General features: G+C 67.8%; 48 protein-coding genes and 1 pseudogene (1 of these 49 running past the window's edge). 22 read left to right on the forward strand and 27 right to left on the reverse strand.

What is annotated here, in order from left to right; translation table 11 throughout:
- Positions 1-226 (reverse strand): hypothetical protein (locus tag Q3A80_RS20270; RefSeq protein ID WP_446330673.1); only part of this gene is annotated, 226 nt, incomplete at its 3' end.
- Between Q3A80_RS20270 and Q3A80_RS20275 the strand changes: the two genes are divergently transcribed.
- Complete coding sequence (locus Q3A80_RS20275; RefSeq protein ID WP_446330674.1) at positions 225-1,535, forward strand: MFS transporter; 1,311 nt, start codon at positions 225-227, stop codon at positions 1,533-1,535. The two genes, Q3A80_RS20270 and Q3A80_RS20275, sit on opposite strands and share 2 nt — an antisense overlap.
- A 144-nt stretch (positions 1,536-1,679) precedes the next feature.
- Here Q3A80_RS20275 and Q3A80_RS20280 read toward each other — a convergent pair whose 3' ends face one another.
- The 4 genes from Q3A80_RS20280 to garD form a co-directional block, all read right to left on the reverse strand.
- Positions 1,680-2,117: a DoxX family protein gene (locus Q3A80_RS20280; protein WP_446330675.1), complete on the reverse strand. Its 438-nt coding sequence runs from the start codon at positions 2,115-2,117 to the stop codon at positions 1,680-1,682.
- Between the two features lie 235 nt (positions 2,118-2,352).
- A complete protein-coding gene (locus tag Q3A80_RS20285; protein ID WP_446330676.1) occupies positions 2,353-2,808 on the reverse strand; it encodes an RbsD/FucU family protein in 456 nt (151 codons plus the stop codon).
- Positions 2,809-2,887: 79 nt separating this feature from the next.
- Positions 2,888-3,280, reverse strand: coding sequence for a nuclear transport factor 2 family protein (locus tag Q3A80_RS20290; protein WP_446330677.1), 393 nt, complete (start codon positions 3,278-3,280; stop codon positions 2,888-2,890).
- Between the two features lie 176 nt (positions 3,281-3,456).
- On the reverse strand, positions 3,457-5,010 hold the full coding sequence (gene garD / locus Q3A80_RS20295; protein WP_446330678.1) for a galactarate dehydratase: 1,554 nt from the start codon (positions 5,008-5,010) through the stop codon (positions 3,457-3,459).
- A 229-nt stretch (positions 5,011-5,239) separates the two neighbouring features.
- On the opposite strand from garD, the gene kdgD reads away from it, so the two are divergent.
- Complete coding sequence (gene kdgD / locus Q3A80_RS20300; RefSeq protein ID WP_446330679.1) at positions 5,240-6,154, forward strand: 5-dehydro-4-deoxyglucarate dehydratase; 915 nt, start codon at positions 5,240-5,242, stop codon at positions 6,152-6,154.
- Between the two features lie 119 nt (positions 6,155-6,273).
- Here the strand turns inward: kdgD and Q3A80_RS20305 are convergent, their stop codons facing one another.
- Positions 6,274-6,825 carry a hypothetical protein gene (locus Q3A80_RS20305; protein ID WP_446330680.1) on the reverse strand — a complete coding sequence of 184 codons (552 nt, stop codon included), beginning with the start codon at positions 6,823-6,825 and terminating at the stop codon, positions 6,274-6,276.
- Between the two features lie 446 nt (positions 6,826-7,271).
- On the reverse strand, positions 7,272-8,849 hold the full coding sequence (locus tag Q3A80_RS20310) for an aldehyde dehydrogenase (NADP(+)) (protein WP_446330681.1): 1,578 nt from the start codon (positions 8,847-8,849) through the stop codon (positions 7,272-7,274).
- 247 nt (positions 8,850-9,096) lie between these two features.
- Here Q3A80_RS20310 and Q3A80_RS20315 point away from each other — a divergent pair, with 247 nt between their 5' ends.
- Entirely contained in the window at positions 9,097-10,488 is a 1,392-nt protein-coding gene (locus Q3A80_RS20315; protein ID WP_446330682.1) for an MFS transporter, read from the forward strand.
- Positions 10,489-10,555: 67 nt separating this feature from the next.
- Here Q3A80_RS20315 and Q3A80_RS20320 read toward each other — a convergent pair whose 3' ends face one another.
- Positions 10,556-11,281, reverse strand: a complete 726-nt coding sequence (locus Q3A80_RS20320) for a site-2 protease family protein (RefSeq protein WP_446330683.1) — start codon at positions 11,279-11,281, stop codon at positions 10,556-10,558.
- A complete protein-coding gene (locus Q3A80_RS20325) occupies positions 11,278-12,249 on the reverse strand; it encodes a DUF2167 domain-containing protein (protein ID WP_446330684.1) in 972 nt (323 codons plus the stop codon). The genes Q3A80_RS20320 and Q3A80_RS20325 overlap by 4 nt, the downstream gene beginning before the upstream one ends.
- Before the next feature lie 256 nt (positions 12,250-12,505).
- Between Q3A80_RS20325 and Q3A80_RS20330 the strand changes: the two genes are divergently transcribed.
- On the forward strand, positions 12,506-13,354 hold the full coding sequence (locus Q3A80_RS20330) for a helix-turn-helix domain-containing protein (RefSeq protein ID WP_446330685.1): 849 nt from the start codon (positions 12,506-12,508) through the stop codon (positions 13,352-13,354).
- A 151-nt stretch (positions 13,355-13,505) separates the two neighbouring features.
- Here the strand turns inward: Q3A80_RS20330 and Q3A80_RS20335 are convergent, their stop codons facing one another.
- From Q3A80_RS20335 to Q3A80_RS20360, 6 genes are read right to left on the reverse strand one after another with little or no spacing between them, the layout of a single operon-like run.
- Positions 13,506-14,717 carry an acyl-CoA dehydrogenase family protein gene (locus tag Q3A80_RS20335; RefSeq protein ID WP_446330686.1) on the reverse strand — a complete coding sequence of 404 codons (1,212 nt, stop codon included), beginning with the start codon at positions 14,715-14,717 and terminating at the stop codon, positions 13,506-13,508.
- Positions 14,714-15,583 carry a hypothetical protein gene (locus Q3A80_RS20340; protein WP_446330687.1) on the reverse strand — a complete coding sequence of 290 codons (870 nt, stop codon included), beginning with the start codon at positions 15,581-15,583 and terminating at the stop codon, positions 14,714-14,716. Before Q3A80_RS20340 ends, Q3A80_RS20335 begins: the two co-directional genes overlap by 4 nt.
- Positions 15,584-15,637: 54 nt before the next feature.
- Positions 15,638-16,294, reverse strand: coding sequence for a methionine ABC transporter permease (locus Q3A80_RS20345; RefSeq protein ID WP_175952532.1), 657 nt, complete (start codon positions 16,292-16,294; stop codon positions 15,638-15,640).
- Positions 16,287-17,483, reverse strand: a complete 1,197-nt coding sequence (locus tag Q3A80_RS20350; protein WP_446330688.1) for a methionine ABC transporter ATP-binding protein — start codon at positions 17,481-17,483, stop codon at positions 16,287-16,289. Before Q3A80_RS20350 ends, Q3A80_RS20345 begins: the two co-directional genes overlap by 8 nt.
- 18 nt (positions 17,484-17,501) lie before the next feature.
- Positions 17,502-18,920 carry an LLM class flavin-dependent oxidoreductase gene (locus Q3A80_RS20355; RefSeq protein ID WP_446330689.1) on the reverse strand — a complete coding sequence of 473 codons (1,419 nt, stop codon included), beginning with the start codon at positions 18,918-18,920 and terminating at the stop codon, positions 17,502-17,504.
- A gap of 10 nt (positions 18,921-18,930) precedes the next feature.
- Complete coding sequence (locus tag Q3A80_RS20360) at positions 18,931-19,770, reverse strand: MetQ/NlpA family ABC transporter substrate-binding protein (RefSeq protein WP_446330690.1); 840 nt, start codon at positions 19,768-19,770, stop codon at positions 18,931-18,933.
- A gap of 433 nt (positions 19,771-20,203) precedes the next feature.
- On the opposite strand from Q3A80_RS20360, the gene Q3A80_RS20365 reads away from it, so the two are divergent.
- From Q3A80_RS20365 to Q3A80_RS20385, 5 genes are all read left to right on the forward strand, one after another.
- Positions 20,204-21,568: a 2-hydroxycarboxylate transporter family protein gene (locus Q3A80_RS20365; protein ID WP_446330691.1), complete on the forward strand. Its 1,365-nt coding sequence runs from the start codon at positions 20,204-20,206 to the stop codon at positions 21,566-21,568.
- Positions 21,569-21,834: 266 nt separating this feature from the next.
- On the forward strand, positions 21,835-23,730 hold the full coding sequence (locus tag Q3A80_RS20370) for a sensor histidine kinase (RefSeq protein ID WP_446330692.1): 1,896 nt from the start codon (positions 21,835-21,837) through the stop codon (positions 23,728-23,730).
- On the forward strand, positions 23,720-25,081 hold the full coding sequence (locus tag Q3A80_RS20375) for a sigma-54-dependent transcriptional regulator (RefSeq protein WP_446330693.1): 1,362 nt from the start codon (positions 23,720-23,722) through the stop codon (positions 25,079-25,081). The genes Q3A80_RS20370 and Q3A80_RS20375 overlap by 11 nt, the downstream gene beginning before the upstream one ends.
- 25 nt (positions 25,082-25,106) lie before the next feature.
- Positions 25,107-25,436, forward strand: coding sequence for a DUF3579 domain-containing protein (locus Q3A80_RS20380; RefSeq protein WP_446330694.1), 330 nt, complete (start codon positions 25,107-25,109; stop codon positions 25,434-25,436).
- 268 nt (positions 25,437-25,704) lie between these two features.
- Positions 25,705-26,556, forward strand: a complete 852-nt coding sequence (locus Q3A80_RS20385) for an alpha/beta fold hydrolase (protein WP_446330695.1) — start codon at positions 25,705-25,707, stop codon at positions 26,554-26,556.
- 232 nt (positions 26,557-26,788) lie between these two features.
- Here the strand turns inward: Q3A80_RS20385 and opcM are convergent, their stop codons facing one another.
- From opcM to Q3A80_RS20405, 4 genes are read right to left on the reverse strand one after another with little or no spacing between them, the layout of a single operon-like run.
- Positions 26,789-28,330, reverse strand: coding sequence for a multidrug efflux transporter outer membrane subunit OpcM (gene opcM, locus Q3A80_RS20390; RefSeq protein WP_446330696.1), 1,542 nt, complete (start codon positions 28,328-28,330; stop codon positions 26,789-26,791).
- A 10-nt stretch (positions 28,331-28,340) separates the two neighbouring features.
- Entirely contained in the window at positions 28,341-31,556 is a 3,216-nt protein-coding gene (ceoB, locus tag Q3A80_RS20395; protein WP_446330697.1) for a multidrug efflux RND transporter permease subunit CeoB, read from the reverse strand.
- 46 nt (positions 31,557-31,602) lie between these two features.
- Positions 31,603-32,820 carry a multidrug efflux RND transporter periplasmic adaptor subunit CeoA gene (gene ceoA / locus Q3A80_RS20400; RefSeq protein WP_446330698.1) on the reverse strand — a complete coding sequence of 406 codons (1,218 nt, stop codon included), beginning with the start codon at positions 32,818-32,820 and terminating at the stop codon, positions 31,603-31,605.
- A gap of 31 nt (positions 32,821-32,851) precedes the next feature.
- Positions 32,852-33,712, reverse strand: coding sequence for an alpha/beta hydrolase (locus Q3A80_RS20405; protein ID WP_446330699.1), 861 nt, complete (start codon positions 33,710-33,712; stop codon positions 32,852-32,854).
- Positions 33,713-33,885: 173 nt separating this feature from the next.
- Between Q3A80_RS20405 and ceoR the strand changes: the two genes are divergently transcribed.
- Entirely contained in the window at positions 33,886-34,890 is a 1,005-nt protein-coding gene (gene ceoR / locus Q3A80_RS20410; RefSeq protein ID WP_446330700.1) for a putative multidrug efflux transcriptional regulator CeoR, read from the forward strand.
- Positions 34,891-35,306: 416 nt separating this feature from the next.
- Entirely contained in the window at positions 35,307-35,603 is a 297-nt protein-coding gene (locus Q3A80_RS20415; RefSeq protein WP_446330701.1) for a DUF4148 domain-containing protein, read from the forward strand.
- Between the two features lie 230 nt (positions 35,604-35,833).
- Here Q3A80_RS20415 and Q3A80_RS20420 read toward each other — a convergent pair whose 3' ends face one another.
- The 3 genes from Q3A80_RS20420 to selD all read right to left on the reverse strand — a co-directional run bounded on the left by Q3A80_RS20420 (position 35,834) and on the right by selD (position 38,883).
- Positions 35,834-36,913: a purine-nucleoside phosphorylase gene (locus tag Q3A80_RS20420; protein WP_446330702.1), complete on the reverse strand. Its 1,080-nt coding sequence runs from the start codon at positions 36,911-36,913 to the stop codon at positions 35,834-35,836.
- A 243-nt stretch (positions 36,914-37,156) separates the two neighbouring features.
- Positions 37,157-37,747, reverse strand: coding sequence for a LysE family translocator (locus Q3A80_RS20425; protein ID WP_446330703.1), 591 nt, complete (start codon positions 37,745-37,747; stop codon positions 37,157-37,159).
- A gap of 71 nt (positions 37,748-37,818) precedes the next feature.
- On the reverse strand, positions 37,819-38,883 hold the full coding sequence (gene selD / locus Q3A80_RS20430) for a selenide, water dikinase SelD (RefSeq protein ID WP_446330704.1): 1,065 nt from the start codon (positions 38,881-38,883) through the stop codon (positions 37,819-37,821).
- A gap of 115 nt (positions 38,884-38,998) precedes the next feature.
- On the opposite strand from selD, the gene Q3A80_RS20435 reads away from it, so the two are divergent.
- Entirely contained in the window at positions 38,999-39,835 is an 837-nt protein-coding gene (locus Q3A80_RS20435; RefSeq protein WP_446330705.1) for an EamA family transporter, read from the forward strand.
- Between the two features lie 47 nt (positions 39,836-39,882).
- Here Q3A80_RS20435 and pdxR read toward each other — a convergent pair whose 3' ends face one another.
- Positions 39,883-41,391: a MocR-like pyridoxine biosynthesis transcription factor PdxR gene (pdxR, locus tag Q3A80_RS20440; RefSeq protein ID WP_446330706.1), complete on the reverse strand. Its 1,509-nt coding sequence runs from the start codon at positions 41,389-41,391 to the stop codon at positions 39,883-39,885.
- Positions 41,392-41,509: 118 nt separating this feature from the next.
- On the opposite strand from pdxR, the gene Q3A80_RS20445 reads away from it, so the two are divergent.
- Together Q3A80_RS20445 and gabD are read left to right on the forward strand one after the other, a co-directional pair.
- The gene (locus Q3A80_RS20445; protein WP_446330707.1) at positions 41,510-42,799 is read left to right on the forward strand and encodes a 4-aminobutyrate--2-oxoglutarate transaminase; all 1,290 of its coding nucleotides are present in this window, start codon (positions 41,510-41,512) and stop codon (positions 42,797-42,799) included.
- A gap of 100 nt (positions 42,800-42,899) precedes the next feature.
- Entirely contained in the window at positions 42,900-44,369 is a 1,470-nt protein-coding gene (gene gabD, locus Q3A80_RS20450) for an NADP-dependent succinate-semialdehyde dehydrogenase (RefSeq protein WP_446330708.1), read from the forward strand.
- A 270-nt stretch (positions 44,370-44,639) separates the two neighbouring features.
- Here gabD and Q3A80_RS20455 read toward each other — a convergent pair whose 3' ends face one another.
- Complete coding sequence (locus tag Q3A80_RS20455; RefSeq protein ID WP_446330709.1) at positions 44,640-46,184, reverse strand: methyl-accepting chemotaxis protein; 1,545 nt, start codon at positions 46,182-46,184, stop codon at positions 44,640-44,642.
- A gap of 282 nt (positions 46,185-46,466) precedes the next feature.
- Between Q3A80_RS20455 and Q3A80_RS20460 the strand changes: the two genes are divergently transcribed.
- The 3 genes and pseudogenes from Q3A80_RS20460 (at position 46,467) to Q3A80_RS20470 (ending at position 47,842) form a co-directional block, all read left to right on the forward strand.
- Positions 46,467-46,637 carry a hypothetical protein gene (locus Q3A80_RS20460; RefSeq protein ID WP_446330710.1) on the forward strand — a complete coding sequence of 57 codons (171 nt, stop codon included), beginning with the start codon at positions 46,467-46,469 and terminating at the stop codon, positions 46,635-46,637.
- The gene (locus Q3A80_RS20465) at positions 46,634-47,245 is read left to right on the forward strand and encodes a GNAT family N-acetyltransferase (RefSeq protein WP_446330711.1); all 612 of its coding nucleotides are present in this window, start codon (positions 46,634-46,636) and stop codon (positions 47,243-47,245) included. The genes Q3A80_RS20460 and Q3A80_RS20465 overlap by 4 nt, the downstream gene beginning before the upstream one ends.
- A 118-nt stretch (positions 47,246-47,363) precedes the next feature.
- A pseudogene (locus Q3A80_RS20470) lies at positions 47,364-47,842 on the forward strand (DUF523 domain-containing protein).
- A gap of 100 nt (positions 47,843-47,942) precedes the next feature.
- Here Q3A80_RS20470 and pcaF read toward each other — a convergent pair.
- Positions 47,943-49,145: a 3-oxoadipyl-CoA thiolase gene (gene pcaF / locus Q3A80_RS20475; RefSeq protein ID WP_446330712.1), complete on the reverse strand. Its 1,203-nt coding sequence runs from the start codon at positions 49,143-49,145 to the stop codon at positions 47,943-47,945.
- A 226-nt stretch (positions 49,146-49,371) separates the two neighbouring features.
- On the opposite strand from pcaF, the gene Q3A80_RS20480 reads away from it, so the two are divergent.
- A complete protein-coding gene (locus Q3A80_RS20480) occupies positions 49,372-50,160 on the forward strand; it encodes an IclR family transcriptional regulator (RefSeq protein ID WP_059599073.1) in 789 nt (262 codons plus the stop codon).
- Between the two features lie 252 nt (positions 50,161-50,412).
- On the opposite strand, the gene Q3A80_RS20485 is transcribed toward Q3A80_RS20480, so the two are convergent.
- Positions 50,413-51,660, reverse strand: coding sequence for an MFS transporter (locus Q3A80_RS20485; protein WP_446330713.1), 1,248 nt, complete (start codon positions 51,658-51,660; stop codon positions 50,413-50,415).
- 64 nt (positions 51,661-51,724) lie between these two features.
- On the reverse strand, positions 51,725-52,915 hold the full coding sequence (locus tag Q3A80_RS20490) for a M20 aminoacylase family protein (protein ID WP_446330714.1): 1,191 nt from the start codon (positions 52,913-52,915) through the stop codon (positions 51,725-51,727).
- Between the two features lie 224 nt (positions 52,916-53,139).
- Here Q3A80_RS20490 and acuR point away from each other — a divergent pair, with 224 nt between their 5' ends.
- The 4 genes from acuR to zwf form a co-directional block, all read left to right on the forward strand.
- On the forward strand, positions 53,140-53,778 hold the full coding sequence (gene acuR / locus Q3A80_RS20495) for an acrylate utilization transcriptional regulator AcuR (RefSeq protein WP_446330715.1): 639 nt from the start codon (positions 53,140-53,142) through the stop codon (positions 53,776-53,778).
- Between the two features lie 46 nt (positions 53,779-53,824).
- A complete protein-coding gene (gene acuI, locus Q3A80_RS20500; RefSeq protein ID WP_446330716.1) occupies positions 53,825-54,808 on the forward strand; it encodes an acrylyl-CoA reductase (NADPH) in 984 nt (327 codons plus the stop codon).
- 85 nt (positions 54,809-54,893) lie between these two features.
- A complete protein-coding gene (locus Q3A80_RS20505) occupies positions 54,894-55,472 on the forward strand; it encodes a peroxidase-related enzyme (RefSeq protein ID WP_446330717.1) in 579 nt (192 codons plus the stop codon).
- Positions 55,473-55,859: 387 nt separating this feature from the next.
- On the forward strand, positions 55,860-56,801 hold the 5' portion of the coding sequence (gene zwf / locus Q3A80_RS20510) for a glucose-6-phosphate dehydrogenase (RefSeq protein ID WP_446330718.1). 534 nt of this gene lie beyond the right edge of the window; 942 of the gene's 1,476 nt are visible here — the first part of the coding sequence; it begins with the start codon at positions 55,860-55,862; its stop codon lies beyond the right edge, outside the window.

Genomic DNA, 56,801 nt, shown 5'->3' on the forward strand with positions numbered 1-56,801 from the left:
GCCCGCCGCGTGCGTGCATTTCGCGCTCCTGTAGAATCCCCCCACCCGCTTTGACGCTTCGTCTCCGTTGCGCCCCATCCCGGTGCGACGGTGCATGTGACGTGTTCCATCCGATACGCGACACACGCTCGACGACGCAAGCCGCGCCTTGCCAGTCCATGCCGAAAAGCGGGCCCTGGAGACGCAGCACCGACAACAACATTCGAAAACCGATCGTCCTGACCATGCAAGCTTCCGAATTGAGCGGCGTGCCTCGCGCCGCCGAACGCGCGCTCACGCGCAGCGACTACAAAACCCTTGGCCTTGCCGCACTCGGCGGCGCGCTCGAGTTCTACGACTTCATCATCTTCGTGTTCTTCGCGCCCGCGATCGGACAGCTGTTCTTCCCGCACGACATCCCCGACTGGCTGCGCCAGCTGCAGACGTTCGGCATCTTCGCGGCCGGCTATCTCGCGCGGCCGCTCGGCGGCGTGATCATGGCGCACTTCGGCGACCTGTTCGGCCGCAAGCGGATGTTCACGCTGAGCGTGCTGATGATGTCGGTGCCGACGCTGCTGATGGGCCTGCTGCCGACCTACGACACGATCGGCATCCTCGCGCCGGTGCTGCTGCTGCTGTTCCGCGTGCTGCAGGGCGCGGCAGTCGGCGGCGAAGTGCCGGGAGCATGGGTGTTCGTGTCCGAACACGTGCCGTCGCGCCACATCGGCTACGCGTGCGGCACGCTGACCGCGGGCCTCACGGCCGGCATCCTGCTCGGCTCGCTGGTGGCCGCCGGCATCAACAGCCGTTACTCGGGCGCCGAAGTCACCGCGTTCGCGTGGCGCATCCCGTTCCTGCTCGGCGGCGTATTCGGGCTGTTCTCCGTGTACCTGCGCCGCTGGCTGCATGAAACGCCGGTGTTCGCCGAGATGAAGGCGAAGAAGGCGCTCGCGGCGGAGATTCCGCTGAAGGCCGTGCTGCGCGACCACGGCCGCGCGGTGATCGTGTCGATGCTGCTCACGTGGATGCTGTCGGCGGCGATCGTCGTCGTGATCCTGATGACGCCCGCGCTGCTGCAGAAGCAGTTCCACCTGACGCCCGCGACCACGCTGTTCGCGAACAGCATCGCGACGCTGTGCCTGACGGCCGGCTGCGTCACCGCCGGTTCGCTCGCGGGCTGGATCGGCGCGAAGCGCGTGCTCGGCATCGGCGGCCTCGTGCTGGCCGCGTGCTACTACCTGCTGTTCGTGCAGGTCGCGGCCGACGCGTCGACGCTGCCGCTGTACTACGGGATCGCCGGCTTCACGGTCGGCACGATCGGCGCGGTGCCGTTCGTGATGGTCCGCAGCTTCCCGGCCGTCGTGCGTTTCTCTGGCATCTCGTTCTCGTACAACGTCGCGTATGCGATCTTCGGCGGTCTCACGCCGGTGATCGTGTCGCTGATGATGAAGTCGAACCCGCTCGCGCCGGTCGTGTACGTCGCGGCGATCTGCGTGCTCGGCGCAATCGCGGTGCAGTTCTCGAAGGATGCGAAGGACCTGAAAGACGCACGCTGAACCTCGGCGCGCCCGCGCCGGCCGGATGAACGAAGGGCCGAATCCCGCGGCGAGCGTGATTCGGCCCTTTTGTTTTGTATTGCTTCAGCGTCGCGACGCATGCGCGTGCATCGCTTCGTACCACTCAATGCAACACTGCCGGACTCAGCGCAGCACACCGTACGACGAACTCGGCCGGCGCAGCGCGTCGATGCTCGCGCCGCCGGCACCCGTCACGAACAGCAGCAGGAACCCGCCGGCGATCGCGATGTTCTTCCAGAAGTGGATCACCATGTCGTGCTGGACCGCGGCGTCCGTCGCGTCCCAGAAATTGTGGCCGACCATCGCGGTCGCGACCGTATAGACGGCCATCAGCAACGCGAGCGGCTTCACCTTGTAGCCGACGATCAGCAGCAGCGCGCCGAGCGCTTCGATCACGACGACGATCGGCCCCATCACCTGCGGATACGGGACGTTCATCCGGTGCAGATAGCCGATGAAATCGCTGTAGCCGAGCAGCTTCATCACGCCGCCCCACAGAAACAACGCCGCCAGCGCCAGGCGTGCGAAAAAAATGACGCCGGAATCGACGGAACGCGTCATGCCTCTCTCCTCGTATGCAAATCGGCCGTCCGCGCGGGGCGCGCCCGTGCGGGTCGGGGCCGCGCGGCCCCGCTCGGCCCGGTGGGCCGGCAGCAAATGGGCCAGCATAGAGGGTCTTTCCGCCGTGTCAAAGAAAAAGGTTGTAGCAAATCTTTACACTGCGACGCCGGCGCGGCCGCGCGGGCGCCGCGGCAAACGGCGCTCGCGCGGGCGGAAAATCAAACGGGAACCGGCCCTAACTCGCGTCGCTCAACAGCACGCCTTTCTTGAAGATGAAGCAGCCGTAGCCGCGCAGTTCGCCGGTGACGATCACCGCATACGCCTGCTGCGCGCGCTCGTAGAACGCGAAACGGTCGACGCCCGCGAGCGGCACCGCGCGCCCTTCCGCGCGATCGATCTCGGCCTGCACTTCGCGCTGCACGGGCGGCACGGCGGCCGCATCGCCGACGACTTCCATTCGCCACGCGGGCGTTTCGACGAAGGTATCGAGCGGCAGCACGGACAGCACCGCGCGCGCGACCCGCGCCGAGTCGGCGCCGTCGATGCGCAGCGCGCGGCCGACGACCGTATGCTCGGCGACGGATTCCGCCGGGAAATTCGCATCGCAGATCACCACTTCATCTCCGTGGCCCATCGCGCGCAGCGCGTGCAGGACGTCGGCGTGCAGCAGCGGATCGAGGTTCTTCAGCATGTCGGCAAGTCTCCGGGATCAGGAACGAACCGCATAACGTTACCCGATCCCGGACGCCGCCGGGTATGCGCGGCTCGCGTCACGACGCCGCGGCCGGCATTTCGTCGATGAAACCCGTGACCGACTTCAGCCGGCCCGACGCATCGACGGTGCCGAAATCCGAGCCCTTCACGACCGCCGCGCCTTCGGGCGATACGAGCGCCCACGAAAAGCGCAGGTGCTGGCCGAATCCGTCGACGTCGGTCGTGCGGCGAAAACGATACGCGGGGAAGCGTTCCTGCACGGCCGCGATCATCGTGTCGATGCCCGCGTGGCCATCGCCGGCCATCAGCGGATCGCGATAGGCCGCGTCGCTCGCGTAGGTCGCATCGATCAGCGCGCGCCGGGCTGCGGCGTCCGGTTCGTTCCATGCGTCGAAATAGCGGTCGATCAGGTCGGCGTGGGCGGACGAGGCGGTTTGGGCGGTATTCATGCGAGGCTCCTGGTGTGAATGAGGGAGGACAGCGCCGCGAACGTTTCGGGTTCGCGTGACGCTATCGTCGCCGGCCCCGCACCGCCGGTCGATTACGTTCGAGGTAAGCAAATCGCGGCCCCAACGCAAACGGGCGCCCGAAGGCGCCCGCATCGTCTGCCGTCGCGACCGGCAGATCAGGTCACCGGCGCCGGGTTGAACAGCGTCAGCGCGTTCGCGAGCTTCCATTGCTCGGCCCACGTGCGGCGCTTGCCGCTCGCGACGTCGAGCATCAGCCGGAACAGCTCCCAGCCCACGTCCTCGATCGACGCCGCGCCGGTCGCGATCTGCCCCGCGTCGAGATCCATCAGGTCGTGCCAGCGGCGCGCGAGATCGCTGCGCGTCGCGACCTTGATCACCGGCACCTGCGCGAGGCCGTACGGCGTGCCGCGGCCCGTCGTGAAGATGTGCAGGTTCATCCCCGCCGCGAGCTGCAGCGTGCCGCAGATGAAGTCGCTCGCGGGCGTCGCCGCGTACAGCAGCCCCTTCTGCCGCGCCCGGTCGCCGGGACGCACGACGCCGGCGATCGGCGCGCTGCCCGACTTCACGATCGAGCCCATCGCCTTCTCGACGATGTTCGACAGGCCGCCCTTCTTGTTGCCGGGCGTCGTGTTCGCGCTGCGGTCGACGCGGCCGCGCTGCAGGTAGCGGTCGTACCAGTCCATCTCGCGGATGATCTCGCGGGCGACGTCCTCGTTCGCGGCGCGCGACGTGAGCTGCGCGACGCCGTCGCGCACTTCGGTCACTTCGGAGAACATGATCGTCGCGCCCGCGCGGACCAGCAGGTCGGCCGCGAAACCGACCGCCGGATTCGCGGTCAAGCCCGAAAACGCGTCGCTGCCGCCGCACTGCACGCCGACGACGAGATCCGACGCCGGGCACGTTTCGCGACGGCGGCGGTTCAGCCGCTCGAGATGCGATTCGGCCATCTTCATGATCGAGTCGATCATCGAGTTGAAGCCGACGTGCGCGGCATCCTGCAGGCACACGACGCCGCCGTTGTCGCGCGCGCCGTCGGCCGCGACCGGAATCGCGCCGGGCGGCAGCAGGCGCTCGGGCTGCAGCTTCTCGCAGCCGAGGCTCACCATCATCACCTCGCCGCCGAAGTTCGGGTTCAGGCTGATGTTGCGCAGCGTGCGGATCGGGATGTCGGCATCGGGCGCATCGATCGCGACGCCGCAACCGTACGTGTGCTCGAGCCCGACCACGTCGTCGACGTTCGGGTAGCGCGGCAGCAGTTCTGCCTTGATCCGCTTCACCGCATGCTCGACGACGCCCGACACGCACTGCACGGTCGTCGTGATCGCGAGGATGTTGCGCGTGCCGACCGAGCCGTCGGGATTGCGGAAACCCTCGAACGTATAGCCTTCGAGCGGTGCGAGCGGCGGCGCGGCACGCGTGGCGAGCGGCAGGTCGTCGAGGCCGGGCGGCTCGGGCATGCGCATCGTGCGCTCGTTGACCCAGCTGCCGCGGCGCAGCTCGGTGAGCGCGTAGCCGATCACGACGTTGTAGCGGACGATCGGGTCGCCGGCCGCGAGATCGACCAGTGCGACCTTGTGACCTTGCGGCACGCCTTCGCGCAACGTGAGGCCGTCGGCAAACGTCGCGCCCTCGGGCAGACCACCATCGTTGACGACGATCGCGACGTTGTCGTCCGGGTGCACGCGGATGTAGAGAGGGGAAGCAGTCATCGGAATTCCTGGGAGGCTACCGTCAAATCGTTAGTCATCATACGACATTCAACACCAACCTGCGATGCTGCGTAAACCCTTATCCGGAAAGACCCTACCCTTTACCAGCCAGCAAACCGCTTGCGTCGGCCATTCTTGCGTTGTACGATGACATACAACGACATCGCCAATATGGCTCGGATGCCGTACCCGACGAACCCAGCACTCGCGCTAGACGGACGACCCAACCATGACTTCACCGCAAGAACTCAAACAGATCATCTCCCACGGCCTGCTGTCGTTTCCGCTGACGGATTTCGACGCAGACGGCAGCTTCCGCCCGACCACCTACGCCGAACGCCTCGAATGGCTGGCGCCGTACGGCGCGACCGCGCTGTTCGCGGCCGGCGGCACCGGTGAATTCTTCTCGCTCACACAGCGCGAGTATTCGGACGTGATCCGCGTCGCGACCGAAACCTGCAAGGGCAAGGTACCGATCCTGGCCGGCGCCGGCGGCGCGACGCGCGTCGCGATCGAATATGCGCAGGAAGCCGAGCGCCTCGGCGCGAGCGGCGTGCTGCTGATGCCGCACTACCTGACCGAAGCGAGCCAGGAAGGCATCGCCGAGCACGTCGAGCAGGTGTGCCGCTCGCTGAAGATCGGCGTCGTGGTGTACAACCGCGCGAATTCGAAGCTGAACGCCGACATGCTCGAGCGCCTCGCCGATCGTTGCCCGAATCTGATCGGCTTCAAGGACGGCGTCGGCGAAATCGAGAGCATGGTCACGATCCGCCGCCGCCTCGGCGACCGCTTCGCGTACCTCGGCGGCCTGCCGACGGCCGAAGTCTACGCAGCCGCGTACAAGGCGCTCGGCGTGCCGGTGTACTCGTCGGCCGTGTTCAACTTCATCCCGAAGACGGCGATGGAATTCTACGAAGCGATCGCGAAGGACGACCACGCGACGGTCGGCCGCCTGATCGACGAGTTCTTCCTGCCGTACCTGAAGATCCGCAATCGCCGCGCCGGTTACGCGGTCAGCATCGTGAAGGCGGGCGCGAAGCTCGTCGGCCACGACGCGGGCCCGGTGCGCGCACCGCTCGTCGACCTGACCGACGCCGAACTGGCCGAACTCGACGTGCTGATCAAGAAGATGGGCCCGCAGTAAGCGGGGACGGCCGGCGCGGTGCGTTCTGCGGGCACCGCGGGCGGCCCGTTCGTGCATTCATCGCGGCCGGCGCTTGCCGGCCGCGGTCGTTTACGGCGGCGGCGCTGCGACGCGTGCCGTCACATCTGCGCGATCACGCCGATGATCCGGTGGCGTACGTTACCCAGCTTGATCCGGGTCGCCTCGATCTGTCCCTGAGCATCCGCACGCACACGTGCGTTCGACTCGCCGCCCAGAATCTGCCCGAGTACGTCGCGGTCGACGACCGCGTCGAAGAAGCGGCCGACCGTGATCGTCGCCGACTGCTTCGCGGTCACGAGTGCGCTGTTGGCCTGCGTCAGCGCGTCGGTGCGCAGGCTCTGGTCGCGTTCGTCGATGCCGCGGCGCTGCTCGAGCGCGAACACGAGCGCTTCCATGTCCTGCCTGAAACGCCGCACGGCGAGGCCGAACATGAGCGAATGCGCGTCGGAGCCGGTCACGGCCCGCCCCTGGTTGATGGTCACGTCGAATTCGCTGCCGCCCAGGTCGCGCTGGAATTCCAGCAGCGCATTCGCGAGCACGCGCCCTTCGCTGTACTGGCCGATGCGGCTGCGCACGGAATGCGCGACGTCGCCGATCGCCTTCCACAATCCGGCGGCGAACAGGTGGTCGCCGCGCTTGCTGATGTTCATCGGATGGTTCCTTGTCGGTTTTTGTCGGTCTCTCAGGCTCGCCTGCGGACCGGGCGGTCCGAGGCCTCGCTACTGTAGGAGAAATTCCGGCAACGCGGAAGTAGACTCGCGGCTCGCCGCCACCCCGGCGACCGACGATGAAGTCCAGCGCATGATCGATGTCGTACCGCTTCACGGGCTCGGCGTCGGTTACGTCGACGCCCATCTGCTTGCCTCGGTCAGGCTGACCGGCGGCAGCAAGCTGTGGACCCGCGATCGACGCCTGCTCGCCGCAGCCGGGCGTCTGCAACTCGTCGCGCACCGCGCTCGCCGAGCGCGCGAAATGGCAGCTCGCCAGCCTGCCATGAATGGAAAGCGGCGGAGACGCCCCTGGGCATCGTCCGCCGCCGTGGTTCGACACGCCGGAATGCGCCCCTCGGGGTCGCGCCTTCCGTCGTCGCGCACTGTTACTCCGCCTTCCCGTCCCGCAGCCGCGGAATCCCGAGCGGATTGCTTTCCTGCAGCCCTTCCGGCAGCAGGTCGTCCGGGAAGTCCTGATAGCACACCGGCCGCAGGAAACGGTCGATCGCGGTCGCGCCGACCGACGTGACCGCCGGGTTCGACGTCGCCGGGAACGGCCCGCCGTGCACCATCGCATCGCACACCTCGACGCCCGTCGGGTAGCCGTTGACAAGCAGGCGGCCGGCCTTGCGCTCGAGGATCGGCAGCAGACGGCGCGCGAGCGGCTTGTCGTCGGCGTCCATCTGCAGCGTGGCCGTCAGCTGGCCTTCGAGCGCGTCGAGCACGCGCGCGACTTCGTCGAGATCGCGGCAGCGCACGATCAGCGATGCCGGCCCGAACACTTCGTGGCTGAACGCCGGCTCGGACAGGAACGCCTGCGCGGCCACTTCGTACAGCGCGCCGCCTGCCTGGCATTCGGTCTGCGCCGCCTCGCCCGCGCCGATTTCACGCACGCCCGGCAGTTCGGCCAGCTTGCCGCGGCCGTTGCGATACGCGTCGGCGATGCCGCGCGTCAGCATCACGCCGGCCGGCTTCTTCGCGAGCGCCTGTGCGGCGACGGCCTCGAAGCGGTCGAGATCGGGGCCGTCGACCGCCAGCACGAGGCCCGGGTTCGTGCAGAACTGGCCGGTGCCGAGCGTCAGCGAATCGACGAAGCCGGTCGCGATCGCGTCGCCGCGCGCGGCCAGCGCGGCCGGAAACAGCACGACCGGGTTGATGCTGCTCATTTCCGCGTAGACCGGAATCGGTTGCGGACGCGCATTCGCGAGTTGCACGAGCGCCATCCCGCCCTGCCGCGATCCGGTGAAACCGACTGCCTGGATCGCCGGGTGGCTGACGAGCGCCGCGCCGATCACGCGGCCGGGGCCGATCAGCAGCGAGAACACGCCGGCCGGCATCCCGCATTTCGCGACTGCCGCGCGAATCGCGCGGCCGACCAGCTCGGACGTGCCGAGATGCGCCTCGTGGGCCTTCACGATCACCGGGCAGCCGGCCGCCAGTGCCGACGCGGTGTCGCCGCCGGCCACCGAGAACGCGAGCGGGAAGTTGCTCGCGCCGAACACGACGACGGGGCCGAGCCCGACTTTCTGCAGCCGCAGGTCCGAGCGCGGCAGCGGCGTGCGCGCGGGCTGCGCGGGATCGATCGACGCGGCGAGGAAGCGTCCGTCGCGCACGACGCGCGCGAACAGCCGGAGCTGGCCGACCGTGCGGCCGCGCTCGCCTTGCAGCCGCGCGACGGGCAGGCCCGTTTCGGCGTGCGCGCGTTCGATCAGCGTGTCGCCAAGCGCGACGATTTCGTCGGCGATCGCTTCGAGAAACGCCGCGCGGGCCGCGAGCGGCTGGGCGCGATAGGCGTCGAACGCGTCGCGTGCGAGTTCGCAGGCGCGCTCGACGTCGGCCTGCGTCCCGACGCCGAATGCCGGCGCGTCGATCGGTGCGCCTTTCGTCGGGTCGAACGCGCGCAAGGTACCGGCTGAGCCGGCCACCGCGTCGGCGCCGATCAGCATCTCTCCAGTCAGTTGCATGGGGTGTGCTCCGTGGTTCGGGAATGGTGCGCTCATTGTAGCTCAACAGATACGATGTCTGCCAACGAGATCGCAGTTTCCCGTGACGCTTTCACTTGGTCGGCACCGGCCCCGGGCCCTTGCGCCGCCTATATGAACGCGATAATTCCGTCTCCAGCAGCCCGCATTCAAAGGGAAAACCCGAGGTTTCTGCGCCGCACCGTTACCCATAAACTTCCGATCATGTCATACGACGACGTACATTAAAGTGCCTAATCAAACTCCCTCTCGCGATCTTCCGATCGAACTCGCCGGCAGCGTGCGCCGCACGGCCGTGCGCTACTGGATCCTGGCGATGCTGTTCGTCGTCACGACGCTCAACTACGCGGATCGCGCGACGCTGTCGATCACCGGTACGCCGATCCGCAAGGCCTTCGGCATCGATCCGGTGACGATGGGCTACATCTTCTCGGCGTTCAGCTGGGCGTACGTGCTGGCGCAACTGCCGAGCGGCTGGCTGCTCGACCGCTTCGGCGCGCGCCGCGTGTATGCAACCAGCATCTTCCTGTGGTCGGCGTTCACGCTGCTGCAGAGCACGATCGGCCTCGGCGGCAGCGCTGCATTCGCCGTGACCGCGCTGTTCGTGATGCGCTTCGCGGTCGGCATCGCCGAGGCGCCCGCGTTTCCGGCGAACGCGAAGGTCGTCGCGAGCTGGTTCCCGACCGCCGAGCGCGGCACCGCGTCGGCGATCTTCAACGCCGCGCAGTACTTCGCGGCGGTCGTATTCTCGCCGCTGATGGCGTGGCTCACGCATGCATACGGCTGGCACCACGTGTATCTGTGGCTCGGTCTCGCCGGCATCGCGCTCGCGTTCCTGTGGCTGCGCGTGATGAAGGATCCGGCCGACCATCCGCGCGTGAACCGCGCGGAACTCGAGCATATCGAGCAAGGCGGCGGACTCGTGCGCACGACGAGCCGGCCGGCCGGGTCGCGCGGCGCCGGCGCCGTGTCCGAAGGCAGCCGCGTCGCGGGCTGGTACTACGTGCGCCAGCTGCTGTCGAACCGGATGCTGCTCGGCGTCTATCTCGGCCAGTACTGCGTGAACGTGCTCACGTACTTCTTCCTCACGTGGTTCCCGATCTACCTCGTGCAGGCACGCGGGATGTCGCTGCTGAAGGCCGGCTTCATGACGTCGCTGCCGGCGATCTGCGGATTCCTCGGCGGCGTGCTCGGCGGGATGCTGTCGGACACGCTGATCCGTCGCGGCGTGTCGCTGACGCTCGCGCGCAAGATCCCGATCGTCGGCGGGATGCTGCTGTCGATGGTCATCATCGGCTGCAATTACGTCGACAGCGAAGGGCTGGTGATCGTGCTGATGGCCGTGTCGTTCTTCGGCAAGGGGATCGGCTCGCTCGGCTGGGCCGTCGTCGCGGACACCGCGCCGAAGGAAGCGATCGGCCTGTCGGGCAGCCTGTTCAACATGTTCGGCAACACGGCCGGCATCGTCGCGCCGATCGCGATCGGCTACCTGGTCGGCGCGAGCGGCTCGTTCAACGGCGCACTCGTGTTCGTCGGGCTGAACGCGCTCGTCACGGTGTTCAGCTATCTGGTGATCGTGAAGGACATCAAGCGGGTCGAGCTGCGTCATCGCGACGCGTGAGCTTCGTTCCGACCGCAGGACAAGGACGACGGCGGCCGCGCATCGGCGGCCGCCGTTTTTACGTCTGTCAGGCCGCGGAATGCGCGACGCGCAGCATGTCGTGCACGCCGGACGTCATCAGCGCGAGAAACGCGAGCAGGCCGACGTAGCACAGCGCGTAGGTCGTTTTCGTTTCGACCGACGTCGTGTAGTACGCGCGGTTCTCCGGCGCGTCGGGATCGTAGCGCCACGCGCGCTTCAGCTGCGGCAGCGCGAGGATCGCCATCACGATCAACAGCGGACTCGGCCGGTACACGAACAGCGCGATCAGCACCGGCACGCCCGCGAACCAGATCCGCGGCGACAGCACCGCGGTGATGCGCCCGCCGTCGAACGGCGACAGCGGAATCAGGTTGAACAGGTTCAGGAAGAAGCCCGTGTAGGCGAGCGCGAGCAGCAGGTTGCTGTCGTAGTGGCGCGCGAGCGCATAGCAGGCGAGCGCGCCGAGCGTGCCGACGAACGGCCCCGCCAGCCCGACGTAGGCCTCGGTTTCCGCGTCGTGCGGCATCTCCTTCAGCTGGATCCACGCGCCGACGAACGGGATGAAGGTCGGCAGCCCCACGTCGAGCCCGCGCCGCTGCGCGGCCAGATAGTGGCCGCCTTCGTGCACGAGCAGCAGCGCGACGAAACCGGCTGCGAAGCGCCAGCCGTAGAACAGCGCATACACGGCGATCGACGCCAGCATGCTGCCCGCCGACACGAGCACCTTGCCGAGCTTCAGGCCGCCGAAGATCAGCAGCAGCAGCTTCGTCATTCCTTGCGCTCCGCGCCGGATCGGGCTGCGGCGTCGGCTGCAGCGGCCGTATCGACGACCGCCGGCATGGCCGCCGGCTTCGGCTTGCGTCCGAAGAAGCGCTTCAGCGCCGCGCCGCCCGCCAAGAGCGCGACCGCGCCGATCTTGAAGAACTTCACGGCGAACGCGCCGATCAGCGCGAGCAGGCCGAGCTTCTTCGCGCCGACGCCGACGATCAGCGCCGCGAGGCCGTACTCGGCGACGTGGTCGGTCGACTTGTTGAAATCGGCGTAGCGCTTGCCGTCGTTGAAGCGGATGCTCGCGAGCAGGCCGTCGGCCGAAGGCTTGTACTTCGGCAGATCGGCGAGCGTCGACGCCATCGTCAGCGACAGGTAGCCGTCGCGGCCGAGCACGAGCGTCCGGTAGTTCACGCCGTCGCTCTCCGCGTTCGGAGCCGCGCCCTTGTGGCGGATGATCGCGGACCACACGAGCCGATGCGTGGCCGCGTCGTACGCGGGCGCCTGCGCCCAGCCGACCACCTCGTTTTCGGGCAGTCCGCGCTCCTTGCGCGCCGGGTTGTTTGCGTCGGTGCCGGCCTGCAGGCTTTTCAGCAGTTCGTCGGGTTTCCAGTCTTTCGCGTCGTCGTCGCGGATGTAGCCGCTCGGCTCGAACGACACGACCGAGATCCAGTCGGCGTCCGGATCCTCCGGCAGCACGAGGCCGACCAGCTTCGATTCGTCGATCGAATTGCCCATCGAGCGCAGGTAGCGGGCGGCTTCGGCGGCCGGTACGAACGACTCGCCCTGCTTCAGCTTCAGTACCGCTTCGTGCTTCAGGTCGATGTCGGCCGGCCCGTTCACGACGACCTTGTTGGCGGCCGCGGCGGCGGCCCTCATTTCGACCTGCGCGGCCTCGGTTTGCGCGTGGCCGCGGGTTGCGGCGAACGCGAGCATCGCGACGCAGGCGACGCGGACGGCGAGTTTTTTCATTGTTGGATTCCCCTGGACTGCCTTGTTGTAAATATCCGTGGCGTCCGGCCCGGGCTTCGTGGCCGCGGATCCGGCGCCGCCTCTCAGTTGGCACGGAGGCTATGGTAACGCAGCTTCCAGCGGCTTCCGGCAACGAAATGCGGGCGTGGCACGGCGTCGCGCGCGCCGGCGGCCGGAGGCGGCGACGCGCGCCGATCCGGAATGCTTACCTCACAGGTAATGCCCGGCGCGCGCGGGATTGCCTATCATCGTCACCATGAACTCGACCGCCGCCCTCCAATCGCTCCCCCCGTCCGCCGGCCGTGCGTCCGGCATCGGCCCGCTGCTGCGCACGTGGCGTCAACGCCGGCGCCTGAGCCAGATGGCGCTCGCGCTCGACGCGGAGGTGTCCGCGCGGCACCTGAGCTTCGTCGAATCGGGTCGCGCGCAGCCGAGCCGCGACATGGTGCTGCATCTCGCCGAGCGCCTCGACGTGCCGCTGCGCGAGCGCAATGCGCTGCTCGTCGCGGCGGGCTACGCACCGCTCTTTCGCGAGCGGCCGTTCTCCGATCCGCAGCTCGATGCGGCGCGCCATGCGGTCGAGGCGGTGTTGCGCGGCCATGAGCCGTACCCGGCGCTCGCGGTGGATCGGCACTGGACGCTGCTTGCCGCGAACCGGATGCTCGGCGCGCTGGTCGCGCAGGCTGCCCCCGGGCTGCTGCAGCCGCCCGTCAACGTGCTGCGCCTGAGCCTGCATCCGGACGGGCTCGCGTCGCGGATCGTCAATTGGCACGAATGGCGTGCGCATATCCTGCATCGGCTGCAACGGCAGATCGATGCAAGCGGCGACCGCACGCTGCATACGCTGCGCGACGAACTGGCCGCGTACCCCGCGCCGGCCGGCCAGCCCGACGATCCGCCGGCGCGCACCGACTACGCGGATATCGCGGTGCCGTTGCGGCTGAGTACGGCGGCCGGCGAGCTGACGTTCTTCAGTACGACGACAGTGTTCGGCACGCCGGTCGACGTCACGCTGTCGGAGCTCGCGATCGAGGCGTTTTTTCCGGCGAACCAGGAGACGGCGGAGGCGATGCGTGCGTTGGCGGACGGGATGCCGCGGAAGTGAGCGGCGTGGAGGACGCCCGAATTCGCCGCGCTTCACGCAAGCTGCGAGCAGCGCAGCGCCGCTCGTGCAGCGGCACCGCACCGGGCCTTCCGATAGCAACGTTTGGTTGACGGCCTGCGCGGCGTGATCGCCGGCAACGAAGCACGCGCGCTTACGTATACAGCGACGCCTGCGGCAATTCCCCCGTCAGCGCGAACCGGCCGACGTCGCGCAGCCGATAGTCGAGCGGATCGTGCAGCGTATGCGTGCGCGCATTGCGCCAGAAGCGGTCGAGTCCGAGCGATGCGGCCGTCGCGCGCGCGCCGCACGCATCGAACAGCGCCTCGCCGTTCGCGAGCGCCGCGCGCTGCGCGACGATCTTCGCGTCCGACACGGCGAGCGCCGCTGCGGCGCGTTCGTCGGCCGTCAACGCGTCGCGCCGCGACCATGCGCGCTGCAACGCGGCGGCCGCACGATCGGCGAGCGCGGCCGCGGCCACCGCCTGCACGTGCATGTCGCCGAAACGCTGCAGCGTATAAGGATCGTCGCTCGCCTGCGCAACGCCGGCGGCGATCCACGGCCGGCCGTGCTTCAGCACGTAGTCGCGGGCCTCGGCCAGCGCGCCTTGCGCGAGCCCGACGAACAGGTTCGTCAGCACGAGCTGCGACACGAGCGTGCGCAGCGTCGCGCGCGGCGTCGGCGGCGTCTCCGAGCGGTGCAGCACTTCGTCCGGTGCCAGAATCACGCCGTCGAAACGCACGCTGCCGCTGTCGGTCTGGCGCTGGCCGATCGGATTCCAGTCATCGTTGACCGTGATTCCGTCGCGATCGGTCGGCACCACGCCGAACACCGCGCGGCCGGTTTCCGGATCGTGCGCGGACACGGTCATCCGTTGCGAGCCGCGCGTGCCCGAGCAGAAGCCTTTCACGCCGTCGAGCCGGTAGCCGCCATCCGGCGTCGCGGTGGCCGTCAGCCGCGTGTCGAGCGGATTGACCGCATTGCCCCACCACCAGCGATGCTCGACCGTGCCGCGCAGGTAGCGTTCACGCTGCGCCGCGTTGCCCCACACGTCGACGCTGACGACCTGCAGCACCTGAAACCCGACCAGATGCGCGAGCGCACTGTCGACGCGTGCGATGCGCCGGATCGCATCGTAGATCGCCGGCCACGCCGCTTCCTGTCCGCCGAATTCGCGCGGCACCGCGAGCGTGAGCAGGCCCGCGTCGGCAAGCTGCTGCTTCTCGGCGGACGCGTGACCGCCCGCGCGATCGCGCGCGGCGGCCGTCGCGCGCAGCGCGTCGAGCGCATGCGTGAGCGCGTCGTCCGTGAACGCCGGCGCATCCGTCTCAGGCGCCAACGTCGCCGGCCCGCGTGGATCGTTCATGCGGCCGCTTCCTGTGCAATCGTGTCGTGCGCAACGACTTCATCCGACCGCGCAAGCGACAGCGGCACCAGCGCACCGAGCCGGCGGCCGGTCAGCCGCGACAGGATCTCGCGCCGCCAGTCGTCGTAGATCGCGCGGTATTCGGCGATATCCGCGCCGAAAACGTGCGCGGTGTGCGCGTATTCGTGATGCAGATAACCGTCGAGCCGCGCCTGCGTTTCCTCGTCGGCCGCGATCACGCGATCGATCAGCGCATCGCGCTCGGCTGCCGGCAACGCGTGCAACGTGTCGAACCACCACTGCACGATCTGCACGCGATGCCATTCCTCGTCCGGGCGAATCCGGTTCTCGCCGTGCTCGCGCATCGCGCCGTCGGCAATGCGGCCGGTCTTGCGCTGGATCCACAGCTTCGCGAGGATGTGCAGCTCGTAATGCCATTCGAATGCGAGGAAGCCGGCGACGTCGCGCACCGCGATGTCGCCGATCCGCTCCCAGTGCGCGGCGACGAGCCGCTCGACGTCCGGCAGCGGATCGCGCCCCGTCAGTTCGGCCACGCGCTCGCGGCCGATCGCCGCGTGTGCGCCGTCGTCGCCGAGCTGGCGCGACAGGATCAGCTGGAAATGCGGATCGTCGCGGAACAGCGTGTCGATCGCCTTCGCGACGACCTGCACGATGAACAGGTCGTGCGACGCCATCTTCGTGTAGTAGTCGGCGACGGCGGCCAGCTCGTGTTCGCCGCGCGGCTCGCGCGGCGGCGTCGCGAGTTTGTCGGGGAAGCCGGGACGATGACGTCGCGCGACGTCCAGAAACAGCGCTTCCTCGAATTGTCCGTTCCAGTCGCGCGGCGCGCCGATGGGCAAGGTCATGGGTGTCGTTCTCTCAGGTCTTCAATGAAAAAGAGCCGGCGCTCGTGGCGCTGCTCAGGTACGCCGGGTCACGCGTCGGACCAGGCGGTCGCCCGTGATCTGCACGGCCGAGACTAGCGCGATCAGGATCACGATCACGGTCGCCATGACGGTGGTGTCGAAACGTTGGTAGCCGTAGCGGATCGCGAGATCGCCGAGCCCGCCCGCGCCGACGGCACCCGCCATCGCGGTCGAGCCGATCAGCGCGACGACGGTGATCGTGAAGCCGCCGAGCATGCCGGGCAGCGCCTCCGGCAGCAGCACGTGCCACACGATGTGGCGGCGCTTCGCGCCCATCGCGAGCGCGGCCTCGATCAGCCCGCGGTCGACTTCGCGCAGGCTCACTTCGGCGATCCGCGCGAAGAACGGAATCGCGGCGATCGACAGCGGCACGACGGCCGCCCATACGCCGATCGTCGTGCCGATCAGCACGCGCGTGAACGGCAGCAGCGCGACGAGCAGGATGATGAACGGCGTCGAGCGAAACACGTTGACGAGCGCGCCGAGCACCGCGTTCACGCCGCGCCGCTCGTAGATGCCGCCGGGCGCGGTCGTCACGAGAATCACCGCGAGCGGAATGCCGATCAGCGCGGCAATCGCGGCCGACGCGGCGACCATCGACAGCGTGTCGCGGATCGCGTCCAGCAATTCGGGCCACCAGAGCTCAAACATAGCCGAGCACCTCCGCGTGATTCGCATGGCGGCGCGCGCGTTCGAGCAGCGCGGCGACCGCTCCACCGCGGGCTGCCGACGGGCCGGCTTCGTCCGCACGCGGCGTCGCCGCCAGCACGAGACGCCCCTGCGCATGCCCCTGGATCCGTTCGATCCCGCCGTGCAGGAAACGCACCGAGCCGCCGAGCGCCGCGGCAAGCGCGCCGACGTCCGGCTCGCCGCCGCTTTCGCCCGTATAGCGGACGTCCAGCACGATCTGCGCGCCGTCGGGCAGCGCCGCGTGCTCGTGCAATGGCTGCACGCGCGCGGCCAGTTCGGCCGGCAGGTCATGCACGAGCGTGCTGAGCAGCGCGCGCGTCGCACCGTGGCGCGGATCGCCGAACACGCGCCACACCGGGCCCGTTTCGACGACCTCGCCCTGTTCGATTACCGCGACCGTATCGCACACCGCGCTGATCACTTCCATCTCGTGCGTGATCAGCACGATCGTCAGCCCGAGGCGGCGGTTGATGTCGGCGAGCAGCGCGAGGATCGACTGCGTCGTCTCCGGATCGAGCGCGGACGTCGCCTCGTCGCACAGCAGCACCTCCGGATCGTGCACCAGCGCGCGGGCGATGCCGACGCGCTGCTTCTGGCCGCCGGACAGACTGGCCGGATACGCGTCGCGCTTCGCGGCGAGCCCGACGAGATCGAGCAGCGCGTCGACCTTGCGCGTGCGCTCGGCCTTCGGCACGCCGGCGATCTTCAGCGGCAGCGCGACGTTCTCGAACACCGTCTTCGCGGACAGCAGGTTGAAATGCTGGAACACCATGCCGGTGCGGCGGCGCAGCGCGACGAGCCCGTTTTCGTCGAGCGCGCCGACGTCGACGCCCTGCACGCGCACGCTGCCCGAGCTCGGCCGTTCGAGGCCGTTGACGAGCCGCAGCAGCGTCGACTTGCCCGCACCGCTGCGGCCGATGATCCCGAACACGTCGCCGCGCCGCACGTCGAGCGTCACGTCGCGCAGCGCGGCGGCCTGGCCGCGCGGCGTCGCGAATACCTTGCCGACGTGCGCGAACGACACGGCGACGCTGTCGTCGGTGCGCGCGGCCGCTTCGTCATGTGCGGCCAACGCGTCTGCGTCCGCGCCCGCACCGGCCCGCACGGCCGATGCCTCGATGAAACCCAGCGTATCGAACAATTGCGTCATCGGTTCGCTCCGTGTCGTTCACGCATGCGCGGGATGCGCGGATTGCGATGCCGGCACGGCGGCCGGCCGATGCCGTGCGCCCGTGTGCCATGCCGGCAGCCGCGCGCCCGCGCCGAACAGCTTCTCGCGCAGCGTCGGCGCGGGATCGTAGTCTTCCTTGTAGATGCCGCGGTTCTGCAGTTCGGGCACGACCCAGTCGACGAAATCCTCGAACGACTCGGGCATCACGGTGCGCGTCAGGTTGAAGCCGTCGATGCCGGTCTCGTCGATCCACGCCTGCAACTCGTCCGCGACCTGCGACGGCGACCCGACGATCGGCGCATAGCGGCCGCCGAGCGACATCTGTTCGAGCATCCGGCGCACGGTCCACGTGCCGGTCGTGCTCTTGCGCGAGATCGCGTCGACGGCCGACTGGATCGAATCGGTCTTCACGTACGAGATCGGCTCGTCGAGGCCGTACTTCGCGAAGTCGATGCCGGTCGAGCTCGCGAAATGCGCGAGGCCGGCTTCCGGGCTTGCGTAGCGGCGGTACTCGTCGAACTTCTCGCGCGCGAGCAATTCGGTCTCGGCGGTCACGACGCTCACACCGGCAAAGATCTTGATCGACGCCGGGTCGCGGCCGTGCCGTGCGGCAGCCGCACGAATGTCGAGCGCGGCCGCGCGCGCGGCAGCCTTGCTCTGCCCGTTCACGAACACGCATTCCGCATGGCGCGCCGCGAATTCGACGCCGCGCGCGGACGATCCGGCCTGGTACAGCACCGGCGTGCGCTGCGGCGACGGCTCGCTCAGGTGGATCGCATCGACCGAATAGAACGGCCCGTCGTGCTTCACGCGCCGGACCTTGCCGGGCTGCGCGAACACGCGCGCGTGCGCGTCGCGGATCACCGCATCGTCGTCCCAGCTCTGTTCCCACAGCTTGTAGACGACGTCCATGTAGTCGTCCGCGCGTTCGTAGCGATCATCGTGGCCGATCTGCTGCGCCAGGCCCATCCCGCGCGCGGCGCTGTCGAGATAGCCGGTTACGATGTTCCAGCCGACGCGCCCCTTCGTCAGGTGATCGAGCGTCGACATCCGGCGCGCGAACAGGTAAGGCGGCTCGTACGTCAGGTTCGCGGTCACGCCGAAGCCGAGATGCCGCGTGACCTGCGCCATCGCGGGCACGACGAGCAGCGGATCGTTGACGGGCACCTGCACCGATTCGCGCAGCGCGACGTCCGGCCCGCCGCCGAACACGTCGTACACGCCGACGATGTCCGCGAGAAAGATCCCGTCGAACTTGCCGCGTTCGAGCGTCTTCGCGAGATCGGCCCAGTAGTCGAGATCGGTGTAGTGCGCGGAGCGGTCGCGCGGATGCGTCCACAGCCCGTGGTTGATGTGCCCGACGCAGTTCATGTTGAACGCGTTGAGCAGGATCTTCTTGCGGTTCGCGGTCGTCATGTCGCCCCCGTCACCACGCGATCGCGTACAGCGAGCCGAACGCGTTGTCGAGCGCCCGGCGCACCGCCGGCGAGTGCTGGTAGATCGAGATGAACTTGCGGATGCGCGGATCGTTCGCGCTCTCCGGCCGCACGACCCACTGGATCGCGAAGTTCTTGTTCTCGGTGCCGTCGAACAGCAGCGCGCTGTTCGGGTCGGCCGTGCCGGCGAGCTTGATGAAGCTCGGGTAGCCCTGCGCGAGGTCGACGTCGTCGAGCGAGCGCGCGAGCTGCGACGCCTCGAGCGGAATGATCTTCAGGTGCTTCGGGTTCGACACGATGTCGTGCGTCGTCGCGCGGTAGTCGGCGCCCGGCTTCAGCGTGATCAACCCCGCGCGCTGCAGCAGCAACAGCCCGCGGCCGCCGTTTACCGGGTCGTTCGCGATCGCGACGCGCGCGCCGTCCTTCAGGTCGGCAAAGCTTTTCACCTTCTTCGAATAGAGCCCGATCTTCATGATCGTGCCCGGCGCGATCGACACGAAGTTGTAGCCGCCCTGTTTCTTCGCGTTCTCGAGAAACGGGATGTGCTGGAAGTAGTTGACGTCGATGTCCTTGTTCGCGAGCGCCGCGTTCGGCGTATTCCAGTCGGTGAACTCGACGATCTTCACGTCGAGGCCCTGCTCCTTCGCCTCCTTCGCGGCGATCTTCAGCGCCTCGATCTGCGGGCTGGTGGAGATGCCGACCTTCAGCGGCGCGGTGTCGGCGCGCGCGCCGTTCAGCAGCGCGGCGCCGAGCAGCGTGGCCGCCAGCACTCGCGCGAGCGTCGCGAGCCGGCGGGGCGAAAAGCGGGCGGAAAAAACGCGATGCAGCATGAGAACCACTCTCCTGTCCAGGGACGGTATCGACGGATGAGCGACGCCGCGGCGAACGCGCGGGCGTTCTCCGGACAGTCGTCGTCGCATCGGAAAAGGATCAGCCGATGATAGAGAGCGGCGGGCGGGCGGTCTACGAAGCGATTGTGCGAAGAAAATCGCGCGCGGCGATATGGCGTGCGATGGCGTGCAATCCGTGTGCGAAGCGCGCGCCGGCCCGCCATCTGGCCGAAATCTCGGCCTGCCCGCCGCGCGAATTCCGAAGTCTCGGCCTGCGGGCGCCGCAAACTCTTTCCGCAGACGAAATAAATCCCTTACGAATCAATGGACTGGAAATATTTCGCCGCAGCCGATTTCTGGCACGGGGGTTGCGTAATAGACGGCACACGATGCCGCGTAGCGATGCAGGCATTCCAACATCAGGAGACACGTCTTGCAGACCTCTATCCATACCCCGTCCCGTCCCGAGGCCCTTGCCGAAGCCGGTCCTGTCACGCGCGAACGCTTCTGGCCGGAAGGCTGGTGGAAGCTGATGGAAATCCGCATCGGCATCATCCCGCTGCCGGTCTACGTGATCCTGTTCGGGCTGATCGTCGGGTTCGCGGTGACGGGCAAGGTGCCCGGCGAGATCTCGATGGCGATCGCCGTGCTCGCGTTCTTCGGCTTCACGTGCGCGGAACTCGGCAAGCGCCTGCCGCTCCTGCGCAACATCGGCGCGGCCGCGATCTTCGCGACCTTCGTGCCGTCGGCGCTCACCTACTACCACGTGCTGCCGAAGCCGGTGCTGAACCTGACGGTCGAGTTCACGAAATCGACGAACTTCCTGTACCTGTTCATCGCGTCGATCATCGTCGGCAGCATCCTGAGCATGGATCGCCGCGTGCTGATCCAGGGCTTCGTGAAGATCTTCATCCCGCTCGCAGCCGGTTCGGTCGCGGCCGCGATCGTCGGCACGGCGGTCGGCACCGCGCTCGGCCTCGGCGCGCGCCACACGCTGCTGTACATCGTCGTGCCGATCATGGCGGGCGGTGTCGGCGAAGGCGCGATTCCGCTGTCGATCGGCTATTCGGAACTGATGCACCTGCCGCAGGGCGAGATGTTCGCGATGGTGCTGCCGCCCGTGATGCTCGGCAGCCTGACCGCGATCATCCTGTCCGGCGCGCTCGACATGCTCGGCAAGCGCCTGCCGCATCTGACCGGCAACGGCCGCCTGCAGGTCGGCGAAAGCGGCGACATGGCGCCGCAAAGCGAGGAAATCCGCGGCCACGTCGACGTCACGCACATCGCCGGCGCCGGCATCACGGCGATCACGCTGTACCTCGTCGGCCTGATGGCGCACAAGCTGTTCGGCCTGCCTGCGCCGGTCGCGATGCTGTTCCTCGCGGTGCTCGTGAAGCTCGCGCGTGCGGTGTCGCCGCCGCTGCAGGAAGGCGCGTTCGTCGTCTACAAGTTCTTCTCGACTGCCGTCACGTATCCGCTGCTGTTCGCGATCGGCGTCGCGATGACGCCGTGGGACAAGCTGACCGCCGCGTTCACGATCGTCAACGTCGTGACCATCGTGTCGACCGTCGCGACGCTGATGGGCACCGGTTTCGTGGTCGGCCGCCTGCTGAAGATGTACCCTATCGACACCGCAATCGTGAACGCCTGCCACAGCGGACAAGGCGGCACCGGCGACGTCGCGATCCTGACCGCCGCGAACCGGATGCAGTTGATGCCGTTCGCGCAGATCGCCACCCGCATCGGCGGCGCGATCGTCGTCACGGTGACGCTGATCCTGGTCGCGCACTTCGGATAACGCGCGGCCGCGCGCACCGTCGCGCAGGCTGCTTCGCACGCGCCGCCGCCGGCTTTGCCGGTGTGCGGCGCGCGTCGTTGCGGGGGGCGGTTGCGGGGGCGGTTGCGGGGAGCCGTTGCGGACGGCTTGGCTGCGGACTGCGGGGCGCGGACGGCTGGCTCCGACCGACGGTTGCTGAGGGCCGCGCCCGGACCGCCGGTTGCGGACCGCCGGTTGCCGGCGACCGGCTGCGGCCGACGGTTGCGAACGACCGGTTGCGGGCTTCGATGAGGGCGAACGTGCAGAAGAGTTTCAAGGGAATCCCGTGGTGGGGTTGGGCGTCGGCCGCCGTGCTGTATGTCGGCGTGGCGGGCGCGGCCGTCGATTTCGCGTGGGAACGCGCGATCGACGCGCTCGAGGAAACCGGCGCGCACCGCCTCGACCTGTATGCGTCGAGCCTGAAGAGCGAGCTGGGCCGCTTCGAAATCCTGCCCGGCCTGGTCGCGCGGCAGGACAGCGTGCGCGCGATGCTGAAAGCCGCGCCGCACGACGCACCCGAGCTCGTGCATTCGGTCAACACCTATCTGGAAGCCGTGAACCGCGACGCCGGCAGCGGCGCCGTCGACGTGATCGACCTGCGCGGCGAAGTGATCGCCGCGAGCAACTGGAACGAGACGATCAGCTTCGTCGGCACCAACGTGTCGTACCGGCCGTACTTCAAGGATGCGCTGGCGCGCGGCAGCGGCCGCTTCTTCGGGATCGGCACCAACACCGGCGTGCCGGGCGTCTACTTCGCGAGCGCCGTGCGCGACGACGGCGTGCCGATCGGCGCGGCCGCCGTGAAGATCAGCGTCGATCCGCTCGAATCGGCGTGGCGCGCGCCGGGCGTCGCCGCGATGGTGGTCGACAGCAACGGCGTGATCGTGATCTCGACCGAGCCGGCGTGGAAATTCACCGCGCTGCGCCCGATCACCGCGCAGCAGCAGCGCGACATCCAGGCCTCGCGGCAATACGCGGGCCGCACGGTCGACGCGCTGCCGTACCGCCGCATCGGCGATCGCAGCACCGCCGCGTGGTTCGGCACGTTCCCGGATACGCGCCACGCCGGCCGCAGCACGCGCTATCTGGTGATGTCGCGCCCCGCGCCGCAGGCCGGCGATTCGCTGATGGTGCTGCTCGACATCGCCGGCGCGCGGCGTCAGCAGCAGACCGCGTTCGCGTTCGTCACCGGCGCGTTCCTGATCGCCGCATTGCTGGTCGGCTACGCGATCCAGCGCCGCCGGGCGATCGTCGCACGGCTGAACGCGCAGGACGCGCTGCGCCGCGCGAACGACCGGCTCGAGCTGACCGTCGCGCAGCGCACGGCCGCGCTGACGGCCGCGAACGAGCGCATGCAGCGCGAGATCGTCGAACGCGAACGCACCGAGCAGCGGCTGCGCGATTCGCAGCAGGAAGTCGTGCACGCGGGCAAGCTCGCAGTGCTCGGACAGATGGCCGCCGGCCTCACGCACGAGCTGAACCAGCCGCTCGTCGCGATCCGCACGCTGTGCGACAACGCGCGCACGTTCTTCGAGCGCGGCCAGCCGGCGCCGGCGTACGCGAACCTCGAACGGATCGGCAAGCTCGTCGACAGCATGGCCGTGCTGACCGGCGAGTTGAAGACCTTCGCGCGCAAGCCCGATGTCGAGCGCGTCGCCGTGTCGCTGAACGAGGCCGTCGCGCATGCGCGGCTCATCTACGACGCGCGGATTCGTGACGAAGGCGTGCAGCTCGACGTGAACATCGCGCCCGGCACGACGGTATCCGCGGAATCGAGCCAGCTGCAGCAGGTCATCGTGAACCTGCTCGGCAACGCGCTCGACGCGGTGCGCGACGCGCCGGTGCGGCGCATCGTCATCGAGGCCGCGCAGATCGACGACGCGGACGAAGCCGGCCGCGTGCGCTTCACCGTCGCCGACAGCGGCGCCGGCATCGCGCCCGACGTGCTGCCGCACCTGTTCGAGCCGTTCGTGACCACCAAGCCGCGCGGCCAGGGCCTCGGGCTCGGCCTCGCGATCACGTCGCGCATCGTCGAGGCGTTCGGCGCGAAGATCGCCGCGACGAACCGCGACGAAGGCGGCGCGCAGTTCACCATCGAATTCGCGGCGGCGACGCTGCAACAAAGGACAGAGCATGGAAGATGAGATTCGCGTGCTGGTCGTCGAGGACGATGAAAACGTCCGGATCGGCGTCGAGCAGGCCGTCGCGCTCGCCGGGTTTCCGGTCGACGCATTCGCATCGGCCGCCGACGCGCTCGCGCACGTCGCGCCCGGCGCGCCGGTGGTGATCGTGTCGGACGTCCGGATGCCGGGCATCGACGGGCTGCAGCTGCTCGAACGCGTGATGGCCGTCGATGCGCAGATTCCGGTCGTGCTGATCAGCGGCCACGCCGACATTTCGACGGCGGTTGGCGCGATGCAGGACGGTGCGTACGACTTCATCGAGAAGCCGTTTTCGTCGGACGTGATCGCCGGCCGCGTCGCGCGCGCGGTCGAGAAACGCCGGCTCACGCTCGAAGTGCAAGGGCTGCGCGCGGCGCTGAACAACTGGCAGGGCATCGAGGCGTTCGTGCTCGGCAAGTCGCCCGCGATGGCCGACGTGCGCAAGAAGATCCTGCGCCTCGCCGATACGTCGGTGTCGGTGCTGATCACCGGCGAGACGGGCACCGGCAAGGAACTGATCGCGCGCAGCCTGCACGACTTCGGCGGCCGCCGCGACGCGCATTTCGTCGCGCTGAACTGCGGCGGCCTGCCGGAACAGGTGTTCGAGAGCGAGCTGTTCGGGCATGAAGCCGGCGCGTTCACCGGCGCGATCAAGAAACGCATCGGCAAGATCGAATGGGCGCACGGCGGCACGCTGTTCCTCGACGAGATCGAGACGATGCCGATTCCGCTGCAGATCAAGATGCTGCGCGTGCTGCAGGAGCGCGTGGTCGAGCGGCTCGGCGCGAACGAGCTGATTCCGGTCGACTGCCGCGTGGTGGCCGCGTCGAAGGCCGATCTCGCGGAACTCGCGGCCGACGGCCGCTTCCGCGCGGACTTGCTGTATCGCCTCAACGTCGCTCAGATCGAGTTGCCGCCGCTGCGCGAACGGCGCGAGGACGTGCCGCTGCTGTTCGAGCATTTCGTGCTCGCGGCCGCGCGGCGCTTCGGGCAGCCGGCGCCCGTCGTCACCGCTGCGCAGGTGTCCGAACTGATGACGCACGCGTGGCCCGGCAACGTGCGCGAACTGCAGAACGTGGCCGACCGCTTCGTGCTCGGGCTGACCGGCGACAGCCTGCTGTCGTCCGGCGGCGCGGCCACGGCGGGCGGCACGCTTGCCGAGCAGCTCGCGTATTTCGAGCGGATGCTGATCGAGGACATGCTGCGGCGTCACAACGGCAACGTTGCGGACGCAAGCGTTGCACTCGGCATGCCGAAGAAGACGCTTTATCACAAGCTGCGCCACCTGCGGATTCCCGCGCGCGGCGACGCGGCCGCCGACGGCGGCGAATGACGCGAACGAGGATACGCACACCAGCATGGATCGCATCGACATCACCGAACGCGGCCGCCTCGACGGCCACCTGATCCGCGGCGTCACCCGCGCGCAGAAGACCTTCCGCCCGAGCGACTGGCCCGAACGGCTCGCGGGCGTCATCACGCTGTTCGTCGGCGAGCGGCGGCCCGGCTATCCGTGCGCGCTGTCGCGGCTCGCGATGCCGGTCGTCGACGGTGGCGTCAAATGCCTGTTCGTGTCGGACGAACTGCGCGACGTGTGCGCCGATGCATTCGCGTTCGCGATGCAGTTCGCCGCCGACAACGATCTTCCCGTCGAGCTTCAGACCGCGCCGGCGCTCGCAGTGCGGTGACGCGCGGGCCGCGGTCGGCGGCCATGCTTCCCGCTTCCTCCGGTTTTCTCCCGCTCCGATGCGCGGCGCGCAGGCGTGCGCACGCGCGCGCGGACGCTTCCTGAATCGTCGGACGATTGAAAGGCTGGCCCGGTCCCCACGCTGCGACAAGGGTTTTCAGCCGAGCCATCAATAAAATTGATCGTCACGATGAAAATTATGCGTTTTTCTTGCAGGTCGCCGTGAGGCATAGTTGCGACGTGATGACGCACCCAACGAGTTTTCAGTCATGAACATGCGAATCGAGCCTTCGGTGCTCGCGAACCCCGACCTGCAATTTGCGACGCTTTCGTCAGGCATCAGCCTGCCGTATGTCGAGCGGGGCAGCGGCGCGCCGATGGTGTTCGTGCACGGATCGTTGTGCGACTACCGCTACTGGGATCCGCAACTCGCGTCGCTGTCGGCTCACTACCGCTGCATCGCGCCGAGCCTGAGCCACTACTGGCCTGCCGTCGAAGCCGGCATTCAGGACGAGTTCAGCTGGCAGAACCACGTCGACGAACTCGCGGAATTCATCGATGCGCTCGATCTCGGCCCCGTTCATCTGGTCGGCCATTCGCGTGGCGGCAGCGTCGCGTTCAACGTCGCGCGCCAGCATCCGCACCTCGTCGAATCGCTGACGCTCGCCGATCCAGGCGGCCCGCTGCAACAGCCGGGCGTGCGCGAAGCCGCGCTGCCGGCCGCCGCGATCGCGCTGCGCACGAAGGCCGTGAACCTGATCGGTCAGGGCGAAGTCGAAGCGGGCCTCGAAATGTTCGTCGACTCGGTGAGCCTGCCGGGCGCGTGGAAGAAGAGCACGTCGCGCTTCCGCACGATGGCGATCGACAACGCGAGCACGCTGCCGAAGCAGCTGCGCGATCCGCTGCCTGCGTATTCGCAACACACGGCCGCGGATATCGCGTGCCGCACGCTGCTGATCGACGGCCAGCGCAGCCCGAAGATGTTCCGCAACAACGTCGATACGCTGTCGCAGTGGATCGGCGGCGCGCAACGGCAGACCGTCGCCGGCGCGTCGCACGGGATGAACGCGGCGAGCCCCGCGGTGTTCAACCGTTACGTGCACGAGTTCGTCGCCGCGTAACGCTCGCGGGCGGCATGCGCGCTGCCCGTTGCTTCCCTTCTCCTTCCTGAACGAAGCGATACGGCTGGCCCGCATCGCTTCGTCCGCAGCGGCCGCTGCGTTACATGAACTTGGCCGTCAGCTGCACCGTCGATCCCCCGTTCAATAAAAAACCCCAGTCACGCAGATTTAACCTGCATGCCGGGGTTCTTTACTTCATGGCCGACGGGCGACGCCCCGTCCGCCATCGCATTCACCGCGCCGCTACCTCCGCGTTGCGCGTCGCCGCATCGCCCACCGCAGCCGGCGCCTGCGCCGCCCCCCAACCACCTCCGAGCGCACGAATCAGATTGACGGTCGACACCGCCTGCGCCCCCGTCAACTGGTTCGCCTGCAACTGCGACTGCAGCACCGACCGCTCGCTGTCGATCACGTCGAGATACGCGACCTCGCCTTCCTGATACTGCGTGCGCGACAGCGTCGCCGCGCGGCGCGACGCATTGACGGCCGCAGTCTGCGCACGGATCTGGTCGTCGAGCAGCCGCAGATCCGCGAGATTGTCCTCGACCTCGCGGAACGCGACGAGCACCTGCTGCCGGTAATTCGCGACCTGCTCGTCGTACTGTGCGCGCGCCTGCTGCACGCCGGCCGCACGCCGCCCGCCGTCGAACAGCGGCAGCGTCAGCGCGGTACCGGCGAACGGCCCGAGCAGGAACGTGCGGCTCGACCACAGGAACAGGTTGCCGAGCGTCGACGCCTCATACCCGAATGCCCCCGTGATATCGAGCTTCGGGAAATACGCGGACTTCGCGAGCCCGATCCGCGCATTCGCGGCCGCCATCGCGCGCTCGGCCGCCGATACGTCCGGACGGCGTTCGAGCAGCGCGGACGGCAGGCCCGGCGGAATCTTCACCGCGACCGGCACGATCGGCGTCTCCTTGAACGCGAAGTCCGCGGGCGCCTTGCCGAGCAGGATCGCGAGCGCATGCTCGGACGCCGCACGCCGGCGCGCAACGCCGACCGCATCGGCCTGCGCGCTCGCCAGCTCGTTCTTCGCCCGCGACACGTCGAGTTCGCTGATGTCGCCTTCGTTGAAACGGCGCTGCACGAGCTTGAGCGCCTCTTCGCGCAGTTCGACGGTGCGGCGGTACAGGTCCTGGTCGGAATCGAGCTGACGCAGTTCGAAGTAGTTCTGCGCGACGTCCGCCTGCAGCGCGAGCTGCACCGAGCGGAACAGCGCTTCGCTCTGCGCCTGGTCGGCACGCGACGCCTCGACGTTGCGGCCCACGCGGCCGAACAGGTCGGCCTCGTACGACACCGTGCCCTGCGCACGCCACAGCGTCGCGGTCGTCGGGCCCGTGCCCTGCGGCTGGAACTGCGACGCCGACGACAGCCCCTCACGCGTCGGCCCGAACCCGGCGCCGATCTGCGGGAACCACTGCGAACGCGCGGTACGCGTCGCCGCACGCGCTTCCTCGACACGCGCGGCCGCGGCCTTCAGATTCTGGTTCGCGGCGAGCGCCTGCTCCTCCAGCGAGTCGAGTACCGGATCGCCGAACACCTTCCACCATTCGCCGCGATGCTCGCCGTCCGCCGGTTCGGCGGTCTTCCACGTGCCGGCCTGTTCGCCGGCCGCGAGCGTCGGCGCTTCCTTGAACGCCGCGGGCGTCGATACGTCCGGGCGCTTGTAGTCGGGCCCCACCGCGCACGCGGCGAGCAGCGTCGCGAGCAGGGTGCTCGCGGCCGCCACCTTCGCGAAGCGCATCAGGCCATTCGAGTTGTGCATGTTGTCCATCTTTCTATCCTCAAGCATCGGAAGCCGACGCACCCTGAGCCGGTACACCCGACGGCGACACGCCATAGCCGGCCGAATCCTTGCCGGCGACGTGGATCTTGCCGCCCGCCAGCGTGCGCAGCACGACGTAGAACACCGGCGTCAGCATCAGCCCGAACAGCGTCACGCCGAGCATCCCGAAGAACACGGCGACGCCCATCGCATGCCGCATCTCCGAGCCCGCACCCGTCGACGTGACGAGCGGCACGACGCCCATGATGAACGCGATCGACGTCATCAGGATCGGGCGCAACCGCAGCCGGCTCGCCTCGATCGCGGCCTCGAGCGGCGTCCTGCCGTCATGCTCCAGTTCGCGCGCGAACTCGACGATCAGGATCGCGTTCTTCGCGGACAGCCCCACCAGCACCATCAGGCCGATCTGCGTGAAGATGTTGTTGTCGCCCTGCGTGAGCCACACGCCCGTCAGCGCCGACAGAATGCTCATCGGCACGATCAGGATCACCGCGAGCGGCAGCGTCAGGCTTTCGTACAGCGCGGCGAGCACGAGGAACACGAGCAGCACGCTGATCGGGAACACCCACATCGCCGAATCGCCCGCGAGGATCTGCTGGTACGTGAGGTCGGTCCATTCGAACCGCACGCCGCGCGGCAGCGTTTCATGCGCGATGCGCTCGATCGCGGCCTGCGCCTGCCCCGACGAGAAGCCCGGCGCCGGCCCGCCGTTGATGTCGGCCGCCGTATAGCCGTTGTAGCGCACGACCATTTCCGGACCGAACGTCGGCGTCACCGTCACCAGCGACGACAGCGGCACCATCTCGCCACGGTCGTTGCGGGTCTTCAGCTGCAGGATGTCGTCCGCGCGCTGACGGAACGGCGCATCGGCCTGCACGCGCACCTGGTACACGCGTCCGAAGCGGTTGAAGTCGTTCACGTACAGCGAGCCGAGATACACCTGCATCGTGTTGAACACGTCGGTGACGGGCACGCCGAGCTGCTTCGCCTTCACGCGGTCGAGATCGACGTTCAGCTGCGGCACGTTGATCTGGTAGCTCGTAAACAGCGGGCCGAGCTCCGGCGCCTGCTGCGCGCGCTTGATGAAGTCGTTGGTCGCATCCGACAGCTTCGCGTAGCCGACCGCGCCGCGATCCTCGATCTGCATCTTGAACCCGCCGAGCGTGCCGAGACCGAGCACCGGCGGCGGCGGGAACACCGCGACGAACGAATCCTTGATCGCACCGTACTGCTGGTTCAGCGCACCGGCGATCGCACCGGCCGACAGCGCCTTGCCGTGCCGTTCCGAGAACGGCTTCAGCGTGACGAACACGATGCCCGCGCTCGAGCTGTTCGTGAAGCCGTTCACCGACAGCCCCGGGAACGCGACCGCGCTCTCGACGCCCGGCTGCTTCAGCGCGATCGAGCCCATGTCGCGGATCACCTTCTCGGTGCGGTCGAGCGACGCGCCGTTCGGCAGTTGCGCGAACGCGATCAGGTATTCCTTGTCCTGCGCGGGCACGAAGCCGCCCGGCACGATCTTCGACACGAGCACGGTCGCACCGACCAGCACGAGGTACACGCCGAGCATCAGCGTCTTGCGCGACAGCACGCCGCGCACGCCGCGGCCGTAGTTCTCCGCGCCGCGATGGAACACCTTGTTGAAGCGCCGGAAGAAGCCGCCGAGCACGCGGTTCATCACGCGCGTGAGCCAGTCTTCCTTGTCGCCATGGCCCTTGAGCAGGATCGCGGACAGCGCCGGCGACAACGTCAGCGAGTTGAACGCCGAGATCACCGTCGAGATCGCGATCGTCATCGCGAACTGCTTGTAGAACTGGCCGGTCAGGCCCGACATGAACGCGAGCGGCACGAACACGGCGACGAGCGTCAGCGCGATCGCGATGATCGGCCCGCTCACCTCCTGCATCGCCTTGTAGGTCGCCTGCCGCGCGTTCATCCCGCTTTCGATGTTGCGCTCCACGTTCTCGACGACCACGATCGCATCGTCGACCACGATACCGATCGCGAGCACCATCCCGAACAGCGACAACGCGTTGATCGAATAGCCGAAGCCGAGCAGCAGCGAGAACGTGCCGATGATCGACACCGGCACCGCGATCAGCGGAATCAGCGACGCGCGCCAGGTCTGCAGGAACACGATCACGACGATCACGACCAGCGCGATCGCTTCGAGCAGCGTGTGCACGACGGCCTTGATCGACGAACGCACGAACTGCGTCGGGTCATAGACGATCTTGTAGTCGACGCCGGCCGGCATGTCCTGCTTCAGCTCGGCCATCGTCTTGCGCACTTCGTCCGAGATCTGCAGCGAATTCGCGCCCGGCGACTGGTTGATCGCCATCGCGACGGCCGGCTTGTTGTCGAGCAGCGAGCGCAGCCCGTATTCGGACGCGTCGAGTTCGATCCGCGCGATGTCGCGCAAGTGCGTGACGCCGCCGTCCGGCGTCGTCTTCACGACGATATCGCCGAACTCGTCTTCCGTCTGCAGACGGCCGCGCGCATTCACCGACAGCTGCAGCGGCGTGCCGGGCAGCGACGGCGACGCGCCGATCACGCCGGCCGCGACCTGCACGTTCTGCTCGCGGATCGCCTGCACGACGTCCTCGGCCGACAGCCCGCGCTGTGCAACCTTCTGCGGATCGAGCCACACGCGCATCGCGTAGTCGCCCGAACCCCACAGCTGCACCTGGCCGACGCCCTGGATCCGCGACAGGCGATCCTTCACGTTGATCAGCGCGTAGTTGCGCAGGTAGGTCATGTCGTAGCGGTTGTCCGGCGAGATCAGGTGGACCACCATCGTCAGCGTCGGCGAGCTCTTCACCGTCGTGATGCCGAGCCGCTGCACGTCTTCCGGCAGGCGCGGCAACGCCTGGTTCACGCGGTTCTGCACGAGCTGCGTGGCCTTGTCCGGGTCGGTGCCGAGCTTGAACGTGACGGTGATCGTCATGTTGCCGTCGCTGTTCGCCTGCGACTGCATGTAGAGCATGTCCTCGACGCCGTTGATCTGCTCTTCGAGCGGCGACGCGACCGTCTCGGCGATCACTTTCGGGTTCGCGCCCGGATACTGCGCCTTCACGATCACCGAAGGCGGCACGACTTCCGGATATTCCGAAATCGGCAGCAGGAACATCGCGATCACCCCGCCGAGCAGGATGATCACCGATAGGACTCCTGCAAAGATCGGCCGGTCGATAAAGAATTTGGAAATGTTCATCTGTAGCTCTGTCTGGTTGAACGCGGAATTCGAAGCGGCGTGCCGCTTACGATTCCGCCTTCGCCGGTGCGGCCGGCTTCGCGCTGTTCGCGAGCGGCGCGGACGGCTCGTCGCCGCCCGTCATCGGGACCATGTGCGGCTTCACCTGCTCGCCCGGCCGCACGCGCTGCGTGCCGTTCACGATCACGCGGTCGCCGGCGGCCAGGCCGCTCACGATCACGCGCCGGTTGCCGTGCTGCATGCCCTGCTGCACTTCGCGGTACGACACGCGGCCCTGCTGGTCGACGACGAACACGAACTTCTTGTCCTGATCGGTGTTGATCGCCGCATCGTCGACGAGCAGTGCCTGGTGCGGCGCGCTGCCGCCCACCTTCACGCGCGCGTAGAGGCCTGGGACGAGCGTGCCGTCCGCGTTGTCGAAGCGCGCGCGCACGCGGATCGTGCCCGACGACGTGTCGAGCCGGTTGTCGACCGAATCGATCTCGCCGCTGCGCGAGTAGCCGGATTCGTTCGCGAGGCCGAGCTCGACCGGCACCTTGCGGCCGTTGCGCGCGCCTTTGATGTACTGCAGGTAGGTCTGCTCGTCCGCGTCGAACGACGCGTAGATCGGCGACACCGACACCAGCGTCGTCAGCGGCGCGGCCGACGCGCCGGCCGACACGACGTTGCCCAGCGTGATTTCCGCACGCGACACGCGGCCCGATACCGGCGCCGTGATTCGCGTATAGCCGAGGTTGATGCGCGCCGTTTCGAGCGCGGCTTCGGCCGCCTTCAGGTTCGCGTTCGCTTCGCGCGCCGCGTTCTGCTTCTCGTCGTAGTCGCGCTTCGCGATCGCGTTGTCGCCGATCAGCCGCTGCGCGCGCTGCCAGTCGCTCTGCGCGTAGCCGTTGCGGGCCTGCGCGGCCGCGAGCTGCGCGGCCGCACGGTCGACTTCCGCCTGGTACGGGCGCGGGTCGATCACGAACAGCACGTCGCCCTTCTTCACGAGCGCGCCGTCCTTGAAGTTCACCGCGACGATCGTGCCCGACACCTGCGGGCGCACGTCGACTTTCTCGACCGCCTCGAGGCGGCCCGAGTAGCTTTGCCAGTCGGTGACGGTCTGCGGCACGACGGTCGCGACGTCGACTTCGGGCAGCGGGGCCGCCGCTTTCTCGGGTGCGTTCGCGTTCACGCGCATCGCGCCGAACGTGCCGAGGCCGACGACGGCGAGCGTCGCGATCGCCGCGGTCGCGATGCGTGAACGGGTGGTGCGTAGGATGGCCATGTGGATCTCCGGTAAGCGTGGATTGGTCTGGTTATTCGGAACGGTTCGGCTGGCGCGCCTGGAAACGGCACTGGAAGAAGCGCACGGCCTCCTCCAGCGCGGCTTCGTGCGTCGCGAGCGCGGCGTGCGTGACGTCCGGGTAGCGGATCACCTGCGTGAGCACGCCCGACGAAATCAGGCAGCCCGCATATTTCTCCGCTTCGACGTGCAGCACGTCGTTCTGCGCGGTGACGACGAGCGTCGGCGGCAGCCCCGCGAGGCGCACCGATTCGAGCGGCGCCGCATACGGGTGCATGCGCTGCGCGGCCTGCGGCAGATACGCGCGATAACAGGCCGCGCATTCGCGCGCGGTGATGTCCGACGAAAGGCGTTCGGCGTCGCCGATGCGCGTCATGCTCGGGTCGAGCATCGGCCCGAACAGCGCCTGCGCGACGATCGGCACTTCGCCGCGATCGCGCGCGATGAACGCGAGACAGTTCGCGAGCTGGCCGCCCGCATCGTGCCCGGCGACACCGATCTTCTTCGGATTGCCGCCGAACGAACGGGCGCGCGTCGCGGCCCATACGGCCGCGCGATACGCATCCTCCGGCGCGGCCGGAAACGGAAAGGCCGGCGCGAGCGAATAATCGACCGACACTACGAGAGCTGGTAAACGTTCTGCTAAAAAGCGCGCGGCGAAGTCGGCGTCGTCGAGCGTGCCGCGCACGAAACCGCCGCCGTGGAAGTAAAGCACTACCGGCAGTCCGGTCTTGTCCGCGCGCCGATAGAGACGCAGCGCAATGTCCTGCGCGTAGCCGGGGATTTCCACCTCCGCGACCGTCAGTGCCGCGCCGGCTCTGGCTTCGGCGGGCAATGCGGCTTTCAGGAATTTGCTGAATTCAGAAGCGTCCATGACGATGCAGCATCCATTTCGAGATGGAACGAATTCTGGGTCCGGCAGACATCCGGATAAATGCCTATAATCCGGCAACACAATTCAACGCCCCCGAACAATCCCAGGCTGCGTTTACCCATGAGGTAGCGCAGCCTCTTTGTTCGCGGGCTCATTAGATTGCGGAGGTTGGGATGGACCGGCTTCAGGCCATGCAGGTGTTTACTCGCGTCGTCGATACAAGCAGCTTCACCAAGGCAGCAGAAACGCTCAGCCTGCCGCGGGCATCCGTCACGACGATCATCCAGAATCTCGAAGCATTCCTCGGCGTGCGGCTGATGCACCGGACGACGCGCCGGCTGTCGCTCACGCCCGACGGCGCCGCGTACTACGAACGATGCGTGCGGATCCTCGCCGATGTCGAGGAAACCGAAGCAAGCTTCCAGGCCAATAACCGGAAGCCGCACGGAAAGTTGCGTATCGACATGCCCGGCTCGATCGGGCGGCTGCTCGTGATCCCGTCGCTGTGCGAATTCCATACGCGCTATCCGGACATCGACCTGCAGCTCGGCCTGTCGGACCGGCCGGTCGACCTGCTGCAGGAAGGTGTCGACTGCGTGATCCGCGTCGGTGCGCTGCAGGATTCGTCGCTCGTCGCGCGCCGCGTCGGCCTGTTCGAGTGCGTGTCGGTCGCCGCACCCGCGTATCTGGAGAAGCACGGCGAACCGCACACGATCGAGGATCTGAGCGACCACAAGGCCGTCAACTACTTCTCGAGCCGGACGGGCCGCACGATCGACTGGACGTTCCTGACCGACGGCAAGGAAGTCGAGGTCAAGATGAACGCGATCGTGTCGGTCAACGACGCCGATGCGTACGTGACGTGCGGGCTCGAAGGCTTCGGGCTGATCCAGCCGCCGCTGTTCATGGTGCTGCCGCACCTGCGCGACGGCCGGCTCAAGGAAGTGCTGCCCGGCCTGAAGCCGCTGCCGATGCCGATCTCGGTCGTGTATCCGCACAGCCGGCACCTGTCGCCGAAGGTGCGCGTGTTCGTCGACTGGATCGCCGAAGTGTTCGACCGCTGCCCGCTGCTGAGCGGCAAGGGCAGCCTCGATGCGACGTGCAGCAAGCGCACGTTCGAGGAAGCCGAGCGCGCGCCGGCGCTCGACACGCCGGTCATCAACGAGTGGGTCGCGTGATCGTCTGACTCGCAGTGCGCGGGCTGTCCGGCCCGCGCACTGCCCTGCCTTCGTGCTGCTTCGGCGTCGCTTCGCGTTGTCTGTCGCGCCGCACGCGCGGTCTTTCCCGAATCCGCATCACACCTTTGCGCCACCTGCGGCAATCGCCCGGCCGCATCGTCGCGCGCATCGCGCCGCATCGCTGCGAGCCGCGCTGGAGGCGGCTGTGCGCGATCGTCGAATAACCCTGCCGACGGTACGTATCGCGATTGTTCCTCCATCGCGACAATTCAATTCGCGTCAGCCGCATTTATCGCGCCGGAACGGACTCTTAGAGTAAACCCTGTCGCGCACCTCGTTGCGCATCGATCAGCCCCGCTGGACGGGACCGGAGCCAGCGCTCACGCGCCAACTCCGACCAACACAGGAGTTACGTCATGAACCGCCGCCATCTTCTCTCCGCCGTCGCCCTCGCACTCGCCGTGTCCGCGCCGGCCTTCGCCGACACGGACGCCCCGCATGCCGGCGACTACGGCAACACGTCGTGGTACTCGCAGCACGGCAACGGCCCGCGCACGCGTGCCGAAGTCAGCGCGGAAGTCGTGCAGGCTCGCCGCGACGGCACGCTCGCATGGCTGCGCAAGGCGAATTCGTATCCGCAAGGGCTCGAACTCGCGCAAGGCCCGTATCGCTCGATGCCGGAAAGCAATCAGCTCGCAGGCGGCGGCCGGTAAGCATCGCCGAAAGCGCAACGCCGCGCAGCGGATGATCCGGTGCGCGGCGTCGCGATGCTGCCGTCGAACACTCGATTAGTCAGTTAGTTGCAGGAGTTTGTGATGAACGATCAACTTCCTTCGCCGCTCGATCACTGGGACGATACGACGCCCGTGTGGACGCCGTTCCGGTCCGCGCCGCAATCGCATTGACGTCTGCGTCGACACGTCGCGATACCGGCCTGCGGTCATCAGCGACGCGGCACGCCGTCGCGCCATTCGCCCCAGTGCGTGACGATGTCCTGCACGAGCGGATTGCCTGCGCGGTACAGGTTTTCGGTCGCCGGCGCGAAGCCGCCTTGATCGGCGTAGTTCAGCAGGTTGTCGGCACTCGTCTGCCCCGCGTATGGCCGATCGAAATCGGAACCCGTGCGCAGCACCGCGACGCGCGACAGGTCGACCCGCTTCACGCTCGCCGCGCGCTTCAGCGCTTCATACGTCGCGTTGTCTTCCTGCGCGGTCATGCAGTAGGTGCCCTTCCCGTCGGTGAGAATTTTCGTCCACTGACGCGCGCGCTCGCCGATCAGCGTGCCCGAGAACCACGTGTTCCCCGATGACGTGTCGCACTGAATCACGGTCGGCGGCCGGTTCGCCGGCGCGTACGTGAACTTCGCGCGTGCGGCCTGGGCCTGCGCGCTGTCCGCCAGCACGACGTTGCGCGACAGTGCATACGCGGCGTCGGTCAGCTGCGGATTGAGCTGGAACACTTCGGTGCGATAGTCGAGCGGCGGCTTGTCGTTCGGGCTCTTCGTGTTGATGCCGAGATAGCCGGTGTTCCAGCCGGCCGGAATCTCGCGCGCATCGAGTTCCCACTGCAGACTGAAGTCGACCAGATATTTCGACCACGCGGCGGAGCCGATCGTGCCTTGTGCGGGGTCGACGCCCGCGATGCCGGACACGAGGAAGTACGTGCGACGCAGATCGAAGCGTGGCGAGAACGTGAGCGCCATGATCGTCGCGGACGCGTTCGCGTAGCCCATGCCGGTCGTCACCACGCATACGTCCTGCTTGTTGCAGTGAACGGCCGGATAGTCGGGCGACAGGCCGGGGACGGCGATGTCGCGCCACGGACCGAGCCGGTCGAGCCATGCCTGCCCTTCCGGGCCGAACATCGTGATGATCATGACCTTGACCGGGCGGCCGTGCGAACCGGTCTCGGCGAATGCCGCGTTGCCTGCGTCGTTGCCCTGGTTGTCCTGCGCGATCGACGGCGCGGTCGCACAGGCGGCAAGCGAGAATGCGGCGGCGGAAAGAATGGAGCGAGTCAGCATCGGCGTTCCTTGTTGCGGTGATTGGGTGAGAACGGCTGTCGGAGACTGCGCGAGGGAGTATAGAACGCGGGGGCGCGGTGCGGAACCCGACTACGAAACGACCCGCCGCGCTGGGTAGCACGCATTTCGCAGGTCCTTCGTCACGCGCACAGCCGATCGGAACGTCAGGAATACTATTTGGTTCATCGGCCCGACGTCGCGAAATCAATCGTTCGCGAATGCGGCGGTCGAAGGTGCGATCCGCTACACGTGGACAATTCCGGCGACGCCATAACCGAGCACGACCCATGCCGCCGCCACATGACTCGCCGCCAGCCATCGCGGTGACTTCACGATCCGGCCAATCGCGCCGCCGCCGAATGCGAACACGAGCTGCCCCGCGAGGCTACCGGCAAACACGCACGCCGCACCGGGCAGCCAGTGCCGATGCGCACCTGCCGCAGCGGTGGCGTAACCGTAAAACAGCAAAATGGTGAGCGGATTAGCCAGTGTAACGAAGAACATCGACGTGAACGGGCGCGTGCCCGGCGGCGGGGCAGTGCCGTCGAGCGTGCGGCGCCGCTCCTTCAGTGCCTGCCACAGCATGCGCGTACCCATTGCGAGCAACACGAGCGCCCCGACGAAACGAAACAGCGGCAGATGCGATGCGAGCGTGCGCGCGAGCATCGCGCCGATCGTGAACGCCGCGATCGCATAACAACCGTCGGCGCACGCAGCGCCTGTCGCCGCACGCACGCCGCTCGCGGTGCCGGCGCGCATCGCGTAGTTCGCGATCATCAGTGCGACGGGCCCGACCGACAGCGAGATCATGAGCCCGAACACGAAATCGTTCATCGGCCGTCGATGCCTCCGCGGAAAGGCATCGATTTAGGGCCGACAACGATCAGACACGAGAAAAAACCGCGTCAGGCAACGTCGACGCGCGATGGCCCGTCCACCATCTCGCCGATCACGGCCGCGCGATCGAACCCGTCGGCGCGGAAGCACGCAAGCACGTCGTCGACCGCTTCCGGCGCGCACGCGACCAGCAGGCCGCCGGACGTCTGCGGATCGGTCAGCAGTGCCTGCGCAACCGGCGGCAGCGCGTCGGCGAGCCGCACGTCGCGGCCGTACGCGGCCCAGTTGCGACCCGATGCGCCGGTGAACACGCCGTCGGCGACGAACGCCTCGACGCCCGCGAGCCACGGCAGCGACGCGTAATGCACGCGTGCGGTGAGGTTCGCGCCGCGCGCGAGTTCGAGCGTGTGGCCGAGCAGCCCGAAGCCCGTGACGTCGGTCAACGCATGCACGCCCGGCAGCGCGGCGAGTTCAGCGCCCGGCCGGTTCAGCTTGGTGGTCGTCGCGACCATCTGCGCGTAGCCCGCGTCGTCGAGCTGGTTCTTCTTCAGCGCGGCCGACAGCACGCCGACGCCCAGCGGCTTGCCGAGCACCAGCACGTCGTCCGCACGCGCGGCCGCGTTGCGCTTCACGCGCGACGGATGCACGACGCCGATCGCCGCGAGTCCGTAGATCGGCTCGACCGAATCGATCGAATGGCCGCCCGCGACCGGAATGCCGGCATCGGCACACACCGACTCGCCGCCGCGCAACACGGCCGCGATCGTCTCGTGCGGCAGCACGTTGATCGGCATGCCGACCAGCGCCAGCGCGAGAATCGGCTTGCCGCCCATCGCGTAGACGTCCGACAGCGCGTTGGTGGCCGCGATGCGGCCGAAGTCGAACGGATCGTCGACGATCGGCATGAAGAAATCGGTGGTCGCGACGATCGCCTGCTCGTCGTTGAGCCGGTAGACGGCCGCATCGTCGGCGGTCTCGGTGCCGACCAGCAGATCGGGGAACAACGCCGGCGGCGTCGCGCGCTTCAGCAGTTCGGACAGCACGCCCGGCGCGATCTTGCAGCCGCAGCCGCCCCCGTGCGACAGGCTCGTGAGGCGCGGAACGGCGGGCGGGGTGAGGGTGGCTTCGGTCATCGTCGGCATCCGGTGAATAACAACGTTCTATTATCGACAATTCCGCGCGAGCGCGCCCGATACCCACATAATGGACGGCGCCTGCCCGCTCCCGCCCTCGCTCGCTCCTCTATCGATGGACCACCTCTTCATCGCCCTCGTGCTGTGCTCCGCGCTGCTGCACGCGATCTGGAATGCGTTCCTCCACGTGAGCGAAGACCGCCTCGTCCAGCTCGGCACGATGTCGCTGCCGTATCTCGCGTTCGGCATTGCCGGCGTCGCACTGCTGCCCGCGCCGGCGGCGGCCGCGTGGCCGTATGTCGCGGCATCGGCGGTGCTCGAAGTCGCGTACTGCTTCACGCTCGTGCGCGCGTACCGGAGCGGCGAATTCGGGCAGATCTATCCGATCGCGCGCGGCATGTCGCCGCTGCTCGTGTCGGTGCTCGCCCTCGCGGTGCTGCACGAACGGCCGACACCGTTCGGCTTCGCCGGCATCGCGCTCGTGTCGTTCGGGATCATGTCGCTCGCGCTGCGGCGCGGCTTCCGGTTCTCCGCCGAAGGCGTGCCGTATGCGCTGCTCACGGGCGGTTTCATCGCGTCGTACTCGATCTGCGACGGGATCGGCTCGCGCGTGTCGGGCAGCGCGCTCGGCTACATCGCATGGGTGTACCTGCTGTGGAGCGTGCCGCAGCTCGTGCTGGTGTGCGTCGTGCGCGGCGGGCCGCGCGCGGTGTTCGGCTCGCGCGCGTCGCTGCGACAGGGCGCGATCGCCGGCACGATCTCGCTCGCGGCCTACGCGATCGTGATTCTCGCTTATCGACACCTGCCGGTCGCGACCGTGTCGGCGCTGCGCGAAACGAGCTCGATCTTCGCGGTCGCGATCGGCTGGTTCGTGATGCGCGAGCGGCCGGGCGCGCAGCGGCTCGTCGCGTGTGCGCTGGTGGTCGCGGGGGCGGCGTTGATCCGGCTTTGATCCGGCCCGGCGGCGACAACGCGACTGTCCGTCCCCTGTCCGTCCCCTCACACCGCGGCCACGACCTTGTCGAACGCCCGCTCGTCGATCGCCTCGGCGAGCGTCGCGAACGCGGCCGGGATCTCGTCTTCCGGCACGCACGCGTAGCCGAGCAGCAAACCCGACGCCGCACGCTCGCGCTCCGCGTAATACCCGGACAACGGCCGCACGACGATGTTGCGTTCCAGCGCGGCCTGCGCGACCGCGCGATCGTCGACACCATCCGGCAACCGCGTGACGAGATGCAGCCCCGCATCGCTGCCGAGCGCGTGCAGCGTATCGCCGTAACGGCGCGCGACCGCATCGAGCAGCACCTCGCGGCGTTGCCCGTACAGCGTGCGCATCTTGCGGATATGCGACACGAAGTGCCCTTCCGCGATGAACTCGGCGAGCACCGCCTGTTGCAGCAGCTGACCTTCGCGATACAACTCGGCGCTCGCGGTCGCGAAGCTCTCCGCGAGCGGCTCCGGCGCGACGAGGTAGCCGACCCGCAGCCCCGGGAACAGCGTCTTGCCGAAACTGCCGACATAGATCACCTGCCCGGCCGTATCGAGACCCTGCAGCGACGCGAGCGGCCGGCTGCCGTAGCGGAACTCGCTGTCGTAATCGTCCTCGATGATCCAGCAGCCGTGCTGGCGCGCGTATTCGAGCAGCATCCGGCGCCGCGCGAGGCTCATCACCATCCCGAGCGGATACTGGTGCGACGGCGTGACGAGCATCAGCTTCGGCGGCTCTGCGAGATCGGCGGCCGACGGCGCGATCCCTTCGTCGTCGACCGGAATCGGCCGCGTGGTCAGCCCCGACACGTTCAGCACGCTGCGCACGCCCCAGTAGCACGGATCCTCGGTCCAGATCGCGTCGCCCGGATCGGTCAGCAGCCGCACGGCCAGGTCGATCGACTGGTGGATGCCGGTCGTGATCACGATCTGCTCGGGCGTGCAGCGCACCGAGCGCGCCGTGCGCAGGTAGTCGGCCAGCGCCTCGCGCAGCAGCGCGAGTCCGCCGCCCGGCGCGTAGGTCAGCAGATCCGGGCGCAGGCGCCGCCAGTACTTGTTGTGCAGTCGCGTCCACACGCGCGCCGGAAAGCGCGACACATCGGGCACGCCGGGCATGAACGCGCCGCCCTGGCGCTTCGACACACCCGCGCCGTCGACGAGCCGCGTACCGCGCGCGGACAGCCGCCGCGCCGGCGACTGCACGATGGCCGGCCCCGCAGCCGGATCGGCCGGCGCGCCGACGATCTCGTCCGGCGCGCTGTCGGCGACGAACGTGCCGCGGCCCGTCGCCGAGTTCACATAGCCTTCGAGCGCAAGCTGTTCGTAAACCTGCGTGACCGTGTTGCGCGCGATCCCGAGCTCGGCCGCGAGCAGCCGCGACGACGGCACGCGCGTGCCGGCCGGCAGTTCGCGCGACAGGATCGCCTGCTGCAGCAGCCGGTGCAACTGCCGGTAGATCGGCTGTTCGCCGCCGCGCACGAGGCGCTGCGCCAGCCAGTCCGACAACACGCTTGCGCGCATGATTGGCTCCTGAATATTTATTGAAATGGCTCTGATTGCCAGAGCCAAATGTGATTATAGTCGCCTCCATGGGCTGCCAACGCGGCCGTTTTTACCCACCGGACAGAACATCAAGGAGATGACCGTGAAGAATGCCGACCTGCAGGCCCGCAAGAACGCCGCCACCCCGCGCGGCGTCGGCGTGATGTGTGATTTCTACGCAGCCCGCGCCGAGAACGCGGAGCTGTGGGATGTCGAAGGCCGCCGCTTCATCGATTTCGCCGCCGGCATCGCGGTGCTGAACACGGGCCACCGCCACCCGAAGATCGTCAAGGCGATCGCGGATCAGCTGGACAGCTTCACGCACACCGCCTACCAGATCGTCCCGTACGCGTCGTACGTCGAGCTGGCCGAGAAGATCAACGAACGCGCGCCGGGCGACTACCCGAAGAAGACCGCGTTCTTCACGACCGGCGCCGAAGCCGTCGAAAACGCGATCAAGATCGCGCGCGCGGCGACCGGCCGTCCGGGCGTCATCGCGTTCTCGGGCGGCTTCCACGGCCGCACGATGATGGGCATGGCGCTGACCGGCAAGGTTGCGCCGTACAAGCTGAACTTCGGCCCGTTCCCGGGCGACGTGTTCCACGCGCCGTACCCGAACGCGCTGCACGGCGTGACGACGGCCGACTCGATCAAGGCGATCGAGATGCTGTTCAAGGCCGACATCGATCCGAAGCGCGTCGCCGCGATCATCTTCGAACCGGTCCAGGGCGAAGGCGGCTTCAACCCGGCGCCGGCCGAGTTCGTGCGCGCGCTGCGCAAGATCTGCAACGAGCACGGCATCCTGCTGATCGCCGACGAAGTGCAGACGGGCTTCGCACGCACCGGCAAGCTGTTCGCGATGCAGCACTACGACGTGCTGGCCGACCTGATCACGATGGCGAAGAGCCTCGCGGGCGGCATGCCGCTGTCGGGCGTCGTCGGCCGTGCGGACCTGATGGACGCGGCTGCGCCCGGCGGCCTCGGCGGCACCTACGCGGGCAACCCGCTGGCCGTCGCGTCGGCGCACGCGGTGCTCGACATCATCGACGAAGAGAAGCTGTGCGAACGCGCGACGCAACTCGGCGACGTGCTGAAGGCGAAGCTGAACGCGCTGCAGGCCGATGTGCCGCAGATCGCCGACGTGCGCGGTCCGGGCGCGATGATCGCGGTCGAATTCCTGAAGCCGGGCACGGGCGAGCCCGACGCCGACTTCACGAAGCGCGTGCAGGCGCGGGCGCTCGAGCGCGGGCTGCTGCTGCTCGTGTGCGGCGTGTACTCGAACGTCGTGCGCTTCCTGTTCCCGCTGACGATCACGCAGGCCGTGTTCGACGAAGCGCTCGCGATCCTCGAGGAAGTGCTGAAGGAAACGGTCGGCGTGCCGGCCTGAGTTCCCGGCGATTCCGACTGAATGCGCCGCCGCCGTCGTGAAGACGGCGGCGGCCGCGTTCATCTGTCCTTACCCGTCCTTTTCAAAGCAGGCGATTCATATGAGCACCGTTCAGGAAACCCTGGCACTGAAAGATCCGTCGCTGTTCCGCCAGCAGGCGTACGTCAACGGCGAATGGCAAGGCGCGGCGAACGGCGAGTCGTTCGAAGTCCGCAACCCGGCCACCGGCGGCCTGCTCGGCACCGTGCCGGCGATGGGCACGGCCGAGACGCGTCACGCGATCGAAGCCGCGAACGCCGCATGGCCGGCGTGGCGCAAGAAGACCGCGAAGGAACGCGCGGCGATCCTGCGCAAGTGGCACGACCTGATGATGGAGAACGCCGACGACCTCGCGCTGATCCTGACCACCGAGCAGGGCAAGTCGCTGGCCGAAGCGAAGGGCGAAATCGGCTACGCGGCGTCGTTCCTCGAATGGTTCGCGGAAGAAGGCAAGCGCGTGTACGGCGACACGATCCCGACGCCGGCGAGCGACAAGCGCATCGTCGTGACGAAGGAAGCGATCGGCGTGTGCGCGGCGATCACGCCGTGGAACTTCCCGGCGGCGATGATCACGCGCAAGGTCGGCCCGGCGCTCGCGGCAGGCTGTCCGATCGTCGTGAAGCCGGCCGAAGCGACGCCGTTCTCGGCGCTCGCGATGGCCGTGCTGGCCGAGCGCGCGGGCGTGCCGGCCGGCGTGTTCAGCGTCGTCACGGGCGACGCGAAGGCGATCGGTGGCGAACTGACGTCGAACCCGATCGTACGCAAGCTGTCGTTCACCGGCTCGACGCCGGTCGGCCGCCTGCTGATGTCGCAATGCGCGGCGACGGTCAAGAAGGTATCGCTGGAGCTCGGCGGCAACGCGCCGTTCATCGTGTTCGACGATGCCGATCTGGATGCGGCCGTGCAGGGCGCGATCGCGTCGAAGTACCGCAACAGCGGCCAGACGTGCGTGTGCACGAACCGCTTCTACGTGCACGAAGCCGTGTACGACCAGTTCGCGCAGAAGCTCGCGGCGGCGGTCGGCCAGCTGAAGGTCGGCCGCGGCACGGAGCCGGGCGTCACGCAGGGTCCGCTGATCAACGAAGCGGCCGTGCTGAAGGTCGAGGCACACATCGAGGACGCGCTCGCGAAGGGCGCGACCGTCGTGACGGGCGGCAAGCGTCATGCGCTCGGCCACGGCTTCTTCGAGCCGACCGTGCTGACGGGCGTCACGCCGGCGATGAAGGTCGCGAAGGAAGAGACGTTCGGGCCGCTCGCGCCGCTGTTCAAGTTCAGCAGTGACGACGAGGTGATCCGCCTCGCGAACGACACCGAGTTCGGTCTCGCCGCGTATTTCTACAGCCGCGACATCGGCCGCGTGTGGAAGGTCGCCGAAGCGCTGGAATACGGGATGGTCGGCATCAACACGGGCCTGATCTCGAACGAAGTCGCCCCGTTCGGCGGCGTCAAGCAGTCGGGCCTCGGCCGCGAAGGCTCGCACTACGGCATCGACGACTACGTCGTGATCAAGTACCTCTGTCTGGCCGTGTAACGGTTCGGGGCCGGTCGCGCCAGCGGCCGGCCCTGACCGCCCGGCCGGAACCGGGCGGTCACGACGCGGGCCGGTGCCCCTCTCCGCCGTGCCCGCGTCATCTGGTTGTGCGTAACGCACGAAGGGCTGCGCAACGAATACCCGATCGTCGAGGTTCGCGAGTACCGCGCGCCGCTACAGCCGGCGCTGATCCGAGCGCCGCCGGAATGACGGTGACGCGTGCACCGTGCCCGGCTCCGCCGTGCCCGCGTCATCACTCGTCCCCGCCCGTCAACGAAACACGTTCACCGCATCCACGAGCCGCGTCGCCTGCTGCTTGAGGCTCTCCGACGCCGCCGTACTCTGCTCGACCAGCGCGGCGTTCTGCTGCGTGATGTTGTCCAGATGCACGACCGCCTGATCGACCTGCGCGACGCCGGTGCTCTGCTCGGCCGTCGACGAGCTGATCTCCGCGATCAGGTCCGACACGCGCTTCACCTGCGTGACGATTTCCTCCATCGTCTTGCCCGCGCCGTCGACGATTCGCGCGCCCGATTCGACCCGCTCGACGCTCGCGCCGATCAGCGTCTTGATCTCCTTCGCCGCGTTCGCACTGCGCTGCGCGAGTGCGCGCACCTCGCCCGCGACCACCGCGAACCCGCGCCCCTGTTCGCCCGCACGTGCAGCTTCGACGGCCGCATTGAGCGCGAGAATGTTGGTCTGGAACGCGATTCCATCGATCACGCCGATGATGTCGGCAATCCTGCGCGAGCTGTCGGTGATGTCGCGCATCGTCGTGACGACTTCGTTCACGGCCTGTCCGCCGCGCTCGGCCGCATCGCTCGCGGACATCGCGAGCCGGTTCGCCTGCAGCGCGGTCTCCGCATTGCTGTCGACGGTAGCCGTCATCTGCGCCATCGACGCGGCGGTTTCCTGCACGCTCGACGCGGCCTGTTCGGTGCGCGCGCTCAGGTCGTTGTTGCCCTGCGCGATTTCGTTGCTCGCCCGCTGCACGTTGTGTACCTGCTCGCTGACGTCGTCGACCAGCCAGCGGAACATCAGCCCGAGCTGGTTGATCGTGCGCAGCGTCATGCCGATCTCGTCGACGCGGTTCATCCGCACGCCGCGGCGGCTTTCGCCGGTCGCGACGTTCAGTGCCTGTTCGTGCAGCCGCTTCAGCGGACGCACGATCTGGGCATCGAGCCAGAGGCCGGCGGCCACCGACACGCCCACCGCCGCGGCCGCAAACGCCGCAAGCGCGCCGCCGGTCAACCCGCACGCCCAGCCCGCGCCGACGACGGCCGGCACCAGCACGCACAGCGCGGAATGAACGCGTGCGCGCACCGACATCGTCTGCGGCAGCGACACGATGCGCAGCAGCCCGGTGCGGACGATCAATCCCTTGTGGAAACGGCGGGTGCCCGCCTTGCCTTCGCGGAAGGCGCGGTACAGCGCGTCGGCAGCCGCGATTTCGTCGCGCGGCGCACTGGTGCGCACCGACATGTAGCCATGCGGCGCGCCGTTACGCATCACCGGCACCGCGTTTGCACGCACCCAGTAGTGATCGCCGTTCTTGCGGCGGTTCTTCACGAGCGCGGTCCACGGTTCGCCGTTCTTCAGCGTCGCCCACATGTCGGCGAACGCCTCTTTCGGCATGTCCGGATGGCGCACGGCGTTGTGCGGCTGGCCGACGAGTTCGTCGGCCGGGAAGCCGCTCACGTGCGCGAATGTCGTGTTCGCGTACGTGATGATGCTGTCGGCGTCGGTGGTCGACATCAGCGTGACGTCGTCGGGAAATTCGAATTCCTGTTGGGTGACTGGCTGGTTGTTGCGCATGCAAGGCTCCGAAAGGCGGATCCGGATGCGGATCCGCGCAGCGCGAAAATCGCGCTCAGTAGCCGAAAAACGGTTTTATCGCTTTACGACGGTCTCGTCCTCACTGTCGGCAGGTTTCGGCAAAACCTTAATCGGGACGCGCATAAAATGGCGAATTCGTTCATCAGCATGATTTCGATCAAATAATCCCGTGATAATCGCGATGGACGCTTCTCCGATAAGGCCAGATGCTTTATGGGATAGCGTCAGCCGACGCACCAATCACGGTAGCCGTTGCAGACGATGAAACGACTCATCCGGATCGCCGCCATTCAACGGGCATTCGATCGCGAACATGCGGCGGCTTTCATGCGCGACTGCGATAAACATCGGCAAGCGGCCTTTTCCCGCGATCGCGATGCTGCGCAATTGAGAAAAGCGCGCGAGATTCACCGCACCATAGTAACCAGATGACCGCACATACCGACTCACATCCTGTCCACCCCGCGTCCGGCCAACGCACGACACGCCGCACCGCCGCCGAACGCGATGCGCTGTCGTCACGCGTGCTCGCACGCGACGAGATTCCGCTCGTGTGGACCATCGACCGGCGCGAGATCATTCACCATCTGTACGCACTGCGCGACGGCGAGTTGCAACTCGTCCCGGACTTCTACGACGTGCGCGGCTGGCCCGACGGCGAAGCCGAGCACTACACGCCGATCCTGCTCGACTGTCACGATCGCGGCGGCTGGTGCGTCGGCATGTTCGACGGCGCACGGCTCGTCGCGGCGGTCATCGTCGACAACGACCGGCTCGGCCCGCGACGCGACATGCTGCAACTGAAGTTCCTGCACGTGAGCCGCGACTGGCGCGGCTGCGGGCTCGGCGAACAGCTCTATCGCGCGGCCCGCGCGCAGGCCCGGGCGATGGGTGCGGAACGGCTATACGTGTCGGCGACGCCGTCGCAGCGCACGATCGATTTCTACCTGCGACTCGGCTTCAGCGTCAGCGCGTCGCCGGATCCGGCGCTGTATGCGCTCGAGCCGCAGGACATCCATCTGGAAGCGCCGACGGCCTGACACACACACATGCAGGCGCGCCCTGTGGAATTTCGCTCGATCACGCCTGCCCTCACGGAGAACGACCGTGCAGAATGCACCGCCGCAACCGCCGGCCACGCCGAAGATCCTCGTCAGCATGTGCGTGCTCGGCTACCCGGTCCGCTACAACGGCTCGGCGAAAACCGCCGCACATGAAATGCTCGCGCGGTGGCAGCGCGAAGGCGTCTGGTGCCCGTGTGTCCGGAACTCGCGGGAGGATTGAGCGTGCCGCGTCCGCCCGCCGAGATCGCGGACGGCGCATCGGGGCAACACGTGTTGACGGGCGCCGCGCGGATCGTCGACGTGCACGGCACCGACGTGACTGCGCCGTTCGTCGACGGCGCACAGGCCGCGCTCGCGCTGGCGCGCACGCACGGTTGCCGCTTCGCGATCCTCGCGGACGGCAGTCCGTCGTGCGGAAGCAGTTTCATCTACGACGGGAATTTTGCGGGCCGGCGCCATGCGGGCGCGGGGGTGACGGCGGCGCTGTTGCGCCGGCATGGTGTCGAGGTATTCGCGGACACCGAGATCGACGCGCTGGCGGCACGCCTGGACGAACTATCGCAAGCTGGATAACGATGTGGCCGGCACGACGAACGCGTGCCGGCCACATCTTTTGAAACGGGAACCCGGTGAAACGGCGCGCATTCCGCGCCCGCTTCACCGCCTCACGCGATCACACGCGTTCGATCGCGATCGCGATGCCCTGGCCGACGCCGATGCACATCGTGCACAGCGCGAACCGGCCGTTGGTGCGATGCAGCTGGTACATCGCGGTCGTCACGAGACGCGCGCCCGACGCGCCGAGCGGGTGGCCCAACGCAATCGCGCCGCCGTTCGGGTTCACGCGCGGATCGTCGTCGGCGACGCCGAGCATGCGCAGCACCGCGAGGCCTTGCGACGCGAACGCTTCGTTCAGCTCGATCACGTCGAACTGGTCGATCGTCATCCCGAGCCGCGCGAGCAGCTTCTGCGTGGCCGGCGCGGGGCCGATGCCCATCACGCGCGGCGCGACGCCGGCCGTCGCGATGCCGAGCACGCGCGCGCGCGGCGTCAGGCCGAAGCGCTTCGCGGTGGCTTCGTTCGCGAGCAGCAGCGCGGCCGCGCCGTCGTTGACGCCCGACGCATTGCCGGCCGTCACCGAGCCGTCTGCGCGTACGACGCCCTTCAGCTTCGCGAGCGCTTCGAGCGAGGTTTCACGCGGATGTTCGTCGCGCGAAAAGACGACCGGATCGCCCTTCTTCTGCGGAATCGTGACCGGCACGATTTCCTCGGCGAGCGTACCGTCCTGCTGTGCGCGCGCGGCCTTCTGCTGGCTGCGCAGCGCGAACAGGTCCTGGTCGGCGCGGCTGATGCTGTAGTCGACCGCGACGTTCTCGGCCGTCTCCGGCATCGAGTCGACGCCGTGCAGCTGTTTCATCAGCGGATTCACGAAGCGCCAGCCGATCGTCGTGTCGTAGATGTCGGCCTGGCGCGCGAACGCGCTGGCGGCCTTGCCCATCACGAACGGCGCGCGCGTCATGCTCTCGACGCCGCCGGCCACCATCAGCGCGGCTTCGCCCGACTTGATCGCGCGCGCGGCCACGCCGACCGCGTCCATCCCGGAACCGCACAGGCGGTTGATCGTCGAACCCGGCACGCCTTCCGGCAGGCCCGCGAGCAGCGCGGACATGCGCGCGACGTTGCGGTTGTCCTCGCCGGCCTGGTTCGCGCACCCGTAGATCACGTCGTCGATCGCCGTCCAGTCGACGTCGCGGTTGCGCTCGACGAGCGCCTTCAGCGGCACCGCGCCGAGGTCGTCGGCGCGCACGCCGGACAGCGCACCGCCGTAACGGCCGATCGGGGTACGAATCGCATCACACAGAAAAGCTTCGGTCATCAGTGTCTCCGGTCTCATGCAAGGCTGGGAAGTGAATGAAACGCGCCCCTTGCATTGCCCGCCGGGATGCGCTTAAATGTTCTATATACGAACATAAGATCGTGTATCGAACGTTCAACGCATCATAGGGAGTGCGGGGACGACCTGTCAAGCGCCTGGCCGCGGTGCGGTTGGCGTGCCGGGCCCCATGCGCTATCTTCTCGGCTGCACGACAATCCGACCGTTCATGACCACCGAAGACATCCAGACCAAACCAGGCGACTCCTATGTGCAGTCGTTCGCGCGCGGCCTCGCGGTAATCCGCGCATTCGACGCACAGCGCCCGGAGCAGACGCTCACCGAGGTCGCGTCGGCGACCGGGCTCACGCGTGCCGGCGCGCGCCGGATCCTGCTGACACTGCAGACGCTCGGCTACGTCGAAGCGGACGGTCGGCTGTTCCGGCTCACGCCGAAGATCCTCGAGCTCGGTTTTGCATACCTGACGTCGATGCCGTTCTGGAATCTCGCCGATCCGGTGATGGAGCAGCTGTCCGCGCAGATCCACGAAAGCTGTTCGGCCGCGGTGCTCGACCGCACCGAGATCGTCTACGTGCTGCGCGTGCCGACCCGCAAGATCATGACGATCAACCTGTCGATCGGCAGCCGGCTGCCCGCGTACTGCACGTCGATGGGCCGCGTGCTGCTGTCCGCGCTCGACGACGCGGCGCTGGACGAAACGCTCGCGCAAAGCGGCATCCGCGCGCACACGCCGCGCACGATCACCGACATCGGCGAACTGAAGGCGACGATCGCGCAGGTGCGCCAGCAGGGCTGGGCCGTGGTCGACCAGGAACTCGAAGTGGGCTTGATGTCGATCTCCGCGCCGATCCGCAACCGGCGCGGGCAGGTGATCGCCGCGATGAACATCAGCGGCAACGCGCAACGGCATACCGCGAAGCAGATGGTGAAGGAGTTTCTCGGGCCGCTGCAGCAGGCCGCGCAAACGGTGTCGGAGCTGGTCGCGCGGCGCGGGTGAGCGGTTACTTCGCTCGCCGGATGCGCAATACGGTCATTCGGAGATAGCGCGCGGAACGCGGATAGCGTGGATCGTGCAGATAAAAAGACGGGCGGCATGGGCCGCCCGCTCAATTCTCTGACTCTGCTTGCAACGTCCTTCTCACGGAACACGGAGCACGCTCCGCATCGCCCAATTTAGGGAGGCGGCACAGCCCCGTCAATCTGACGAGAACGAAATTGCGCCGTGCCGCTCGGACAGCGGCATCCTCCATCAGTCCATCGACTCGCGCGCCGTTTCGCGCAGCATCGCGACCGCGATCAGCGACAGCACCACGCACGCGGCCACATAGCCGGCCGGCGCAAGCTTGCTGCCCGTCGCGCGCACGTGGCGCGGCAGCGATTCGCACATCAGCGCCATTTCCGACGCCGACCCGAGCGAGTAGAACAGCAGCATCAGCGCGGTGAGCGGCAGGATCACGGACAGCGTCGGATGATGGTTCATCAGCCAGAACGCCGGAAACAGCAGCAGCACGAGCACGCCGCGTCCGACGAAGATCGGCATGCGCCGGCTGCCGAGGCGGTCCGACAGCCAGCCGAACAGCGGGCACGTCGCCAGCATCACGCAGCCCGACGCGACGCCGACGAACATCGACAGCTTCATCGGCAGGCCGAGCGTATGGATCGCGTAGGTCGGCATGTAAAAGGTCAGGATGTAGGTCGACACCGTGCCGCCCATCACCGTCAGCATCAGCAGCAGCACCGTGCGCGTGTGCTTCGAGAACAGCTCGCGCAGCACGCCGCGTTCGATTCCGTGATGGCTGTCGCCGGGCGCGTCGTCCGCGAGCCGGCGGCGCAAGATCATCCCGACCGGCGCGATCAGCACGCCCACGAAGAACGGCAGACGCCAGCCCCAGCCTTCGAGCGCGTCCTTCGTCAGCGTGTTCGACAGCAGCGCCGCAAAGCCCGAACCCATCAGCGCGGCGCCGCCCTGCGTCGCGAGCTGCCAGCTCGCACGGAACGCGCGGCGCGACGTGCCGCCCTGTTCGATCAGCGTAGACGTCGCCGCGCCGAACTCGCCGCCCTGCGAGAAGCCCTGCATCAGGCGCGCGCAGACCACCAGCAGCGGCGCGGCCACGCCGACCTGCGCGTAGGTCGGCGCGATCGCGATCAGGCCCGTGCCGAGCGCCATCAGCATGATCGTCAGGTTCAGCGCGGCCTTGCGGCCCTTGCGGTCCGCATAGACGCCGAGCACGACGCTGCCGAGCGGCCGCGTGAAGAAGCCGGCGGCGAACGTCGCGACCGACAGCAGCAGCGACGTGGTCGGGTCGCTCGACGGGAAGAACAGCTTGCCGATCAGCACCGCGAAGAAGCCGTACACGGTGAAATCGAAGAACTCCAGCCAGTTGCCGATCACGGCCGCCGCGATCGCGCCGCGCTTCGTGACGGCCGGTGCGCCGCGCGTATCGGGTTCCGCGGCTTCCGCCGACGCCGGGTGCAGCGCGAGATGGTCTTTCTGCATCGTTGTTCTCTCCTGTCAATGCGGCCGGAAGCGCCGGCCGGCCGTCGCCCGTCGCAGCAGGGCGCTACTGCCCCAGGTAACGCTCCACGAGGCGCGTCCAGAACGCCGCGCCGATCGGCAGGTTGCGATCGTTGAAGTCGTACTTCGGGTTGTGCACCATGCAGCCGTCCTCGCCTTCGCCGTTGCCGAGCCGCACGAACGACCCGGGCCGCTGCTGCAGCATGAACGCGAAATCCTCGCTGCCCATCAGCAGGTCGGCCTGCTCGACCACGTGCGCATCGCCGACGAGTTCGCGCGCGACCTGCGCGGCGAAATCCGTTTCGGCATCCGTGTTGACGACGACCGGATAGCCTTCGATGTACTCGACGTTGGCGGTCGCGCCGTAGCTGGCGGCCTGCGATTCGGCAAGCTCGACGATGCGGCGCTTGAGCAGTGCGCGCACGTCGGGGCTGAACGAGCGCACGCTCAGTTCGAGGCGCGCGCCGTTGGGAATCACGTTGTTTGCGGTGCCCGCATGCATCGACCCGACCGTGACGACGGCCGGCTGCGACGGGTCGACGTTGCGTGCGACGATCGTCTGCAGCGCCATCACGATGCTCGCCGCGACGACCACCGGGTCGACCGTCAGGTGCGGTCGCGCCGCATGGCCGCCGACGCCCTCGATCGAGATGATCGCCTTGTCGCCGGCCGACATGAACGGGCCGCGGCGCGTGAGGAACACGCCGGGCGCCGCGCCCGGGTGGTTGTGCATCCCGAATACCGCATCGCACGGAAAGCGTTCGAACAGGCCGTCGTCGATCATCTTCTTCGCGCCGCTGTCGACGCCGTGCTCTTCCGCCGGCTGGAAATACAGGTGCACGGTGCCGGAGAAGTTGCGCGTCTTCGCGAGGTGCTGCGCGGCGCCGAGCAGCATCGTCGTGTGGCCGTCGTGGCCGCATGCATGCATCTTGCCGTGCGTGCCGCTGGCATACGGCAGGCCGGTCGCTTCGACGATCGGCAGCGCGTCCATGTCCGCGCGGATGCCGATGCTGCGCGTGCCGTCGCCGACGCGCAGCGTGCCGACCACCCCCGTCTTGCCGACGCCGCGCGTCACCTGCCAGCCCCATTGCTCGAGCTTGTCCGCGACGAGCGCCGCGGTTTCGTGCTCCTCGTACGCGAGTTCCGGGTGGTGGTGAATGTGATGGCGGATCTCGCGCAGCCCGCCGGCGGCGGGCATCAGATCCTCGATTGCGGTGAATCGGGCGTCGGTGGTCATCAAGCGGCTCCTGCTGGTCAGCGTGTCAGCCGCACGCGGACGATGGCGTGCGGGAAAGCGAGCCACTATAGCGAGCCGATATCGGTTCAATAAGATGCGGAATTTTTCACCGCGATAAGGTTTTTTAATCAGGGTTAATACGGGGCGGAGGTGGCCGGCGCGAGTGCGCCGCCTCGAGTCGACGCCGCCATTGATTTTTGAGACGAACGGTCTATTATTCGCCCATGGACGTTCAAATCAATCCGCCTCGCCGCCGCGGCCGGCCACCGAAGCAGCACGAAGACCTCGTCGCGACGCGCGACATGCTGTTGCGCACCGGGCTGGAAGTGCTCACCGAGAAGGGCTTTTCGGCCACCGGGCTCGACGAGATCCTCGGCCGCGCCGGCGTGCCGAAGGGCTCGTTCTATCACTACTTCGACAGCAAGGGGGCGTTCGGCCTCGAGCTGATCGACCGCTACGCCGAGTTCTTCGCGCGCAAGCTCGACCGTCATTTCAATCAGACCGAAGCGTCGCCGCTGGCGCGCATTCGCGCGTTCGTCGACGATGCGCGCGACGGCATGGCCCGTTACGAATACAGCCGCGGCTGCCTGATCGGCAATCTCGGCCAGGAAATGGGCGCGCTGCCGGAGAGCTTCCGGACGCGACTGCGCGCGACGTTCGAAGATTGGCAGCACCGGCTCGCCGACTGTCTCGCCGCCGCGCAGCAAGCCGGCGAACTGGCCGATTCGGCCGACCCCGCCGCGCTCGCCGCATTCTTCTGGATCGGCTGGGAAGGCGCCGTGCTGCGCGCGAAGCTCGAACGCAGCGACGCGCCGCTCGCGCTGTTCGCCGAGTTTTTCTTCAACGGATTGCCTCGCCGCTGAATTTTTTTGCCATTAACTAGACGATCGGTCTAGAAAAGGAGGACGGATGTTCCAGGGCATCGTGATCGACAAGGACGAAACCGGCCAGCACGTGCGGCTGCAGACGCTGGACGACGCGCACCTGCCTGCGGGCAACGTGACGATCCGCGTCGGCTATTCGACGCTGAATTACAAGGACGGGCTCGCGATCACCGGCAGGAGCCCGGTGGTCCGCAAGTTTCCGATGGTGCCGGGCATCGATCTGGTCGGCGAAGTCGAGCACAGCACGCATCCGGACTACCGCACGGGTGATCGTGTCGTGCTCAACGGCTGGGGCGTCGGCGAAACGCACTGGGGCGGGCTCGCGCAGAAAGCGCGCGTCGACGGCGACTGGCTGGTGCCGCTGCCGCCGGCGTTCTCGCCGCAGCAGGCGATGGCGATCGGCACGGCCGGCTACACCGCGATGCTGTGCGTGATGGCGCTGGAACGGCATGGCGTGCGCCCGGACGATGGCGAGATCGTCGTGACCGGCGCGGCAGGCGGCGTCGGCAGCGTCGCTACCGCGATCCTCGCACGGCTCGGCTATCGCGTCGTTGCGGTGACCGGCCGCCCCGACGACGCCGACTACCTGCGGCAGCTCGGCGCAACGGAGATCCTCGACCGGTCGCAGTTCAGCACGCCCGGCAAGCCGCTCGGCAAGGAACGCTGGGCCGGCGCGGTCGACGTCGCCGGCAGCCACGTGCTCGCGAACGTGTGCGCGACCACGCGCTATCGCGGCGTGGTGACCGCCTGCGGCCTCGCCGCCGGGATGGAGTTCCCCGCGACCGTCGCGCCGTTCATCCTGCGCGGCGTGACGCTCGTCGGCATCGACAGCGTGATGTGCCCGCGCGCCGACCGGCTGGAAGCATGGCGCCGGCTTGCGGCCGATCTCGATGTGGAGAAGCTCGGCACGATCAGCCACCAGGTCGGCCTCGGCGATGTGATCCCGCTCGCCGGCGAACTGATCGGCGGCAAGGTGCGCGGCCGCATCGTCGTGGACGTCAATGCATGACGCCGGCAACGACAAACCGCGGTTGCTTTTTCGGGCGGCGGCTCGTGCATCGAGTCCGCCCGCCCTGCTTTATTCAGGAGACCCCATGACGACTGCAGACAACGCCCCCGTCAGCCGCTTCCCGGTGCCGGCACTCGACGACCTGCCCGACGACATTCGCGAACGGATCGCGGCCGTCCAGGAAAAATCGGGCTTCATCCCGAACGTGTTCCTGACGCTCGCGCATCGCCCGGACGAGTTCCGCGCATTCATGGCGTACCACGACGCGCTGATGGACAAGCCCGGCAATCTCACGAAGGCCGAACGCGAAATGATCGTCGTGGCCACCAGCAGCGTGAACCAGTGCCAGTACTGCGTGATCGCGCACGGCGCGATCCTGCGCGTTCGTGCGAAGGATCCGCTGATCGCGGACCAGATCGCGACCAACTACCGCAAGGCCGACATCACCGCGCGGCAGAGAGCGATGCTCGACTTCGCGATGAAGGTGTCGCAGGCCGCGCATCAGGTCGGCGAAGCGGACTTCGACACGCTGAAGTCGCATGGCTTCACCGAAGAGGACGTGTGGGACATCGCGGCGATCTCGGCGTTCTTCGGGATGTCGAACCGGCTCGCGAACGTGACGAACATGCGGCCGAACGCGGAGTTTTACGCGCTGGGGCGGTGACGGCATCGGATGCGCAGCGATCGTTACACGATCGCGGATCGAGGCCGGCGCGCATGCGTTCGGCCTTCCCGCTGGACGCCGCGCCGATCCGTGCTGCCGGCCGGCAACCGCCTCGCTGCCGGCCGCATCGCCGTGGGCGCGAACGACGCATCGGCGTGCTGACCGGCGCGTGCTGCCCACCCGCGTTTGAAAGCCTGTGTAAACAAGCACTGGCTCACGCCCCGGCGCCGCGGCCGCCCGATCTCCCGTCCGATCGCGCGCGAACCCGCACACGATTCATCAAAACCGTGCACTATTAGCGTTTTCACGTACCGGCACGTCAATCCACCCGCGGCCGGCGCGTCGACGTTCGTTCCACGCTCACCCGTTCCACACCGCGAACCACTCATGACGAATAAGCCCAACCAGACCGAAGCCGAGCAGCCCGTCGACATGATCATCTTCGGCGGCGGCGGCGACCTGGCCGCCCGCAAGCTGCTGCCCGCGCTGTACATGGCGCACCTGCACTGCAACCTGCCGCCGGAAACGCGCATCATCGCGGTCGGCCGGCGCGACTGGGGCATCGACGGCTACCGCAAGTTCATGGACGAGCAGTCGCGCCCGTTCATCGACGAGAAGGCGTTCGATGCCGAAGCCTGGGCCCGTTTCCTCGACCTGTTCAAGTACGTGCTGATCGACGTGAACACGCCGGAAGACTACGCACGGCTCGCCGAAGCGGCGCGCGGCGACGCGATCCGCGTGTTCTACCTGTCGACGTCGCCGGAACTGTTCACGACGATCTGCGACAACCTGTCGGCCGCGCGCCTCGTCGACGCGCGCTCGCGCGTCGTCCTCGAAAAGCCGCTCGGCCACGATCTCGCGTCGGCGAAGGCGATCAACGATGCGGTCGGCAAGCACTTCGAGGAATCGCAGATCTACCGGATCGACCATTACCTCGGCAAGGAAACCGTGCAGAACCTGATGGTGCTGCGCTTCGGCAACCCGATCTTCGGCCCGCTGTGGCAGGCGCCGAGCATCCGCAGCGTACAGATCACGGTGGCGGAGACGGTCGGCGTCGGCAGCCGCGCGGGTTTCTACGACCACACCGGCGCGCTGCGCGACATGGTGCAGAACCACCTGCTGCAGCTCTTGTGCATCGTCGCGATGGAGCCGCCGGTGTCGCTCGACCCGGACGCGGTGCGCGACGAAAAGCTGAAGGTGCTGCGCTCGCTGCGGCCGATGGCGCTGTCGGACGTCGCGCGCGAAACGGTGCGCGGCCAGTACACGGCCGGCGCGGTCGACGGCCAGCCGGTGAAGGGCTATCTGGAAGAGGACAACGTGCCGGCGGAC

Source organism: Burkholderia sp. SR8, assembly GCF_052851275.1.

Bases quoted from the DNA above. Each gene is read 5' to 3' on its own strand.
- Q3A80_RS20325 (WP_446330684.1), bottom strand. From the start codon at position 12,249: ATGAAAAAACTCGCCGTCCGCGTCGCCTGCGTCGCGATGCTCGCGTTC.
- opcM (WP_446330696.1), bottom strand. From the start codon at position 28,330: ATGGACAACATGCACAACTCGAATGGCCTGATGCGCTTCGCGAAGGTG.
- Q3A80_RS20415 (WP_446330701.1), top strand. From the start codon at position 35,307: ATGAACCGCCGCCATCTTCTCTCCGCCGTCGCCCTCGCACTCGCCGTG.
- Q3A80_RS20340 (WP_446330687.1), bottom strand. From the start codon at position 15,583: ATGACCTTGCCCATCGGCGCGCCGCGCGACTGGAACGGACAATTCGAG.
- ceoB (WP_446330697.1), bottom strand. From the start codon at position 31,556: ATGAACATTTCCAAATTCTTTATCGACCGGCCGATCTTTGCAGGAGTC.
- Q3A80_RS20455 (WP_446330709.1), bottom strand. From the start codon at position 46,184: ATGCGCAACAACCAGCCAGTCACCCAACAGGAATTCGAATTTCCCGAC.
- Q3A80_RS20485 (WP_446330713.1), bottom strand. From the start codon at position 51,660: ATGCAGAAAGACCATCTCGCGCTGCACCCGGCGTCGGCGGAAGCCGCG.
- Q3A80_RS20330 (WP_446330685.1), top strand. From the start codon at position 12,506: ATGAACTCGACCGCCGCCCTCCAATCGCTCCCCCCGTCCGCCGGCCGT.
- Q3A80_RS20420 (WP_446330702.1), bottom strand. From the start codon at position 36,913: ATGCTGACTCGCTCCATTCTTTCCGCCGCCGCATTCTCGCTTGCCGCC.
- pcaF (WP_446330712.1), bottom strand. From the start codon at position 49,145: ATGACCGAAGCTTTTCTGTGTGATGCGATTCGTACCCCGATCGGCCGT.
- Q3A80_RS20355 (WP_446330689.1), bottom strand. From the start codon at position 18,920: ATGACGACCGCGAACCGCAAGAAGATCCTGCTCAACGCGTTCAACATG.
- Q3A80_RS20290 (WP_446330677.1), bottom strand. From the start codon at position 3,280: ATGAATACCGCCCAAACCGCCTCGTCCGCCCACGCCGACCTGATCGAC.
- pdxR (WP_446330706.1), bottom strand. From the start codon at position 41,391: ATGCGCGCAAGCGTGTTGTCGGACTGGCTGGCGCAGCGCCTCGTGCGC.
- Q3A80_RS20445 (WP_446330707.1), top strand. From the start codon at position 41,510: ATGACCGTGAAGAATGCCGACCTGCAGGCCCGCAAGAACGCCGCCACC.
- Q3A80_RS20425 (WP_446330703.1), bottom strand. From the start codon at position 37,747: ATGAACGATTTCGTGTTCGGGCTCATGATCTCGCTGTCGGTCGGGCCC.
- Q3A80_RS20465 (WP_446330711.1), top strand. From the start codon at position 46,634: ATGACCGCACATACCGACTCACATCCTGTCCACCCCGCGTCCGGCCAA.
- Q3A80_RS20435 (WP_446330705.1), top strand. From the start codon at position 38,999: ATGGACCACCTCTTCATCGCCCTCGTGCTGTGCTCCGCGCTGCTGCAC.
- Q3A80_RS20285 (WP_446330676.1), bottom strand. From the start codon at position 2,808: ATGCTGAAGAACCTCGATCCGCTGCTGCACGCCGACGTCCTGCACGCG.
- Q3A80_RS20460 (WP_446330710.1), top strand. From the start codon at position 46,467: ATGAAACGACTCATCCGGATCGCCGCCATTCAACGGGCATTCGATCGC.
- Q3A80_RS20335 (WP_446330686.1), bottom strand. From the start codon at position 14,717: ATGAACGATCCACGCGGGCCGGCGACGTTGGCGCCTGAGACGGATGCG.
- Q3A80_RS20305 (WP_446330680.1), bottom strand. From the start codon at position 6,825: ATGAACATCAGCAAGCGCGGCGACCACCTGTTCGCCGCCGGATTGTGG.
- Q3A80_RS20505 (WP_446330717.1), top strand. From the start codon at position 54,894: ATGACGACTGCAGACAACGCCCCCGTCAGCCGCTTCCCGGTGCCGGCA.
- Q3A80_RS20385 (WP_446330695.1), top strand. From the start codon at position 25,705: ATGAACATGCGAATCGAGCCTTCGGTGCTCGCGAACCCCGACCTGCAA.
- Q3A80_RS20320 (WP_446330683.1), bottom strand. From the start codon at position 11,281: ATGACGAAGCTGCTGCTGCTGATCTTCGGCGGCCTGAAGCTCGGCAAG.
- Q3A80_RS20360 (WP_446330690.1), bottom strand. From the start codon at position 19,770: ATGCTGCATCGCGTTTTTTCCGCCCGCTTTTCGCCCCGCCGGCTCGCG.
- acuR (WP_446330715.1), top strand. From the start codon at position 53,140: ATGGACGTTCAAATCAATCCGCCTCGCCGCCGCGGCCGGCCACCGAAG.
- Q3A80_RS20350 (WP_446330688.1), bottom strand. From the start codon at position 17,483: ATGACGCAATTGTTCGATACGCTGGGTTTCATCGAGGCATCGGCCGTG.
- garD (WP_446330678.1), bottom strand. From the start codon at position 5,010: ATGACTGCTTCCCCTCTCTACATCCGCGTGCACCCGGACGACAACGTC.
- Q3A80_RS20310 (WP_446330681.1), bottom strand. From the start codon at position 8,849: ATGCAACTGACTGGAGAGATGCTGATCGGCGCCGACGCGGTGGCCGGC.
- Q3A80_RS20345 (WP_175952532.1), bottom strand. From the start codon at position 16,294: ATGTTTGAGCTCTGGTGGCCCGAATTGCTGGACGCGATCCGCGACACG.
- Q3A80_RS20480 (WP_059599073.1), top strand. From the start codon at position 49,372: ATGACCACCGAAGACATCCAGACCAAACCAGGCGACTCCTATGTGCAG.
- Q3A80_RS20370 (WP_446330692.1), top strand. From the start codon at position 21,835: ATGAGGGCGAACGTGCAGAAGAGTTTCAAGGGAATCCCGTGGTGGGGT.
- Q3A80_RS20280 (WP_446330675.1), bottom strand. From the start codon at position 2,117: ATGACGCGTTCCGTCGATTCCGGCGTCATTTTTTTCGCACGCCTGGCG.
- ceoA (WP_446330698.1), bottom strand. From the start codon at position 32,820: ATGGCCATCCTACGCACCACCCGTTCACGCATCGCGACCGCGGCGATC.
- acuI (WP_446330716.1), top strand. From the start codon at position 53,825: ATGTTCCAGGGCATCGTGATCGACAAGGACGAAACCGGCCAGCACGTG.
- Q3A80_RS20375 (WP_446330693.1), top strand. From the start codon at position 23,720: ATGGAAGATGAGATTCGCGTGCTGGTCGTCGAGGACGATGAAAACGTC.
- Q3A80_RS20275 (WP_446330674.1), top strand. From the start codon at position 225: ATGCAAGCTTCCGAATTGAGCGGCGTGCCTCGCGCCGCCGAACGCGCG.
- Q3A80_RS20490 (WP_446330714.1), bottom strand. From the start codon at position 52,915: ATGACCACCGACGCCCGATTCACCGCAATCGAGGATCTGATGCCCGCC.
- gabD (WP_446330708.1), top strand. From the start codon at position 42,900: ATGAGCACCGTTCAGGAAACCCTGGCACTGAAAGATCCGTCGCTGTTC.
- Q3A80_RS20380 (WP_446330694.1), top strand. From the start codon at position 25,107: ATGGATCGCATCGACATCACCGAACGCGGCCGCCTCGACGGCCACCTG.
- kdgD (WP_446330679.1), top strand. From the start codon at position 5,240: ATGACTTCACCGCAAGAACTCAAACAGATCATCTCCCACGGCCTGCTG.
- ceoR (WP_446330700.1), top strand. From the start codon at position 33,886: ATGGACCGGCTTCAGGCCATGCAGGTGTTTACTCGCGTCGTCGATACA.
- selD (WP_446330704.1), bottom strand. From the start codon at position 38,883: ATGACCGAAGCCACCCTCACCCCGCCCGCCGTTCCGCGCCTCACGAGC.
- Q3A80_RS20405 (WP_446330699.1), bottom strand. From the start codon at position 33,712: ATGGACGCTTCTGAATTCAGCAAATTCCTGAAAGCCGCATTGCCCGCC.